Source organism: Flavobacterium ginsengiterrae (genome assembly GCF_039539785.1).
GTDB classification, from domain to species: domain Bacteria; phylum Bacteroidota; class Bacteroidia; order Flavobacteriales; family Flavobacteriaceae; genus Flavobacterium; species Flavobacterium ginsengiterrae.
The window spans coordinates 344,864-402,534 of record NZ_BAABDU010000002.1 but is presented as its reverse complement, the minus strand read 5'-3'; the positions used below and the strand labels follow the sequence as shown (position 1 = coordinate 402,534).

44 protein-coding genes (1 of these 44 cut by a window edge) are annotated in these 57,671 nt (G+C 34.1%); 24 read left to right on the top strand and 20 right to left on the bottom strand.

From position 1 onward, the window contains the following. The first annotated feature begins 85 nt into the window (after window positions 1-85). From ABD859_RS02535 to ABD859_RS02520, 4 genes are all read left to right on the top strand, one after another. Window positions 86-1,141 carry an adenylate/guanylate cyclase domain-containing protein gene (locus ABD859_RS02535; RefSeq protein ID WP_345139811.1) on the top strand — a complete coding sequence of 352 codons (1,056 nt, stop codon included), beginning with the start codon at window positions 86-88 and terminating at the stop codon, window positions 1,139-1,141. An 89-nt stretch (window positions 1,142-1,230) separates the two neighbouring features. Then, the gene (locus ABD859_RS02530) at window positions 1,231-1,425 is read left to right on the top strand and encodes a hypothetical protein (protein WP_345139808.1); all 195 of its coding nucleotides are present in this window, start codon (window positions 1,231-1,233) and stop codon (window positions 1,423-1,425) included. Window positions 1,426-1,608: 183 nt separating this feature from the next. Further along, a complete protein-coding gene (locus ABD859_RS02525) occupies window positions 1,609-2,244 on the top strand; it encodes a hypothetical protein (protein WP_345139805.1) in 636 nt (211 codons plus the stop codon). A 118-nt stretch (window positions 2,245-2,362) separates the two neighbouring features. Further along, a complete protein-coding gene (locus tag ABD859_RS02520) occupies window positions 2,363-2,815 on the top strand; it encodes a hypothetical protein (RefSeq protein WP_345139802.1) in 453 nt (150 codons plus the stop codon). Window positions 2,816-2,897: 82 nt separating this feature from the next. Here ABD859_RS02520 and ABD859_RS02515 read toward each other — a convergent pair whose 3' ends face one another. Continuing rightward, window positions 2,898-4,118 (bottom strand): DUF763 domain-containing protein, encoded by a 1,221-nt coding sequence (locus ABD859_RS02515; protein ID WP_345139799.1) that lies wholly within the window; start codon window positions 4,116-4,118, stop codon window positions 2,898-2,900. Between the two features lie 72 nt (window positions 4,119-4,190). Further along, window positions 4,191-4,739 carry a GNAT family N-acetyltransferase gene (locus ABD859_RS02510; protein WP_345139797.1) on the bottom strand — a complete coding sequence of 183 codons (549 nt, stop codon included), beginning with the start codon at window positions 4,737-4,739 and terminating at the stop codon, window positions 4,191-4,193. 406 nt (window positions 4,740-5,145) lie between these two features. Between ABD859_RS02510 and ABD859_RS02505 the strand changes: the two genes are divergently transcribed. From ABD859_RS02505 to ABD859_RS02480, 6 genes are all read left to right on the top strand, one after another. Beyond that, complete coding sequence (locus ABD859_RS02505) at window positions 5,146-8,091, top strand: Ig-like domain-containing protein (RefSeq protein WP_345139794.1); 2,946 nt, start codon at window positions 5,146-5,148, stop codon at window positions 8,089-8,091. Between the two features lie 298 nt (window positions 8,092-8,389). Next, entirely contained in the window at window positions 8,390-11,077 is a 2,688-nt protein-coding gene (locus tag ABD859_RS02500; RefSeq protein ID WP_345139792.1) for a PAS domain S-box protein, read from the top strand. A 2-nt stretch (window positions 11,078-11,079) separates the two neighbouring features. Then, window positions 11,080-11,532 carry a response regulator gene (locus tag ABD859_RS02495; protein ID WP_345139789.1) on the top strand — a complete coding sequence of 151 codons (453 nt, stop codon included), beginning with the start codon at window positions 11,080-11,082 and terminating at the stop codon, window positions 11,530-11,532. A 100-nt stretch (window positions 11,533-11,632) separates the two neighbouring features. Beyond that, window positions 11,633-13,420: a mechanosensitive ion channel family protein gene (locus tag ABD859_RS02490; RefSeq protein ID WP_345139786.1), complete on the top strand. Its 1,788-nt coding sequence runs from the start codon at window positions 11,633-11,635 to the stop codon at window positions 13,418-13,420. Between the two features lie 257 nt (window positions 13,421-13,677). Beyond that, window positions 13,678-14,280, top strand: a complete 603-nt coding sequence (locus tag ABD859_RS02485) for a murein L,D-transpeptidase catalytic domain-containing protein (RefSeq protein ID WP_345139783.1) — start codon at window positions 13,678-13,680, stop codon at window positions 14,278-14,280. 352 nt (window positions 14,281-14,632) lie between these two features. After that, window positions 14,633-16,051: a DUF1214 domain-containing protein gene (locus ABD859_RS02480; RefSeq protein ID WP_345139780.1), complete on the top strand. Its 1,419-nt coding sequence runs from the start codon at window positions 14,633-14,635 to the stop codon at window positions 16,049-16,051. 87 nt (window positions 16,052-16,138) lie between these two features. Here ABD859_RS02480 and ABD859_RS02475 read toward each other — a convergent pair whose 3' ends face one another. The 4 genes from ABD859_RS02475 to ABD859_RS02460 all read right to left on the bottom strand — a co-directional run bounded on the left by ABD859_RS02475 (window position 16,139) and on the right by ABD859_RS02460 (window position 19,684). Beyond that, entirely contained in the window at window positions 16,139-16,930 is a 792-nt protein-coding gene (locus ABD859_RS02475) for an SDR family NAD(P)-dependent oxidoreductase (RefSeq protein WP_345139777.1), read from the bottom strand. A 50-nt stretch (window positions 16,931-16,980) separates the two neighbouring features. Further along, window positions 16,981-17,562 carry a TetR/AcrR family transcriptional regulator gene (locus tag ABD859_RS02470; RefSeq protein ID WP_345139774.1) on the bottom strand — a complete coding sequence of 194 codons (582 nt, stop codon included), beginning with the start codon at window positions 17,560-17,562 and terminating at the stop codon, window positions 16,981-16,983. A gap of 202 nt (window positions 17,563-17,764) precedes the next feature. Then, a complete protein-coding gene (locus ABD859_RS02465) occupies window positions 17,765-18,664 on the bottom strand; it encodes a helix-turn-helix domain-containing protein (RefSeq protein ID WP_345139771.1) in 900 nt (299 codons plus the stop codon). 18 nt (window positions 18,665-18,682) lie between these two features. After that, complete coding sequence (locus ABD859_RS02460) at window positions 18,683-19,684, bottom strand: aldo/keto reductase (RefSeq protein ID WP_345139769.1); 1,002 nt, start codon at window positions 19,682-19,684, stop codon at window positions 18,683-18,685. 218 nt (window positions 19,685-19,902) lie between these two features. Here ABD859_RS02460 and ABD859_RS02455 point away from each other — a divergent pair, with 218 nt between their 5' ends. Beyond that, window positions 19,903-20,925, top strand: a complete 1,023-nt coding sequence (locus ABD859_RS02455) for an LLM class flavin-dependent oxidoreductase (RefSeq protein WP_345139767.1) — start codon at window positions 19,903-19,905, stop codon at window positions 20,923-20,925. Between the two features lie 202 nt (window positions 20,926-21,127). On the opposite strand, the gene ABD859_RS02450 is transcribed toward ABD859_RS02455, so the two are convergent. Next, complete coding sequence (locus tag ABD859_RS02450; protein ID WP_345139764.1) at window positions 21,128-21,883, bottom strand: SDR family NAD(P)-dependent oxidoreductase; 756 nt, start codon at window positions 21,881-21,883, stop codon at window positions 21,128-21,130. 106 nt (window positions 21,884-21,989) lie between these two features. Here ABD859_RS02450 and ABD859_RS02445 point away from each other — a divergent pair, with 106 nt between their 5' ends. Both ABD859_RS02445 and ABD859_RS02440 read left to right on the top strand, forming a co-directional pair. Continuing rightward, on the top strand, window positions 21,990-22,343 hold the full coding sequence (locus ABD859_RS02445) for a winged helix-turn-helix transcriptional regulator (protein WP_345139761.1): 354 nt from the start codon (window positions 21,990-21,992) through the stop codon (window positions 22,341-22,343). 166 nt (window positions 22,344-22,509) lie between these two features. Further along, window positions 22,510-22,911, top strand: coding sequence for a response regulator (locus tag ABD859_RS02440; RefSeq protein ID WP_345139758.1), 402 nt, complete (start codon window positions 22,510-22,512; stop codon window positions 22,909-22,911). A 16-nt stretch (window positions 22,912-22,927) separates the two neighbouring features. Here the strand turns inward: ABD859_RS02440 and ABD859_RS02435 are convergent, their stop codons facing one another. From ABD859_RS02435 to ABD859_RS02400, 8 genes are all read right to left on the bottom strand, one after another. After that, window positions 22,928-23,332, bottom strand: coding sequence for a hypothetical protein (locus ABD859_RS02435; RefSeq protein ID WP_345139756.1), 405 nt, complete (start codon window positions 23,330-23,332; stop codon window positions 22,928-22,930). Between the two features lie 95 nt (window positions 23,333-23,427). After that, window positions 23,428-23,982 carry a YceI family protein gene (locus tag ABD859_RS02430; protein ID WP_345139753.1) on the bottom strand — a complete coding sequence of 185 codons (555 nt, stop codon included), beginning with the start codon at window positions 23,980-23,982 and terminating at the stop codon, window positions 23,428-23,430. Between the two features lie 5 nt (window positions 23,983-23,987). After that, window positions 23,988-24,389, bottom strand: a complete 402-nt coding sequence (locus tag ABD859_RS02425) for a cytochrome c (RefSeq protein ID WP_345139749.1) — start codon at window positions 24,387-24,389, stop codon at window positions 23,988-23,990. A gap of 24 nt (window positions 24,390-24,413) precedes the next feature. Continuing rightward, window positions 24,414-25,256: a DUF5777 family beta-barrel protein gene (locus tag ABD859_RS02420; protein ID WP_345139746.1), complete on the bottom strand. Its 843-nt coding sequence runs from the start codon at window positions 25,254-25,256 to the stop codon at window positions 24,414-24,416. A gap of 3 nt (window positions 25,257-25,259) precedes the next feature. Continuing rightward, window positions 25,260-25,664, bottom strand: a complete 405-nt coding sequence (locus tag ABD859_RS02415; protein WP_345139743.1) for an OB-fold protein — start codon at window positions 25,662-25,664, stop codon at window positions 25,260-25,262. A gap of 135 nt (window positions 25,665-25,799) precedes the next feature. Further along, entirely contained in the window at window positions 25,800-28,307 is a 2,508-nt protein-coding gene (locus ABD859_RS02410) for a TonB-dependent receptor (RefSeq protein WP_345139740.1), read from the bottom strand. 27 nt (window positions 28,308-28,334) lie between these two features. After that, on the bottom strand, window positions 28,335-29,234 hold the full coding sequence (locus ABD859_RS02405) for a FecR family protein (RefSeq protein WP_345139737.1): 900 nt from the start codon (window positions 29,232-29,234) through the stop codon (window positions 28,335-28,337). Between the two features lie 50 nt (window positions 29,235-29,284). After that, on the bottom strand, window positions 29,285-29,800 hold the full coding sequence (locus tag ABD859_RS02400; RefSeq protein WP_345139734.1) for an RNA polymerase sigma factor: 516 nt from the start codon (window positions 29,798-29,800) through the stop codon (window positions 29,285-29,287). Between the two features lie 196 nt (window positions 29,801-29,996). Here ABD859_RS02400 and ABD859_RS02395 point away from each other — a divergent pair, with 196 nt between their 5' ends. Further along, a complete protein-coding gene (locus tag ABD859_RS02395) occupies window positions 29,997-31,019 on the top strand; it encodes a hypothetical protein (protein ID WP_345139732.1) in 1,023 nt (340 codons plus the stop codon). Between the two features lie 19 nt (window positions 31,020-31,038). Here ABD859_RS02395 and ABD859_RS02390 read toward each other — a convergent pair whose 3' ends face one another. Next, window positions 31,039-31,521, bottom strand: coding sequence for a hypothetical protein (locus tag ABD859_RS02390; protein WP_345139729.1), 483 nt, complete (start codon window positions 31,519-31,521; stop codon window positions 31,039-31,041). 109 nt (window positions 31,522-31,630) lie between these two features. After that, window positions 31,631-32,920 (bottom strand): hypothetical protein, encoded by a 1,290-nt coding sequence (locus ABD859_RS02385; RefSeq protein ID WP_345139726.1) that lies wholly within the window; start codon window positions 32,918-32,920, stop codon window positions 31,631-31,633. Between the two features lie 930 nt (window positions 32,921-33,850). Between ABD859_RS02385 and ABD859_RS02380 the strand changes: the two genes are divergently transcribed. The 4 genes from ABD859_RS02380 (at window position 33,851) to ABD859_RS02365 (ending at window position 44,612) form a co-directional block, all read left to right on the top strand. Further along, window positions 33,851-34,690 carry a tail fiber protein gene (locus tag ABD859_RS02380; protein WP_345139723.1) on the top strand — a complete coding sequence of 280 codons (840 nt, stop codon included), beginning with the start codon at window positions 33,851-33,853 and terminating at the stop codon, window positions 34,688-34,690. Between the two features lie 10 nt (window positions 34,691-34,700). Then, a complete protein-coding gene (locus ABD859_RS02375; protein ID WP_345139721.1) occupies window positions 34,701-43,250 on the top strand; it encodes a LamG-like jellyroll fold domain-containing protein in 8,550 nt (2,849 codons plus the stop codon). Window positions 43,251-43,319: 69 nt separating this feature from the next. Next, the gene (locus ABD859_RS02370) at window positions 43,320-44,225 is read left to right on the top strand and encodes a hypothetical protein (RefSeq protein WP_345139720.1); all 906 of its coding nucleotides are present in this window, start codon (window positions 43,320-43,322) and stop codon (window positions 44,223-44,225) included. A 3-nt stretch (window positions 44,226-44,228) separates the two neighbouring features. Next, window positions 44,229-44,612 (top strand): hypothetical protein, encoded by a 384-nt coding sequence (locus tag ABD859_RS02365; RefSeq protein WP_345139718.1) that lies wholly within the window; start codon window positions 44,229-44,231, stop codon window positions 44,610-44,612. Window positions 44,613-44,783: 171 nt separating this feature from the next. Here ABD859_RS02365 and ABD859_RS02360 read toward each other — a convergent pair whose 3' ends face one another. The 3 genes from ABD859_RS02360 to ABD859_RS02350 all read right to left on the bottom strand — a co-directional run bounded on the left by ABD859_RS02360 (window position 44,784) and on the right by ABD859_RS02350 (window position 48,698). Then, window positions 44,784-46,073 carry a hypothetical protein gene (locus ABD859_RS02360; protein WP_345139716.1) on the bottom strand — a complete coding sequence of 430 codons (1,290 nt, stop codon included), beginning with the start codon at window positions 46,071-46,073 and terminating at the stop codon, window positions 44,784-44,786. Between the two features lie 275 nt (window positions 46,074-46,348). After that, the gene (locus tag ABD859_RS02355; RefSeq protein ID WP_345139713.1) at window positions 46,349-47,749 is read right to left on the bottom strand and encodes an alkaline phosphatase; all 1,401 of its coding nucleotides are present in this window, start codon (window positions 47,747-47,749) and stop codon (window positions 46,349-46,351) included. Window positions 47,750-47,909: 160 nt separating this feature from the next. Next, window positions 47,910-48,698, bottom strand: a complete 789-nt coding sequence (locus ABD859_RS02350; protein WP_345139710.1) for a polysaccharide lyase — start codon at window positions 48,696-48,698, stop codon at window positions 47,910-47,912. Between the two features lie 489 nt (window positions 48,699-49,187). Between ABD859_RS02350 and ABD859_RS02345 the strand changes: the two genes are divergently transcribed. The 6 genes from ABD859_RS02345 to ABD859_RS02320 all read left to right on the top strand — a co-directional run. Beyond that, the gene (locus tag ABD859_RS02345) at window positions 49,188-50,456 is read left to right on the top strand and encodes a DUF3108 domain-containing protein (RefSeq protein WP_345139708.1); all 1,269 of its coding nucleotides are present in this window, start codon (window positions 49,188-49,190) and stop codon (window positions 50,454-50,456) included. A gap of 296 nt (window positions 50,457-50,752) precedes the next feature. After that, window positions 50,753-52,291, top strand: coding sequence for a sensor histidine kinase (locus tag ABD859_RS02340; RefSeq protein ID WP_345139705.1), 1,539 nt, complete (start codon window positions 50,753-50,755; stop codon window positions 52,289-52,291). 18 nt (window positions 52,292-52,309) lie between these two features. Beyond that, a complete protein-coding gene (locus ABD859_RS02335) occupies window positions 52,310-54,259 on the top strand; it encodes a sigma 54-interacting transcriptional regulator (RefSeq protein ID WP_345139703.1) in 1,950 nt (649 codons plus the stop codon). Between the two features lie 178 nt (window positions 54,260-54,437). Continuing rightward, window positions 54,438-55,226, top strand: coding sequence for an alpha/beta hydrolase (locus ABD859_RS02330; RefSeq protein WP_345139701.1), 789 nt, complete (start codon window positions 54,438-54,440; stop codon window positions 55,224-55,226). 45 nt (window positions 55,227-55,271) lie between these two features. Further along, the gene (locus ABD859_RS02325; protein ID WP_345139698.1) at window positions 55,272-56,288 is read left to right on the top strand and encodes an alpha/beta fold hydrolase; all 1,017 of its coding nucleotides are present in this window, start codon (window positions 55,272-55,274) and stop codon (window positions 56,286-56,288) included. Between the two features lie 37 nt (window positions 56,289-56,325). Next, window positions 56,326-57,671, top strand: the 5' portion of a protein-coding gene (locus ABD859_RS02320; protein ID WP_345139695.1) for an amidohydrolase. It continues 424 nt past the right edge of the window; only the first 1,346 of its 1,770 coding nucleotides appear in the window; its start codon is at window positions 56,326-56,328; its stop codon lies off the right edge, out of view.

Genomic DNA, 57,671 nt, shown 5'->3' with positions numbered 1-57,671 from the left:
ATTCGTTCAGGGAATTATTGTTTTAAAATTCAGTGCTTTATATTTTGAATTTATTTATTTTTATGAATAAAAAAAAGGCTTAAATATGGAACTGCCTAAAATACCTTTTTATAAAAAATACAGTCTGATATTTAAAGCCATTTCTGCCGGAGGGATATTAGGTTTTCTGTATACGGTATTTAGTAATACGGCATCGGATTATGGATATTTACGACTTTTATTAGGAATAATAATTGGTTCATTTATTGGCTTTTTTATCATAACATTCGAAAACTTTCTTGGTTATCTGAAGAAGTATTCTTTTTTGAGCGCAATGCTTTTAAAAACGCTTATTTATAGTGTTTTAATACTTCTTTTTTTAGTTTTCTTTGTAGTTGTCTTTACAAAAATAACGGCTCATATTTCTTACACAGAAGCTTTAAGCCAATATATGGGAAAGAAAATAGTTGAAGACTTTTTGTTTTCATTCGCGGCATCAATATTTCTTATTCTTTTTTTAGAAATCAGCAGTCTTTTAAGTCCCGGTTTTTTCTATAATTATTTTACAGGACGCTATCATCGTCCAGTTCAGGAAGAACGAATTTTTATGTTTGTCGATCTTCAATCGTCTACAACAATGGCAGAACAGCTGGGCGATATTCAGTACAGCAATCTGCTGCAGGATTTATTTAATGATTTTACAAATCCTATTTTAGCATCGCGGGCTTCAATTTACCAATACGCCGGAGATGAAATTATCCTGACCTGGAAATCTTCAGTCGGAACTAAAGTAAATAGATGTTTGTATTGTTTCTATCTTCTAAAACAAAGTATTTTAAACAGAAAAGACTATTACTTAAAAACATATAATATTGTTCCCAAGTTTAAAGCAGGAATGCATATTGGTAACGCTGTTACCAATTGGGTTGGAAAAGTAAAAAAAGAAATTGTGTATCATGGTGATCTTTTAAATACAACTTCCAGAATTCAATGTAAATGCAATGAACTGGGGCATGATTTTGTTATTTCTGAAATAATGAAAAAAGCACTTTCTGAAAATTCATCTGTACATTATGCTCAGCAGGGAGAAATTGTTTTAAGAGGAAAAACAAAGCCCATGAAACTTTTCACAGTTGATTTTAATGATCAGATAATCAATTAATAAGTGATATTTTATAACTTTTGCAAATCATTATATAAGTAATCGCTTTTGTATTTCAAGTAATTTTATAAAAATTAAAACTTGATATTATGAAAACAAATAATCAAAATCCGAACAACGCTAAGCAAAGCGGATCAGATAACAGAACTGATACAAGAAAACATCAATATAAAGATCATGATGAAGTTTTAACAAACGATGAAAATTATGATGTTGACACTCATGAATTTAAAGGTCAAGAACCTGATTTCGACGATAAGTTGAATAACGAAGAAAAAAAATAGAAAAAAAGTCTCAAATTTTTGAGACTTTTTTATTTTCGGTGATAGAAAAAGACTATTTGAAAGATTCTTTATAATTTTTGACAAAAATGAAAAAGTAAAAACAAACTATGATATGATTTTTATAGATTTGTAAACTCTCAATTTTTTTTAAAATTGAGATCCCCATTATTAAAATTTATTACAATGAAATCTGTTACTCCACTATTCTTATTTTTAATGTTTATCTGCTCCAATTCCTATTCACAATTAAGTTCAGATAAAATATTCGAAAGCTTTAAGCAGGGAGAACGCACTAACTGCTCGTCAATTGCTTTTATCAAAGCTTCTTTGAATGTTTACGGATTAGATAATCTTTTTGAAACAGAAAAAATAGATGATAATCAGCAAAAAATTACCTTAAAGAATAATGCCACATTCAATTTAAAAAGTGAAGAGCTGGACAGAGCTAAAGTTTCTGCTGGATTTGTGTTTATTAAAGATAACTGTGACAGCGAAAAAATAACCGATTATGCTGTTTTAACTTATGCAGTAATGGCAAAGTACAAACAAATTATTGACAGAGAGGATACTTTTGATAAAGCATTAGAAGATTTAGAAGATGGAACCGTATATACACCAACCATTTACAAATATTTAGGGTTTAAACTAGGCAAACAAATCGAAAAACTAAACAGACAGCAGGGGAGTGAATTTTGCGGTGTAGTGGCATGGTCAAAAGTGCATGCTGTTTTTGTTTGTGAAGAATTCATGGATTACTATGGCAATAAAAAGAGTATATTTATTAAATACCCAAGCCGTTTTAGGATAATTAAGTCTTAAAAAAGAAGGAAAAAAGCTAATTGTTAAAATTTTCCAAAAAAAAGAAATTAATAAAGTTGCATTTTAACATAATTTGCATATTTTTGCTCTAACCAAGAACCTATTTAGATCTACGAAAATGAAGAGCAAAATTATTTTTTTTAGTGTCCTTTTCTTCTTGACAACGGCAGCTGTTTCGGCACAAGCAAAAAACGCCCCAAGAAGTATTATTAGTACAACAGCCCTAATCCGTAAATACCACGATCAAAAAGAATTGAGCGGTATGCAAAAAGGAGAACTTTTGGAATTGTACATTGAGCGTATCAAAGTTTTAGTTAAAACGCTTCCTTACATCGCTTTGGTTACTAAACCAGGTGTAACAATGGCGGATTTAGGTATTCCAGACGATGGCGATCACAAAAAAATATTAGACAATCAAGCTATTGGTACGTCAACATTCTTAGATACTACAGTAGAGTTTCAAAGAAAAATGATGCCTTACTCTGATAAAGGAAACCTTATCGCGGCGATTTTATTCTACGAAAACACATTAAAATCTTTACACGAGTTTAACGAATTAAACGAAATGTAATATTTTATTACCATAAAAAAGAACCTTCAAAGTCAGTAGATTTTGAAGGTTTTTTTATTTTATACGATTATTAAAATCAGTTTTAAAACAATTCAAGCTGATTATTTGGATTTGAAGGTTTATTTTTAGGAGGTTTAGCATCACCAAAAACAGTTTTTCCGCCGTATTTATACGATTCTCTGCGCTCTCTTTCAATCAAAGCATCAAAGTTAGAGTTGGGTGTAAAACTTTCTTCTGCCTTTCTGGAGATTTCAGATAATTTTTTAATCGCTTCGATTTTATCGCTGTTACCAATTTTTGCACGGTTAATGGCCCGCTGCAAAGTATTAATAGTTTCATCGTATATCTTTACAGGAACAGGAAACGGATGTCCGTCTTTTCCTCCGTGCGCAAACGAAAAACGTGCAGGATCTTCAAATCGGGTAGGAGTGCCGTAAATTACTTCGCTCACTAATGCCAGCGATTGCAAAGCTCTTGGTCCCATACCTTTTAAAAGCAGTAATTCTTCAAAATCTTCAGGTTTATTTTCGTGCGTTGCCCAAAGCATGGCGCCAAGTCTCTTCATGTTTACATCTTCCATTCTCACGTCGTGATGTGCAGGCATAGAAAGATACTGCATTTCCTTCATGATTTTTGTTGGAGATTCTTTTGCTAATTCTAAAATGCCGTTTCTCGATTTTTCGGCTGCCTGAGCGGTAAGATTTAAAATCGTTCCCTGATTTTCGCCGTAAATAAAAGTATGAGGTTCTTCTACAAACGATTTTAAATCCTGCGAATGCCAGTGATATCTTCTTGCGGTTTTAGAATCAGGATTCATTCCCTGCTGAATAACAGCCCATTGGCCTAAATGATCTACAATAAAATTATGCTGATACAATTGAAAACCATCCTGAATAGCCGTATTGTCTACTTTGGCGGCGAGTTTACTGCAATTGGCAAGATTATTTCCGTCAAGACCGGTTTTTTCGCCTACAAATAAAAGTTCCTGCGGTGTTAAAAGCGAATGTTTTCCTTTTCCTCCACAAATGTATATACCAAGTTCTTTAGAATGCGGATTTACGGATTTCTTTAAAGCGCCCAAAACAGAAGTTGTAATTCCGGATGAATGCCAGTCCATGCCCATAACGGCACCAAAACTTTGAAACCAGAAAGGATTACTTAATTTGCTTATAACTTCAGAAGTAGAAAATTCTAAAGCGATCGTTTCGACAATTGCCAAACCGAGTTTCGACATTCTTTCGGCAAGCCATAAAGGAACTTGTCCATAATGTAATGGAAGATCTGCTGTACCGGAACGTTTCATGGATTATTGAATTTGTGCAAAAATACGAAAAATACACGGAATTAATTATTTGCGAATCAAATCGTTGAAAGCTTATCTGTTATCCCATTCTCTTTTTAACATGGCGTATTGATATTCGCTTCCCCATTTTCCTTTAAAGAAGATATTTTCTATAAAATGTCCTTCTTGTTTAAAACCAATGCTTTTTAAAAGATAAATGGAAGCTGTGTTTTCTGCATCGACGATTTCAACTACGCGATGTATTTTTATTTCATCAAACAAAAAAGACAAAATACCAAGCATTGTTTCTTTTGCAAAACCTTTTCTTTGTTCTAAATGCGAAATTGTGATTCCAATTTCGGCAATTCTTGTATCGTATTGGTCTAATTTAATAGCGCAATCGCCAATAAGTTTTCCTGTTTCTTTATTTTCAATGGCATATTGTACCCATTCTCCGGCTTTACCAAAAGATTTAAGAGCATTTTCTGTTATAAAATCTTTTGCCTGTTCAATATCCATTACATCAAAACCTTGGTATTTTGTGATTTCAGGATTAGAACGATATACAACAAAATCTTCTAAATCATCTAAGGTAAGATGTCGGACAATAAGACGTGAAGTTTTTATATACAATGGATTCATTGCTTTATCTGGAATTTTTTTTACGCCTGCAAGATATGAAAAAGCAGATTTTTAATGTAGCGGAAAATCTAATTTGAGAAAGCGAGCTGTGATTTTCGTTTTTTTAGTCTGCTAAATTTTCATATTAAATAATTTTTTGTTTACTAAAAAAGAATATTCTAATAATTGCTGTTAAAAATTTCGTATTCTTAATTGAATTTTACTAAAAAGCAATGGTTTTTATCTAAACTAATTCTTGATTTTTTTATTTGGTTAAAAATGTATTTTATTGATTTTCAGTATTTTATTTTGTTTTAATGGTTGTAAGAATCTTGATTTTTATTCCACTTTTTTTGTAATCTTTTTTTTAGATATAGTTTCGTTATAACCCTTTTCCAGGACCTAACTATTTAAAAAACCGAAAATTATGAGAAAACAATTACATGGTATTTTATTTAAAAGAGAGAAATGCTGCCATTTTATAATGTGGATTTTTTTCATTCTCTTAACTTCAAATTTATCCGCACAGCGCGGTTATTATGATGCAGCTTATAAACGTTATGAAGCAAATTTAGGACAATTGTCGAATGGCGCTTCTGTAACTCCAAAATCGTATGTGCAGTCAGACCTTCAATCTGAGGCATCAGATCAGCAGTGTGTGAATATGTCGGCAACAAATGCAACGGTACAATGGACATTAACAGAAGCTGCAGACGGACTTGTTATTCGATACAGCGTTCCTGACGGACAATCAGGAACTGTGGGGGTTTACAACGGAAGCACGAAAATTACAACACTTACTTTAACATCAACCTGGTCTTGGGAATATTTGTGGAGCAACGGTAATCCAAATAATAACGGAATTACGAATCAAAATCCAAGAATGCGTTTTGATGAAGTGCGTTACAAACTTCCAAGTAAAATTCCGGTTTCTGGAACCTTACGTTTGGTTAGAGAATCAGGAAATATTCATATTGATTTTGCAGAAATGGAACCTGTTCCTGCAGCAATTACAGCTCCGTCTGGTTCTGTTACTTATACCGGAAACGGAAGTGATCTGCAGACTTTTATTGATGCCAATGGCGGTAAAAAAATATTTGTGCCAAGCGGTGTTTTTAATGTAAATCGCGAGTTGTATTTCGGCTCTGCCAATACTTCTTTAGTTGGAGCAGGAATGTGGTACACACAGATTCATTTTACCAATACCAGCAGCGGTAACGGAGGATTAAGAGCCAATGCGAGCAATATTTCGTTTTCAGATTTGTATTTAACGACAAGTTCTGCATCAAGAAGTAATTCGTATAAAGCCATAAATGGTGTTTTTACATCTGGATCAATTGTAAAAAACATCTGGGCAGAACATTTTGAATGCGGTGCATGGATTGCGCAGTATAATGTTGGCGGACCAGCAATTGCAGACGGATTTACATTATCGCACTGTCGTTTTAGAAATAATTATGCCGATGGAATTAATCTTTGCAAAGGAACAGCAAATTCAATCGTAGAGCATTGTAGTTTTAGAAATAACGGCGACGACGATCAGGCTATTTGGTCGGCAAACGGACAGGAATGTATCAACAATACTTTTAGATACAATACATCTGAAAACTGCTGGCGTGCTTGCGGATTGGCTATTTATGGAGGAAAAAATAACAAAGCTTATAATCTTATCATAAAAGACAATCTTGAAGCCGGAATTAGAGTAAGCAACAACTTTGACGGTGCGCCGTTTAATAACGACGGAATGCATGAAATTCATGATATTACCGTATCGACCTGTGGTACTTTTAATGATACATACAATAATCCGGTTGCAGCGGTAGATATTTTCAGCGCGAGCAATGCAGGAACTCAGGTTAAAAATGTCCAGTTGTACAATATTGATATTTTAGATTCCAGAAACGATGCTATTTCTATCAGCAAAAGATCGGGTGACGGGATTTACAATCTTAGTTTTAAAAACATAACGGTTAACGGAACTGGAAAAGAATATCCAAACAACAATGCACTTAACAGAAACTGGGGACGTGGTTATTTTGTACTTATTGCAGGTTCTCCTAACGGAAATGGAACGTATTGCGGTATGAATTATTCTAACAGAGGCGGAAATGCTACGGCAAATGAAGAAGTAAGTGCAATTGGTAACTTTTCGTGGACACAGAGTTCAAACTGTTCTGTTACTAATGTACCAGTTACAGGCGTAACAATTGCGCCAACGACAGTTACTCTGGGTGTAGGCGCCACACAGCGGTTAACACCAACGGTTGCTCCAACAAATGCTACCAATAAAAATGTAACATACAGCTCGAGTAATACAGGCGTTGCTACTGTAAACGGATCAGGTTTAGTTACTGCTGTTTCTTCGGGTTCGGCAACGATTACGGTAACTACGCAGGATGGAGCAAAAACGGCATCTTCTGCAATTACTGTAAATTCGTCAAATGTGGCGGTTACAAGTGTGAGTTTAAGTCCAGGTTCGGTTTCATTATCAGTAGGAGGAACACAGCAGTTAACGCCAACAGTTCTGCCTTCTAATGCGACAAATAAATCTGTGAGCTACAGTTCAAACAATACCGGAGTTGCAACAGTTAATGCTTCGGGTTTAATTACTGCAATTGCAAACGGAACAGCAACAATCACAGTTACAACTGCCGACGGAAATAAAACAAGTACTTGTGCCGTAACAGTAAGCACGGCAACAGGAAATTATTTTACGATTAAAAATAAGTGGACAGGCAATTATTTATACGATGCCGGCGCTAATGCAGGTTACGGTCCAACAGTGGCTAACAATAACTACAAATGGCAGAAAATAGCCGTAGATGCCACAAACTTTATCCTGAAAAATGTGGGTACAGGAGATGTAATGCATATTGAAAACTTAACTGGAAATGTGCAATGTACTGCAGCAGGAACTGACTGGTGGAGCGCACAATGGTCTGCAGAAAATGTTGATGCCACATGGGTAAGAATTAAAAACAGATGGCAGACAGGAAGTATGATTCATATTGAAAACTTAACAGGTTCTGCACAATATGCAGGGGCGCAGACTAGCTGGGAAAGTGCACAATGGCAGTTTCAGTCTGTTTCTGGTAAAAAAATCAATGTTTTAGATCCGGAAGTAAGTGTCGAAAATACTGCAATTACTATTTATCCTAATCCTGCTGTAAATAATGAGTTTAATATTGCACTTCCGGAATTATGCACAGACGATACTGCAACGGTAACCGTTACAGATAGTAACGGAAGAAAAGTTTTGGTTAAACAAATTCATTCATCAGCAGCAATCAGTCATAATTTGGCATCTGGAATTTATGTTGTTACTATTAATTCAAATGTTTTAAACGTTTCTAAGAAACTGATTATTAAATAATTTCTTTAAAATTAAACAATACAAAAATCCTTATGCTCAAACATAAGGATTTTTTTGTTTTTACAAGATTCCCATCTCAAAAGTGGAATTTTATAAATATTAACGGTAATTATATAAACCATATATAAAGCTTGTAATTTACATTTGATATTGTATGTTTACTAAAAATAAATCCACTTTTACTTTTTTTAATAATTGAAGTTTTTCATTTTTAAATGCTGCCCATCTTTAAAAAATAAATGGAAGTAAATTATATTTGACAATTAATAAGCAATTAAGCTTTAGATATTCAACAACGATGGAGTTTACAGCAAGTAATGATTTTTTTAATGCCATTTTTAACTCTATAGCAAACGGTCTTATAGTACTTCGGCCATTATATAACCAAGAAAAGACTGAAGATTTTTTGGTACTGTTTTGTAATACAAAAACTCAGGAATATTTAAAAATTGAAGAATGTAAAGACCAGCATTTTACAAAGGTTTTTAATAAGTACGACAGTTTTGTTCTTGTTGAAAAATTCAGCGAAATTCTAGCAAAAAAATCAGATCCTGTTTTTGAAATCAGCTTTCAAATTGATGAAAAACAACATTGGTTTCGTTTTACAGCAGAATCAAATAACGACTTATTAATTGTTACTCTTGAAGATATAAACCAGTACAAAGAAAAGCAGTTTACACTCAAAGAAGCACTATCTGTCGCTGAAAAACAAGAAAGATTTTATAATTCTATTACTAACACGACGCCAGATTTAGTATACGTATTAGACCTGTCATATAAATTTACTTATGCCAATAAAGCGTTGTTAACCATGTGGGGGAAAACCGCTCAAGATTCTGTTGGAAAAGGTTTAAGAGAAAACGGATATGAAGAATGGCATGCCGTAATGCATGAAAGAGAAATCGATGAAGTTGTTTCTACAAAAAAAATGATTAGAGGAACAGTTTCTTTTCCGCATGCCGAACTAGGACGACGCGTTTATGATTACATTTTTGCACCTGTTTTTAATAAAGAAGGCGAAGTAGAAGCCATAGCCGGAACAACACGTGATATTACAGATATTAAATATGCAGAAGAACAGCAGTTTCTAGCAAAAAGAAAAATTGAAGAAAGCGAATCAAGATTAAAATCGATGATTCACCAAACGCCTTCGGCAACTTTGGTGCTTATGGGTAGTGATTTAGTAATCGAACAGATCAATACCCAAATGCTAAGCTTAATTGGGCGAGGCGAAGAAATTATTGGGATGCCGTTAATTGACGTTCTTCCCGAATTAAAAGGACAATATGTATGGACTCAGGTCCAGAACGTTTATAATAAAGGAATTCCTTTTGATCAAAGTGAAGTTCTTGTACAGCATAACCGCACAGGAGAAATGCGAGACTACTATTATAATCTGGCTTATCGTCCGTTTATCGAAAATGGTAAAATAACCGGAATGATACAGGTTGCGGTTGATGTTACCGGACAGGTTTCGGCACGAAAAAAAATGGAAGAAAGCGAAAATCGTTTCAGAGCCCTCGTAAATGCTTCTTCTGATTTCGTTTTTCGTCTTAATGCTGACTGGACCGTTTTGCGAAGTCTTGAATCCGGCGGTACTTATTCAGAAACTGGTGAACCTGTTTTAGACTGGATAAGCAGTTACATTCATCCAGATGACAGAGAAATGGCTTTACATTTAATATCTGAAGCCATAAACAATAAGACAATATTTGAACTTGAACATCGTGTTTTAAAAACGGATGATTCTGTAGCTTGGGCTTTTTCGAGAGTAGTGCCTATATTAAACGATGACAGTGAGGTAATTGAATGGTTTGGCGCAGCAAGTGACATTACATCTCAAAAAGAAGTACAGCAGATTATTGAAGAAAGTGCTGAAAATTTCAAACAGCTTGCTGATTTAGTACCGCAGATTATTTGGACCAGCAGAGCAGATGGTTTTGCAGACTATTTTAATAAACGCTGGTATGAGTACACCAAATTTAGAGAAAATGAATTTGGCGATTCGAGCTGGGCTCCGGTTCTGCATCCGGACGATGTTTCATTGGTAAAAGAAAATTGGTACAAAAGTATTGAATCGGGTAATCCATATCAGCTGGAATTTCGATTACGAAACGGAGAAACAGGCGAATACCGATGGTTTTTAAGTAAGGCAGTGCCTATTAAGGATGCTTCTGGCACAATTATGAAATGGTTTGGAACCTGTACGGATATTCACGAACAGAAATCAGTAACCGAAAAATTAGAAATTCTGGTAAGCGAACGCACCCGCGAGCTGCAAAGATCTAATGAAGATTTACAGCAGTTTGCGCATGTTGCTTCTCACGACTTAAAAGAACCTGTTCGAAAAATAAAAACCTTTATAAGCAGGCTTGAAGATAATCTCGAAGGCAAGCTCGACGAATCGGCCAAGAAATTCATTGACAGAATTCATGTAGCGTCTGACCGAATGTTTAATATGATAGAAGGTGTTCTAACGTATTCTAAAATAAATGCAGATCAGCAGATACCTACAATGGTTGATTTAAATGAAGTTTTGAAAAATATTGAAACAGATCTTGAAGTTTCTTTGCAAAAAACAGGCGGTCAAATCTATTATGATAATCTTCCGGTTATAGAAGGAGCACAGGTTTTACTGTATCAGCTATTTTACAATCTCATTAACAATTCAATTAAATTCGCTAAAGAAGGTATTCCTATTCAAATTAAATTATCTTCTCAAATTATAGAAAAAGACAAAAAAACGGCCATTATTACGGTAGAAGATAATGGAATTGGTTTTGAAGAAAATCAGGCCGGAAGAATATTTGAAACTTTTACAAGACTTAATTCTAAAGATACTTACGAAGGTACCGGTTTAGGATTGTCTTTATGTAAAAAAATAGTAGAACGTCATTCCGGAACTATAACTGCATCTGGAAATCCATCTGTAGGAGCTGTATTTACCATAACACTTCCTTTAAAACAAGAAGAAAATAATATTTAATTATGAATAAAATAACGATTTTACTGGCAGACGACGACATGGACGATATTGAAATGTTTTGTGAAGCTCTGGAAACTGTTAATGAAAACATTGTGTGTATATGTGCCGAAAATGGTGAACACACCTGGAGATTGCTTAATGAAATGGAAAGTAAACCGCAGCTTATTTTTCTGGACATTAATATGCCTGTCATGAACGGATGGGAATGCCTTAAACTCATTAAAAGCACTCAGGAGTATAAAGATATACCTGTAATTATAATTTCGACTTCATCTTATAAAAACGATATGGATAAAGCCTCAGATCTGGGGGCAACGGGCTATTTTGTAAAACCAAATGATTTTAATGACTTAAAATATCTTCTAAATGCCATAACATCTAATTTGGGACCGGATTTAGGAAAAGCGCTGGTTAATCTGCAAAAAGCCGGCACCAAATATGTTTTTCATTTATAAAAAAGCAGCTTGAAATTAAGATTACAATTTCCTTTTTTCGTATTGAAAGATTTCTTTTCTCTTGTATATTTCTTATTTTTAGTATTCTAAAAAGTAAAACATGATTTTAAGAGCTAAACGTTTTCTGCCTTATCTGCTGTTATTGCTCACATTAGTTTTAAGTGCAAATAAGGTTTCGGCACAATTATTAGGTTCTGCCAAAACTACCACAGAAGAACCTGCAAAAATTCCGGAAGATTCTCTGGGAAGAAGAACACCTCAGGGAACTGTTAATGGTTTTATTAAAGCCATTGGCGAACAAAATTATCTGCGTGCCAGCCAGTATTTTGTGTTAAGCAAACGCTCTTACCGCAAAACAGCCGAAAGAATACGAATAGCCAAAACTTTTCAGCAGCTATTAGATCAGGGAGGAAATTTATCACCTTCTTCTATTATCAGTAATAAAGAAACAGGACGTACAGATGATGATCTCGCAACAGGTGTTGACCTGGTTGGAAATATTTCAGACAATAAAACAACTATACAGCTTTATGTAGAAAATCAGGCAGATGATAGTCAGCCGGCAGTATGGCTTTTCTCTGCAGAAACAGTCGAAGCAATCCTGTCTGCTGATATTACTGGTGAAAAAACTTTTTTAGACAGAGTACTTCCAAAAGCCTTAAAAGAACGAAAAATAGGCAATGTTCCCATTGGTCACTGGGCAGTTGTGGTGCTTATGACTATTGTTTCCTATTTACTTTCGCGATTATTGATTTTTGCAATTGGTTTTGTAATTCAAAAAGTATGGAAAAAAGCCGATACAGAAAAAGGCACAGCTATAATTAATGCCCTTTCACTGCCGGTTCATATGTACCTTACCGTAATTTTGTTTGTGGCATTTACCCAGCGCATGGGAATTTCTATAGTAGTTCGGCAGCGTTTCAGTATCATAATAATCACCATAGGAATTGTTGCTTTTTTAATTCTGCTTTGGCGAATGACAGACTTTGTGAGCATGTATGCCCGAAGCAGAATGAGCAGGCGAGGTCGTATTTCGGCAATATCGGCCATATTGTTTCTAAGCAGAACAACAAAAGCCGCGATCGTTTTTATAGGAATCATTGCTATACTGGGTATTATAGGTGTAGATGTTACCGCCGGACTTGCCGCACTGGGAATTGGAGGTATCGCATTAGCGTTAGGAGCACAAAAAACCATAGAAAATTTTGTAGGCAGTGTCAGCCTTATTGCTGATCAGCCTTTAAGAGTAGGCGATTACTGCCGGGTAGATGATATTAAAGGAACTGTAGAATCTATTGGTATGCGTTCTACTACACTTCGTACTTCTGCACGAACGATTGTTACTATTCCAAACGGACAATTATCAGCAAGTAAAATAGAAAATTTTGCACATCGTGACCGTTTTATATTTAATCCGATATTTAGTTTCAGGATGGAAACTACGCCGGATCAAATGCGTTATTTGCTGGTAGAACTCAGAACACTGCTGTATTCGCATCCTGCCGTCCTGAACTCGCCGCCTGTAGTTCGCTTTACAGGTATTACTGCCGATGCTCTAAAAGTTGAAATTACAGCTTATATAGAAGCTGTAACCTTCGAAATATCGCAGGAAGTACAAGAAGATCTTTTACTGCGAATGATGGATATTATAGAAGCCAGCGGTACATCTTTAGCATACCCGTCACAAACATTATATATGGCAAGAGACACACGTTTATCCGATGAAAAATCGGCAGCTGTATCTGAGACCGTAAAAAAATGGAAAGAAAACAACGAATTACAACTGCCAAAGTTTGATCCTAAACGTGTTGAAGAATTAAAAGGCAGTATTAAATATCCGGATGACGGAAGTTATAACCCTTCTCCAGACGGAAAATTGAATTTGTAATTAAATTTAGTTTACAAAATCTCATTTTGCTCAAAAACAGACCATTATTGCTTAAAATTTATTAAGATTTTTAGATTTAAAATGTCAAAAGAAAAAATAAAAGTGTTAAAAATGGCGCTAAATGTCATGTTGTCAAATATTTATAATATATTTAACACAGCAAACATGGGAATTCTATAAAATTTGTGCATAATTTTGCAACGTCAAGAAACTTGATAAGCGTCCCAAATTGCTTTTAACTTAATTTACTGTCTTGTATGAGAATATTTTTTATGGCACTGCTTTTTTCTTTAAGTTCGTTTACCACCTACAATATCGCGGACAATAAAGAAATTTTAACCGAACTTGAAATGATGAGACTTACAGATCATGTAAGCGAGATTAAAACCTTTACTTCAACAAATCGCGGCTACAGTAAGAAAATCGCTTTTCTTGTAGACATGAAAATCAAATCAGGCAAAAATCGTTTTTTTGTATATGATCTTGAAAACAACAAAATTATAGATCAGGGACTGGTTGCACACGGTTCAGGTTCTGAAACAGGTATTAAAGGAGATATTTTACAATTTAGCAATGCACCAAATTCTAATTGTACATCTCTAGGCCGTTATTCTATCGAGAAATCTTATAAAGGTGTTTTTGGAAAAGCATTCAGATTAAGCGGTCTTGACCAAACAAACAATAATGCTTTAAAAAGAGCTATTGTACTACACTGCTATAAAGAAGTTCCAGACGATGAAAAAGAATATTACATTATTAACAGCCACGGCTGTCCAATGGTAAGTGAAATGTTCTTTAAAAGACTTGAAAAAATAATTGACAGCTCTGATTCTAAAATCATGCTTTCAGTTTACTACTAAAAAAATCATTTCTGCGAAGAAAATATTTATTAAAAAAAGAGCTGTAAAGCTCTTTTTTTTTGGTCTGATAATAATGATGTGATATGTGCAGGCCGTAAAATAAAGAAGCAGAGTGATTTTCAGGTATAACAACTAAATAAAAAATCCCGATTACAAATGTAGTTGGGATTTTTGTTTTAATTCCATGCCCAAATTAGCCTTTGAATCAGAAATAGAATTTGGTTTCATATTATAATTTGCAACAATTAATTTCTACACAGCAGTGTTTCATTGATTAATTTTAGTGTACTGGAATTATGAGAAACTCTTCTGTTTAATTCTGTTCTTTTTTAGTTATTTAAAAACTTTAATTATGAAGAAATGTTTTTTATCTATTCTAATTTTGAGCTTTTGTATTGTAAAAAGCCAAGTAAACGACAATACTGTTTTTTCATCAGAAACATTAAATGACAATACGTATTATCGCCGTGCAGTTGAAACGGCAATCTGGGGAATGCCCATTGTAGCGGCGAAAGCCATTAGAGACGGATATGAAAATGATTTAGGCGCTCATTATAACGATATTGTATACCATTCAAAAACAGCAGACTGGAAATTTCAAACTACAACTCCCAATGCATCTACCTATTATATTTATGCTGCATATAATATTACAAAAGATGGTCCAATAGTAATTGAAGTTCCTTCGGCTGACGGTGCAGGAATTTACGGCCAGCTTTGCGATATGTGGGATATTCCACTTGCGATAGTTGGTCCCGGCGGTGAAGACAAAGGAAAAGGAGGCAAGTATTTAATAATACCTGAAAATTATAATGGTAAAATTCCAGAAGGCTATTTTTCGGTTAAACAGAAAACAGCGGGAGGATTCTGGCTTATGAGAACCATTCCTAAAAGTAAATCTGTATCTGATTTAAACAATGCAATATCCTTGATAAAAAAAATACGTGTTTATCCGCTTTCAAAAGCAGAAAATCCTGCCAAACAGCGATACATAGATGCATCAGGAAAAATTTGGAACGGAATACCAAAAATGGATGAAACATTTTATGAAGTTCTTTCTAAAATGGTCAACGAAGAGCCTGTTTTATCTCACGATTTAGCAATAATGAATATGCTTCGCACGCTTGGTATTGAAAAAGGAAAAGAATATGCGATTCCCGATCCGAAGAAAACGGCAATCCTGAAAAAGGCAGTTATTGAAGTTAAACAATGGTTTGTTAATCAGCTTTTGCAGCAGCTTAAGCCTTTTTGGGAGGGACATTATTGGGCACTTCCCGATACTTCGGGTATTAAAACCCAGTTTTCATACCTCACAAATGAAATGCTGGATTATGACAATCGCGGGATGCTTGGCTTTTACGGATGGGCGCCGCCTATGAAAGCAGATGAAAGCGCACCCACAATTTATATTCAGTCGTTAAAAGACAAAAACGGTAATTTTTTTGAAGGCGGTTCTGTCTATCGTTTAAGAGTGCCAAAAAATGTACCCGCAAAACAATATTGGTCAGTAACACTTTATGATTTTGATACTGCGGGATTTATTAGAGAGGCGCAGGTAGTAAGTCTCGATTCGTACAATAAAAAAACAAAAAAGAATTCAGATGGTTCGATCGATATTTATTTTTCAGAAAAAGCTCCCGCCGGTCAGGAAAATAATTGGGTGAGTACAAAAAAAGGCAGAAAATGGTTTCCTATGTTTCGTTTGTATGGCCCAGATAAAGCATTTTTTGACAAAAGCTGGGTTATGGATGATATAGAAAAAATGAATTGATTTTTGTTAGTCTGTTTTTTAAATCATTATTTTAAATATAAACCTTGATTGTATATTTTCAATCAAGGTTTTTTTAGGTTTAATTATTTAAATAGTTTTTAAAACACCTCCATCGGCTCTTAACGAAGTTCCATTTGTTGCAATTGACAGCGGACTAGAAAGATAAACAGCCAGCGAAGCAATTTCGAATGGATTTATGAAACGCTGTAATAAAGAATGCGGATTAGTCTGCTGTACAATTATATTCTTCATTTGCTCGACTTCTATGTTTTGCATCGATGCAATTTGTTCTACAGCACATGCTACGCCTTCAGAATAGGTTGGGCCGCCTAAAATGGTGTTTACCGTAACTTCAGTTCCGATCGTTAGTTTCGATAAACCATTACTGACAGCCGACATAGCCGCTTTGGTCATTCCGTAGTGAATCATGTTTCCGGGAATATTTACGCCAGATTCACTGCTGATAAAAATAATTCTTCCCGATTTTTTCTCCAGCATTTGCGGTAAAAGTTTCTTCGAAAGACGAACGGCGCTCATAACATTGATTTCAAATATTTTATACCAATCTTCATCTTCAAGATCTTCAAAGTTTTTTAAATCAAAAATACCAACATTATTTATCAAAATATCGATGTCAGTTAGTTTATTAAGTAATGCTGCAACTTCCTCTTTATTTTCAAAATCTGCCTTAATTCCTGAAACTTTTGCATCAGGAAATTCAGTTTGTAGTTTTTGAACTGCCAGTTTTGTCTTTTCTTCATTTCTTCCATTAATAATTACTTCTGCTTTTTCAGCCAATAATTGTTGTGCAATTGCAAAACCAATTCCCTGAGTTGAACCGCTTATGAAAGCCCTTTTTCCTTCTAATTTTAAATTCATTTTTATTATATTTATTTTTGTAATGATCGATACATAAATAGTCAAAAAAATTAGCTGATAACAGCTAATTGCATTTCGATTTGATCTTTTAAGACATTTTCGTCGGGATACATTCTTCGAAGTGTATTCAGTCCGCACCAAAATGTTATGAGATATTTCCCTAGAATTTCAGGGGAAGTTTGTGTTTTTATAGTGCCTTTTGTTTGTTCTTCTTTTATAACTTCAGTAAACATTTGTTCGACTTCTTTTAAAATCTGAACAGCATTTGCTTCAAGATCTTCATCGATAAAAGTCATTTCAACAACAGTATTTGCAATGATACAGCCTTTTAAATGATCATTTTGCTCAGCCTGCGCAATGCTTCTAATAAAATCTTTGATAAGTTCTAATGGAGATTCGCTTACACTTAATTCCTTTTTAAAAGCATCAAATGCAAGTCTGCGTTCCTGAATAGCTTTTTGAAATACTTCTTTTTTACCTCCTTTAAATGTGTTGTAAAAACTTCCTGCACCTGCGCCGGTTGCCTTTTGCAAATCACTCAGCGAAGCAGCGCTGTATCCTTTCTGCCAAAAAACTTCCTGTGCTTTTTTTATAATATTTGCATCTTCATAGATTGTTGGTCTTCCTCTCATTTGTTTTTATTTTGTAATGATCGATACAAAATTATATAAAATAAGTTGAAGACCAATTTTTTTAATGAAAAATATAGAAATAAAGCAGGAATTCTAAATTCACATAGCTATGTGTGAGAAACTAGTTTCTTTCAATTCTCCTTTTTTATAAAAGAAAAATCTATGTCTCTATGTGTTGAAAATTAAGTGTTTAGAATTGGAATTAATTATTCCTAATCTTTTCCCGAAATTCCAAAGGCGCCATTTGCGTTCTCTTTTTAAAAAGTGTACTAAAAGACTGCGGATGCTCAAAACCAAGTTCGTATGCAATTTCACTAACCGATAATTCAGTTGCAGAGAGCTTTTCTTTGGCTTTGTTGATCAGCTTTTCATAAATATGTTCTTTAGTATTTCGTCCTGTGTGTATTTTCAGAAAATCGCTGAGATAATTTGGAGAAAGATTCATCGCTTCGGCAATTAAACTAACGCTTAAAAGACCTTTTTCAGTTGTATTTTCATTATAATATTCATTTATAAACCTTTCAAATTTTGTCAATAACGCATGACTGTTATTTTTACGCGTAATGAACTGTCTTTCGTAAAAACGACTCGAATAGTTTAAGAGCAAATCAATCTGCGAGAGAATAATTTCCTGAGTATGACGATCAATATGCTGACATTCTTTATCAATTCGATCCAGAATTTCGATTAGATATTTTTCTTCTTGTTCAGATAAATGCAGGGCTTCATTTACTGCGTACGAGAAAAAACCAAAATCAAATATTTTCTGTGCCAGCGGATGTTTTAGCAGAAAATCTTCATGAAATATAAGCAGATAACCGGCCGCACATTCCATATTATGAAAATCCAAATACTGCACCTGATTGGGTGCAGTAAAACTTAAAACGCCTTTGTCATAATCATAATGTCCCTGACCGTATCTTATTTTTCCTTTCGCATCTCTTTTTAAAGCAACACAATAGAATTTATTGACAAAACCTTTCCAGATTTCATCTTCCAGAAAAATACTCTCAGATAAGTTTATGACGCTTACCATGGGATGTTTGGGTTCTGGAAGTGAAAGTAAGCGGTGAAAAGCAGATACAGATGCGATAGTGTTCATAACAGCGTCTTTTTAAATTTAGTAATCTAGAAGTCCCATACTGAATTCGTCATAAGGAGCTCCGGTATCTGTGCCTAAAGGTACGATACTTTCCAATTTTTGAAGATCATTTTGACTTAATTCTATAGACACAGAAGCTATATTTTGTTCTAAATACTTTCTGCGTTTGGTTCCAGGAATCGGCACAATTCCTTTACTCATAATCCATGCGAGCGCTAATTGAGAAGAAGTTACATTTTTTTCTTCTGCCATTTTTTCAACGGCTTTTACCAATTCAATGTTTTTATGAAAGTATTGTTCCTGAAAACGTGGAATCGCTCTTCTGAAATCATTTTCCGGAAGATCATCAATCGAACGAATTTGTCCTGATAAAAAGCCACGTCCGAGTGGTGAATATGCAACAAAACCAATTTGGAGTTCTTCAAGAGTTTTCAAAACGCCTTTTTCTTCGACAGTTCTTTCGAATAAAGAATATTCGCTTTGAACGGCAGTTATGGGGTGAACATTGTGCGCTTTTCGAATAGTTTCAGAAGATACTTCCGAAAGTCCGATATATTTTACTTTTCCTTCTTTAACAAGATTTGCCATTGCATCTACAGTTTCTTCTATCGGCGTATTTTTGTCCAGACGATGCATATAATACAAATCGATATAATCTGTATTTAAGTTTTTAAGCGAACGTTCTACGGCTTTTTTGATGTACTTTCTGCTTCCGTTTATGGCCCAGGTTACTTTGTTGTTGTCATCGATTTCCCAGCCGAATTTAGTTGCTAAAATGTATTTATCGCGATCGTTTCCGATAGCTTTAGCGATTAATTGTTCATTTTTTAAAGGCCCGTAAAGATCTGCTGTATCGAGAAAATTGCCTCCCAGTTCAAACGAACGATGAATGGTTTGAATTGCTTCTTTTTCGTCTGCTTGACCGTACATATTTCCTTCTTCAAAACCTGTCATTCCCATGCATCCCAAACCAATTGGCGGGATAATTAATCCTTGATTTCCTAATTTAATCTGTTTCATCTTTTTGTCATTTTATTAGAATACAAATTTCGAAAGAAAGAACAGGGTAAAGGTTTGCCGATTACGGAAGCTTGTATTCAAATTACAGATGTTTATTAAAATTTATGAAGCGATTTGAAGATTAAGAAGTTGAAGAATTCATACATTAATTACACAGAAAACAATAACAAAACCAGCAAGTATGCGTATATTTGGGAATAGTAAAAAACAAGCCATTTATGAAGAAAATAGGATTTTTATCATTCGGGCATTGGGCTAATAATCCAGCATACAAAACTCGTACAGCAGGCGATACACTGCTTCAATCTATCGATTTGGCTGTTGCAGCAGAAGAAATAGGTTTAGACGGCGCTTATTTTCGCGTACATCATTTTGCGCAGCAATTGGCTTCGCCTTTTCCACTGCTTTCGGCAATTGGCGCGAAAACAAGCAAAATTGAGATTGGAACGGGCGTAATCGATATGCGATACGAAAATCCTTTGTATATGGTAGAAGATGCCGGTGCCGCCGATTTAATATCAGAAGGACGTTTACAATTGGGAATAAGCAGAGGTTCACCAGAACAGGTTATCGACGGCTGGAATTACTTTGGTTACGAACCTGCAGAAGGCGAAAATGACGCTGATATGGGGCGCAAAAAAGCATTAGACTTTTTAGAAGGACTTAAAGGCGAAGGATTTGCAGAACCAAATCCGTACCCGATGTTTCCAAATCCGCCGGGATTGCTGCGTGTAGAACCACATTCTGAAGGATTAAGAGAAAGAATCTGGTGGGGAGCTGCCTCGAATGCAACCGCAATTTGGGCTGCAGAAAACGGAATGCACTTACAGAGTTCGACTTTGAAGTATGATGAAAACGGAAAACCTTTTCATGTACAACAGGCAGAGCAGATTAGATTGTACAAAGAGGCTTGGAAAAAAGCGGGACATGACCGTGAAGCAAGAGTTTCTGTAAGCCGTTCAATTTTTGCCATCGTAAACGATCAGGATCGATATTATTTTGGAGGACAAGGAAAAGGCGCCGATAGTTTTGGTTATATCGAACAAGATAAAAGAGCCATTTTTGGAAAAAGTTATGCTGCCGAACCAGATAAACTAATTGCAGAATTAGCCCAAGACGAAGCGATTCAGGAAGCCGATACTGTATTGTTGACTATTCCTAATACTTTAGGTGTTGACTATAATGTACATCTTTTGTCGTCAATTTTAGAACATGTTGCTCCAGCATTGAATTGGAGATAAATTTGAAATAAATTAAAGTAAAAGCCCTCTGTTCTTTTTTTAAGAAAGAGGGCTTTTTTCTACATAAATATTTATGTTAAGATTTCTTCAGCAAAGTTTATTTCATCAAACTTATATTAGTTAGACCTCCGTCCGAAAGAATTTCTGTTCCTACAATAAAAGCAGAATCATTTTTTGCTCATTTCGTAAATGTTTAAAAAAGTTAGAAACCATAAATTCCTCCAGAAACAGAAATCTTCTCTCCATTAATCCATCCGGAATCATCTGAAGCCAGAAATACAGCAGCTTTTGCAATATCTTCCGGCTGTCCTGTACGTGAAAGCGGCGTATTGGCAACAAACTTTGTTTCTGCTTCACTGCCAATAAATCCGGCGCTATGTGAACCTTCGGTTTCAACTACTCCGGGTAGTATAGAATTAATACGGATATTTCTTCCGCTGAATTCTTTAGATAAGGAAATTGTAATAGAATCCAGTGCCGCTTTGGTTGCAGAATAAATTGATCCGGTTGGCAAAGGCATTTTTGAAGCTTCAGAACTGACATTAATTATATTGCCGCCTTTGTCTCCAAATAATTTTAAAGCTTCTTTTATTGTAAGCAGAGAGCCTAAAACATTAATGTTAAACTGCTGATGAAAAGATTCTTCATTTAATTCTTCAATAGGCGCATATTGATATATACCGGCATTGTTAACCAAAATATCCAAATGGCCAAATGCATTTTTAGTTTCTTCAAATAACCTTACTACGTCGGCTGCTTTTGAAACATCGGCTTGTACCGAAATGGCTGTTCCGCCTTTTTCTGTTATTGATTTAACTACTTTATCTGCATCTTCTTTGCTCGATGCATAATTTACGACAACTTTTGCGCCTTCTGCGGCGAAATATTGAGCAATTGATGCACCAATTCCTTTTGAAGCTCCTGTAACTATTGCAGTTTTATTTTTTAATTTATCCATGATTTTATATGTATGATGTTAATGGTGCAAATTTAAATCGAGTAAATTAATTTTAGTAACTTTGTAACGAAAAGTAACAGTAACCTTGAAGTAACAAAGTAACCTGATGGAATGTAATGTAATTGAAAAAGAGCAGCATAAGAAAGAAATGATGGCTGTTCAGGACTCGATGGATGTTTTAAACGGCAAATGGAAAATTGCTGTGATTTCGTCTATTTGTTTTTATAACAAAAGAAGATTTTCGGATATTTTGAATGATGTCTCAGGTATATCAAACAAAATGCTGAGTAAGGAATTGAAGGAGCTTGAACTAAACCAACTAGTTAAGCGCACCGTTCTGGATACGCATCCTGTAACGATTCAATATGAACTGACAGCGCATGGTAAAACGCTGCAAACCATTATTCAAAACCTTACTGAATGGGGAATTGAGCACCGAAAAAAAATTGTAGGCAGATAATAATTCTGAACTGATTTAGAAATTAACGGTTAAAATTTAATTAATCAAAAGGCACATTTGCAGAGATAAACAGCATAAAATGAGTAAGTTTTAACTGCATGTGGGAATTTTGTAACTCTACATTTAGAGATATGATTAATTTTGAGTTAGTTTTTAATTTTACAGTATGCAGTATAAAAATATTTTACTGGTTGACGATGACACCGATGATACCGAGATTTTCCAAATGGCGGTTGCAAGTTTTGATTCTAACATCAAAATTTCAATAGAAAATAATGCTCTAAAATCACTTAAGAAATTGAAAGAAACTACTAAGTTTCCTGATATTATATTTTTAGATTATTATATGCCGTATCTGGATGGAAGCGAGTTTCTTAAACTGCTGCGCGAAATTAAAGGTCTGAAGAAAATTCCTGTGGTTTTATACTCCGGTCAGGCGGGATCAGCGATTAAAGATGTCGCCGCAACATTTAAAGATGTGAAATTTTTAAAAAAGAAGTCTGATTTTAGGGATATAGTTGATTCTTTAAAGAGTATCATAAAGTCAGAAACTCCTATTTCAAAATAAAAAATGCTGTAAAATTTCAGTATAATCTTTTAATAGGGTTAAAATGCCTTAGAATTTTTTTAGGTGTTATAATTACTTGGTTTTGAACTTGGTCAAACCACTGAACTTCTTTAAAAACTTCCGCACAGCATTCTTGTTTGGAGTTAAAAAAACTGCTTTTAAGATTGATCTTTTCATTTATGTGGCAGTATTTCAATTCTATAGAAAAAGGCTCTGTAAACATAAGGTTTTTATAACAGACCAATTCATTATTTCCTTCCTTAAAACCAAGATGCAGCGCATTGAGTTTTTCTTTTGAAAATCCGTTATAAAATAAAAAATGGTATAATAATCGAAGCGTGTAGGAGGTATATGCTGTACTTTCCATTTCCATATTATCATTTACATCTTCACCAGAAACATTATAATTTTTGCAGATCATTTCAATTTTGGTTTTGGTTAGAAAAAAGGAGACCGGCTAAGTATGAAAAACCGGTCTCAGAATAATTCTCAGATGAGATTTGTGTTAGAAAGCATTTATTTAGACAGTAAAAAATTGTAATCAATTTTTACTTTATCAGCAATTTTTTTTCTCACTAAACTTGGTATTTCAATACCATAATCTTCTGGTTTAGCTTCAAAAGAACCTGCTGCGTTTACGCCGTTGGCAGTTTTAGAAATTTTTACCGTAACGGTTACAGGTTTTGTTTTACCGTGAATAGTAAGATCTCCCTTCAGCGTAAAATTTTTAGGTGTATTTGAAATTTTCGAAATATCAAAATCATCAATTTTACCTTTTAAAGTCGCTTTAGAAAATTTTTCAGATTCCATGTAGTTTTCATTGAAATGCTCTTCCATCAGTGCCACTTTAAAACGAAAACCTTTAATAAGAACCAATGCTGCAAAATCACCAGTTGATTGTTCTAAAACCGCTGATACACTTTTGTTTTCGGCAGCAACTTCTTCGTAAGATGGCATAGAAGCCTGAAATTTAATGCTGCCCGTTTTAGTTATCAGTTTCTGCGCTGATCCATTGGTATGGAAACCAATAATAAGTATCAGCATTAAATAGCTAAAAATTGATTTTTTCATAGAAATTAATTTTCTTTAAGTCCATCTGTGTTCCATTTTACAATCAGGTCAATGTTTGCCTGAGCCATTCTTCCAGCCTGAGGCATAATTCCCTGCTGGCCGGTTTGAAGCTGAATTCTGTTCAGAAGTCCTGCATTTTCTACAGCTGCTTTAACTTCTGCATAAGTAGTTAAAGGTCTAAAAGCGGCTGATCTTCCGCTTTGGTGGCATCCAATACAATTAGCGTCGATAATCGATTTTACATTTTTAGTATAGGTTATGGCAGCTGCCGGCTCTGTTGGATTTGTTGGGTTTGTTGGGTTTGTAGGTGTGCCAGTTCCAGGGTTTTCAATGTCCTGATAGGTGTCAGAATCACTGCAGCTTGCTAATACAGCAAGTAAAATAGTTAGTGTTAATACTTTTTTCATAGCTTGTTTTTTATGGTTTTTAAATTAGAATACTCTGTATAAGTTAAATCCGAAGAAGAAATCTCCTTTACCCCAGTCTCCAGATGCATTGGTGATGTAACCGCTCTCACTCATAGCTTGTGAGTTGGTAAATATTAACTGAAAAACGTGTCCGCCGGTTTCAACGTCAAGACCAACAGAAAGTGGGTTTTTGTAAAAATCTGGTTTATCAAAATTGTGCATGTACTCTAAATTGACAGACAATCTTTTAGTTATTTTATAACGCCCGCCGCCACCAAAAGAAAACTGATTATCTCTTTCGATATCAGGATTGTAAAGGTTTTTGTGAATGAAAGACGGCACTAATTCAAATGAAAGTTTTTCACTGAATTTTCTAGAGATTAATAATTGCTGTACATAAGTCGTACGATGTTTAAACTCTAAACCTGGATATTGGTCTTTTTCTAAAAAAGTATTAATATCCGCCACACTGTAACCCACGACATCTACTGGAAAATCATCGCTTTGTCGCAACATTCGGTACTTTAATCCTGTTTCATACATTTTATTTAAAGTATGTCTGGAAAGGCTCACAGATAACCAATCGGTAATACCATAAATACCGCCTAATTTTGTTGTAGCGTTATCCAAACCAAAAAAGCTGTCAAAACCATCTTTTACAGTTCCAAAACGGTGTGAAACCACAAAATAGAATTCTTTTTTAGCAGGCATTTTTGTTGACTGCAGCGTTACAATTTGTAAAGCCTTAAATGCGATTGCGGGGTGATTTCCTTCTACCTGAGTAGAATCAAGACTGTTGAGTAAATCGTCCTGAGAGTAGGCCATAGTAGCGAGAAATAAACAGATTGGGACTAAAAATTTCTTCATAAATTAATTGTTTGGTTTAATAATGGTGCATTGGTCTAATTTTATTTCCTGAAACAGTTCGTCATAACCAATACATTTTCCTTTAATGACTGCTTTTGTGTTTAAGAGATTGTGATTTAGTTTTTGATTGAAAAGGCAAAAAACAGCACTTTGAAGTATCATTACAGAATCCGTTTCTTTGGTTACCAATCCTGTTATTTCGATGGTTTTGTTTAGATATTGTACATCTGCTTTTTGCGGATCGGAGTTGTAATCCTCAATTAATTGTGAAGCAGGAATACTGGTTTCTGGTTTTTCGGTTTCAATGTTTCGGGCTTCTTTAAAGAGATAACCGTAATAAAAATAAATGCCTCCAGAAACCATTATGAGTAAGGCGGCGAGTATTAGTGCTGTTTTTTTTCTTTTCATTTCCAATTTTTTTTGTGAAAGGGTTTAAAACTAAAACAGCCTTGATGCAGATTACCCTACCAAAAAATTATGTTTTTTGAAAAAAAAATGTAAAAACGAAGTATGAATGTGGTTAAAAATCTTACATTCAGTAAATTAGAATGAAACTCTAAAACTCAAATTTGGAGTTCTTTGTAATGAAAAAGTCTCCACTTCTTCAATAGAATTGGTCAGCGAAGCGATTCTATAATATTCGCTGATTTCGTTTTTTCGGTTTAAAATATTCAGGATAGAAATTCCGATTTTGTATTGAATTCCATTGTCGCTTTCCCATTTGTAAGTCGTGGAAAGATTAACCTGCGAAAAAACATGAAGATTGGTATTGTTAGGTTTGTTGTAAACCAAAATAGGATCAGAAAGATCAATTTGAGAAACATCTGGCGATGTTTTTGGTCTTCCAGAAGACCATTTTGTTCCTAAAGCAATTTTGAAATTATTTTTCTCATACATTACAGCCCACGAAAGGGTATGAGCCAATTTGAAATTGTTAGGAAAAGTGCTGAATTCGTAATCAGGAAAATGGTAATTATTGTTGTTATACGTATAACTGAACCAAGTCAGGAAATTGTTGAATTTTTTCTGAATCAGAAATTCTGTTCCAAAAACTTCATAATCTCCCGTAGTACGTACAAATTCTAACTGATTTTGAAATCCCTGGCTAGAAGTTGTAATTCCGTTTACTTTTTTATAAAAATTTTCCAGATCTATAAGCCAGTCATTTTTTTTGTACAAAAGGCTTAAAGAAATTTGTCTGCTTCGTTGAATGGGAATTATACTGTCGTCGGCAACAATCCAGCGTCTTTTTTCGATTCCAAAATAATCCTTTTGCAAATCAATAATCTGCTGGGCACTCTGACTTTTTAATTCGCCCAGAAGTTCTAAATTTAAGTTTTTGTTTATGCCGTAATTAAACTGTACGCGAGGTTCGATAATCGTTTTTTTGAATTTTTCGATATAATTAATTCGTGTTCCAACTTTAAAATACAACCTGTTAAGCGTATCATTGTATTTTCCTTCTACAATAAAAGCATGAGTTCTGAGTACATCTTTAACTTTTCGGTAGAAATCAGGATTGCTGACACGTTCAAGATTGGTAACACCAATTTCATTAAACTGATAACCATCGTTTAAGCTGAATTTGGAGTTTAAAATATGCTGATTTTCTAAGTTAATTCCGTTATTATTAACCGTGTTTTCCTGAACAGCAACCTGATCGGTAATACTTGTTTTTTGATTTCCTAAAAGTTCGTAAGCCGAATTGTAAAGATTGATTTTAGTGGTATTAAAAGAGTTCCAATTTCTTTTCCACGACAAATTACCGCCGTAATTCTGCTGTCTTAAAACACTGTTTTCAGATTTATTGATATTATAAACAGTAGCACTTTGAAAAACTTCGAGATTATCCTGAATGGTTATTAAATCCAGAACAATTTGATCTTTGTTTCCTATTTTCTGTGCGTATTTAAAAGTAGCATCATAAAAACCAAACTTTTTATCGCTTTTATAATCAATATCCTGTGCCTGTGAAAAATCGGTGATGGTTGTGTTTTGGAATACTTTATTAAAATATTCTTTATAAGTGGGAGTTTCTAAAAAATCAGTAATCGATTTACGCGCTGAAAATTCGATATAACTCTTTTTTGAAAGATTGTATTTCGCATAAATATCGGCATTGATCATATTGATTCCGGCGCTGAAACTATTTTTCTCCACAGTTTCAGGAGTAGAAGAAATGTCAACTACACTCGATACACTTTCGCCAAAAAAAGCAGAACTTCCGTTTTTATAAATCGAAATGGTATGCGCAAGATTTGGGTTAAAAACGGATATTAAACCAAAAAAATGTCCCGTTTGAAACATTCGTATTCCATTCCATAAAAACAAATTCTGATCGTGCGTACCCCCGCGAACATTAATGCTGGCAACACTTTCGTCGATACTGTTTACTCCCGGAATTTGCTGCATAGTCTGCAAAGCATCGGGTTCGATAAGTCCGGGCAGAATACCAAATTTTTTAGGTTTAATTTCAAATGCACCGTCAGCATTTTTAGAAATCCCCGAAGCCAGAATCGCATTCGCTTTAATCTCTTTTAGCTCTGTAACTTCTGGTTCAAGAAATAGTTGAATGCAATTTTTAGAATCTTGGTTTGCTGTTGTAATCCTTTTGGAAGAAAATCCAATATGACTTATTAAAAGTGTGTTTCTGTCTCTTTTTGAGAATTCGAAATAACCATTTGAATCTGTTGTAATATGAATTTTTCCAGATACATTAATATTAGCATCTTCAATCGGTTTTTTATCTAAGGCTGAAAAAACATAACCGCAGATGGTCTGGGTTTCATTTTCGCTTTTAAAAACATTAATAAATTTGTTGTCTATATTTTCAAAAGATAAATGGGTAACTCTGCTTAAATATTGCAGTTTTTGCTCTAATGAAAGTGATTTTTTTGGCGGATTTAAACTAAGTCCGGCAATGTTATCTTCGAGATAATTAAAACTTACCTGATGCTGTTTTTCAATATCAGAAATGATTTGGTTGAAAGGCACAGCTTTTCCTTTGTCCTGAGCAAAAATATTCAGGACATAGAAAAAAATGCAAAACAAAAAATGATATTGTTTGGGGAGCAGCATCTATTTTTCGCCAATAATTATTTTGTTTTTTGAGACTTTTTGAACTTCTAAATGATATGTTGTACTAATAATCTGCAAAGCGGTATCAAGATTTTCAGCAGGTAATTTTCCTGTAAATAAAGCTGTTGTGTCTTTTACGTTTAATTCTATGCTGATGTTATATTGTCTTTCCACTTCGTCGAGTATCGTTCTGATATTTTCTTTATAAAATGATATTTGGTTGTTGATCCATTCCGGTTTTGATGAATCGGTATTCATTTCAATCTGATTTCCGTTTTCAAAACTAACCCCTTGTCCATGCGTTAAAAGAATTTCTTTGTCCTGATAATTTACTTTGACACGACCTTCATAACACACAATATCAAACCTGTTTTTTCTGGTTTTAACATTGAACTGCGTTCCTAAAACGGTTACTTTTCCTAATCTGGTTTCAACTTCAAAACGTTTTCCTTTTGCCACTTTAAAATACGCTTCACCTTTAAGTTCAAGATGTCTGTTGTGGTCCCAGTTCCATTTTTTATAATGTATTTCAGAACCAGAATTTAAAACTACTTCAGAATTATCTGGAAGCGCGAATGTTGTTTTTTCTCCAAAATCAGCTGATTCTGTTTGAGGAATCAACATTCTAAAAGCAAACATAACGCCAAGCGCCAGCACGAAAATGGCAGCGGCACGGAAAAACCACGTTTTGTAAAGCGGAATCACTTTTGGTGTTTCTTTTTTCTGTTTTAAAATATTCGCCAGCATTGCGTTTTCATCCAGATCATCTACCGTTAAATGTTCTGTATAATTTTTAATTTTTTGATATTTTTCGAAATCAGGACTTGCTTTAAAAGCTGCCAATTCTTCCTCTGATAAATCATCGTTGAGCCATTTAGCCAATAAGTGATTTTTTTTCATTGTACCGGTATTATGTTGTTAAAACAGTTTGAATTAATTTTACCCTACTTTTATAGATCAATTTCTTTGCGTAAGCTTAATAAAGCCAAATGAATGCGTTTTTCTACGGCTTTTACGCTTATGTTTAATTCCTGCGCAATTTCGCTGTATTTCTTTCCGTCAATTCGATGCATTAAAAAAGCGATGCGCTGTTTTTCGTTCAGGTTTTCTATAGCTTTTAAAAGTTTAGCCTGAAATTGTTTTTCCTCAAGAATATATTCGGGTGTTTGATTGGTTTTGTCTAAACCTGAAAAGTCTTTTTCGTATTTTAAAACGACTTTTTGATGCGCAATTTCGTTAAGACTGCTGTTGTTGGCAATCGTGTAAACGTACGATTTTGCTTTTTCAAGCGGTACAGATGCGCAGTTCTGCCAAAGTTTTAAGAAAGCTTCGTGCGCGGCATCTTCGGCCTTTTCCAGATTACCAAATTTGTAAAAAAGAAAATTGCGCAGTGCTTTTACATTGCTTTTAAAAAACGATGAAAAAATTATTTCGTCACAAGTATTTGATTCGGGGTTATTTGGCATGTAGGTTTTACGATTAGTAAGCTGCAAAAGTATTTGTTTTTAGTTTAAGTAGGGTAAAAGCAGCACTGATTGTTTTATAGAAGTCTAAAATGTTGTTTCCATAAGTAATTTAGAAAAAATGAAACCGAATCTCCTGATGCCGAATTTATTAAAAAGCAGTTTCTTTAAATTTTATTACATTTGCAAAAATCTAAATATGTTGTCGTTAAGAAAATTTTTGTTAATAGCGCCTTTGCTGTTTTTGTCGTGCCAAAACGAAATTGATGAGCAGGATTCTAATAATCAGGGCACAATTACAAAAGTTTCGCCGCTGGCTTCATATTGGCAGAGAGTTGCCATGGTTCCTACGGTTCAGGATAATGTAATTGACGGATCCAGTTACTGCACAATTAAATTTCCGTATACTGTTACGGTAAACAATACACAGATTGCGATTAATTCTGCAGCTGATTATCAAAAAGTAATCGATAATATCAACGCCAGTAATACTGATGATGATATTGTAAAAATTGACTTTCCGGTTACGATGGTGTATTACAATTACATTGAAAAATTTATTCCAAATCAGGCTGATTTTGACACTTTAATTGATTATTGGAATCTTTATCCGGATCTTTTATCTAAAATCAACGGATTAAATATTCAGTATCCCATAACAATCAATATCTATAACAGTTCAAACCAAATCGCGAGTTCTGAGTCTATTGCAGGCGATCAGGCGTTTTTTAATTTTATCAAGAACCTGAAAGACAGCGATTACATTTCGTTAAAATATCCTATTTCTGTTTTAGATTATTATTCGCTGCCAAAATCTTTAAACAATAATCAGGATTTTGAAAATGCTATAAAATATGCCATAGACAATTGTCCGGAAAACAATATTGGCGCTCTTGATTTTGCGGCAACATTAACAAGCGGTTCTTGGACAATTCCTTATTTCTTTGACGATTCAGATAAAACATATTCTTACAGCGGTTATTCATTTGTTTTTAAAAATGATAAAACAGTTACGGCAACCAAAGCTGGAGTTTCTGAAACCGGACAGTGGGAATGTGCGGTTGTATATGGCGTTAAGGAATTAAAACTGAATTTTAATTCTGCATTACTCAGCAAACTTAATAATAACAGCTGGAAATTATTTGAGTTTAATAATTCTCAGGTACGTTTACGAAATGTTGTTGGGTATAATACAGATTATCTTTATTTTGAAAAACAGTAAACGATTAATCTGCTGATAATTAATCTGTTTTTCTATTTTCAAGTTCTATTTTGAATTTTCCATAATATGGATTTTCTGCCATTTGAGAATGTCCAATTACTAAAACGTAGTTTCCTTTTTGTTTTATATTGGTTTTCAAATCTGTTCCAAACGGACCATCTGAACTTTTATCGGGAAAAATAATTTGGTTAAAACGTATATTGGCGCTGTTTTGCTCAGGAATAATCTTTCCGGTTAATTCTCCTGCATAATCATTTTTAAACTTAACATAGATTCGGGAATGAGTAGAATCTATCGATGCTTCTGCTGTGTAGATACCTTTTTCATTTTTGGTATTCAGAAAAATGGTATCGCCTGTTTGTTTGTTGACTTCTGTGTTTTCTATTTGGGTTGTAACGACGGGATCAGGATCTGCTGTTTGAATAGACGTGTTTTTGTTTTCTTTTTGCTGACATGAGAAAAAGACAACGGATAATACGAATAGTAAAGAAAAATTTTTCATAACTGTATTGTTTATTAAACCGTATCAAACTTAGCATTTTATAGTATTTGCATTGTTATATAAAAACATTTCAATTTTACAGTTTTTCCAAACAAATAAGACAGAAATACTATTTGTAGTCTATAATCTCAAACAATAAATCATATCGTTCTCCTAATTTTTTCTTTAAGCGTTGTTTACTTTTTTTAATGGCATCTATTGTTACACCTAATAAATTGGCCATTTCATAATTACTTAAATCCAGCTTTTGAAGCATTATTATTTTGAGGTTAGACTCTTTTAACTCCGGAAAATTTTCGATTACCGAATTATAGAAATTACCATGCAGTTTTATAAACTCTCTTTTAAAAGCATTCCAGTTTTCATCGGTCATTAAATGAGAATTCAGGGTTTCCTGAAGTTTTACTTTTTCTTCTTCTAATTGTGTCGATGCAGAGTTTTTAATTTCTTCAAGTTCGTTTTCTAAAATCGATATCTGCTTATTTTTATTTTTCAGATATTGAGCGTAAGTGTCTATATTAGAACTGGCATCGCTGAGTTTTTGCTCAAAAAGAAGTCTGTCTTTTTCGAGTTTTATTCTTTTTGTCGTTAATTTTTTGTTTAATGAATGATAAGCAATGAGACTTAATGACAGGGTTAAAACTAAAATTATGATAAAGACTCTTTTCGTTTTTTCTTCTTGTTCCAGTTTTAATCGAATCTTTTCGGTGTTGTATTCGTATTTCTTTTTCTGAATAAGCCAATACGATCTTTGCAGTACGGTATTGCCGTTTGTATTAAGAAGATATTCTTCAATTTGTTTAAGCTGACGTCTTAAAAGGAGTTCTTTTTCCGGATTTTGACCATTTAAAATACTAAGTTTTAATTCAATTACTTCTTTTAACGAACTTCTGTAATAGGATTTTGAACTGGCAATTTTTCCTGCTTTATCAAGAATTTTTTCGGCTTCGGTTTTATTATTAAGCTTTAAAAGAATTTTAGCTAATAGTATAGACGCATACATTTCATTCTTATCAATATTAAATTTCTGAGAATAGAAAATATCTTGCTTTAAAAGAGTAACAGCGTCTTTTAGATTTCCTTTTTTTTCATAAACGAGCGCCTTATCTCCTAATATTTTTGCATAGCGCACGCTGTCGCCAACTTTTAATGCTGTAGATTCTGATTTATTAAAATAAAGCATGGCATTTGATAAATCATTATTTCTGAAATAAGAATTCCCAATAGCATTTAAAACCCCGGCAGATTCTGAGGAAGGTTTTTCCATGTACTGCATCGATTTTTTGTAATAATCAATAGCCGAATTATCTTCTACAGTAGACATGATCCAGCCAAAGAATTTAAAAGTTTCATCGGGTAATATCATTTCCGAAGGATCTATCTGATTACTTTCTTCCATTGTTTTTAGAACAATAGGAATTAGTTTATCAATCTGGCAGTAGAAATATAAATATTTTGAATAATTGAGCTGCGTCCAGATAATAAGGCTGGGATCATTCAGCTTTTTGGATTCTTCAATGGATTTTAAATAATAATACTCGCTTTTGTTATTTATTTTATCGAAATATGAAGAAAAACCATTTGCAAGGAGCGCGTGGTATAAAATATGTGATTTTTTGCTGGAGGAATTCTTTAAAAAAGATAAGCGGTTTTTGAGTTCTGTGGTATCTTTTTTTGAATTGTTTTCTTTTAAAATTATAGATTCAATACCACTGATTTTGTCTGTAGATATAGATGATAGCTTTTGAGCGTTTAGCTGTTGAAAAAAGACAAAGGCGCATAACACAAAAAAGAGTTTATTTTTTTTTGTACAGAAAATCATTTTGAAAAGGGGGCTTATTAGAAGATGCTAAACTATAAAAAAATGGGCGTTTTTACTCAAAAAAATTATCATAAAACCAAATTATTTTTAACTAATAGCTTGATAATCTTAAATATAAAATTTTTCTTATAATCTTTAAAAAAACCTGCAGTTATAGAAAAGAATTTATTTGCAAAACGGTTACATTCTATTTATTGTTTTGAAAGAAATTTCTATTAATCAAATTGAAAAGAACAGGCAGAGTGTATTTGCAATGAATGACGTCGTAATTTCAGCTTTGACATCTTTGTTTAAATACTAAGTACAGATGTCTTTTAAAAGTGTTTGTAAATTAGTTATTTATGATTTTATGACTGGTAATTTGTCCCCATTTTGTCCCTGCCTTTAATTTAGATAATCGTTTTTTTTGAAATATTTTCGGAGTTTATTTTTCGATCCTGCAAAGGATCTTTTACCAACCGAAATATTAATTTTTAAATGATGTCTATGAAAACAAAATTACTTTTAATGCTGTGCCTTTTTTTTGCAGCAATTTCAAATTATGCTCAAAGTTCAGCTTCTCAATCGGGAATTGCTATACAAGGAATTGCAAGAGATGCTAATAATACTGCTATAGCAAATCAGACTATTAGCCTTGATTTTACCCTATATTATTTGAATGATTCAAGTAATCCACAAACTATTTATAACGTTACAAGGAATGTAACCACTGATGCATTTGGAGTGTTTTCTGATGTTATTGATCCTACAGCAGTTAATAGCAGTGTAATTGCTAATAATGCTACTTATCTTAAAATTATGAAAGGCGGAGAAACTATTTCTGATGAAAAACTTCGTCATGTACCTTATGCTATTGCTGCTAATAATGGTGTTCCGACAGGATCAATCATGCCTTTTATCGGTACTACAGCTCCAGAAGGCTGGGCACTTTGTAATGGAGCACTACTTCCAACAACGGCTACGGCATTAATTAAGCTGATTGGAAATAACGCACCCGATTTACGAGGGATGTTTTTGAGAGGTGCAGGACAAAATGCTAGCACTGCTAATGCGGCAGAAATAGTTCCAAATACTTTAAATAATGTTCAAACGTCAACGAACAAAAGTCATACGCATACAGGAACTACATCCACAAATGGAGAGCACAATCATACAGAGTCAGTTACTTATGTTTATGATCCTGCTAATGTTGATGGAGGTTTTGAAGGAGGAGGTAATAAGATAGGGCGAAGAAATGCACAAACAAGTTCAAATGGTAATCATAACCATACCTTTACAACTAATGCTGATGGTGCAACAGAAGCGCGACCAATAAACTATGGTGTAAACTATATCATCAAATTATAAAGCTGTAATTATGAAGAAAATAATTGCAGTTCTCGGAATGTTTGTTCTGGGAGCGGGACTTTATGCTCAAAATACGAATGGAGCTAAAATAGTACCCGTTTCGCAGGCAATTCAAAAAAATGGTTTCAACATACAGGTTGGACTTCCATTTTTAGGGCAGACGATAAATGGACCAAGAAAAACAACTCCTGTGGATATTCGTTTTCCATGGAGTACATTGTATTTGTATAACACATTTGCAGAAGAATCTTTTGGCGTTTCAAAAGGTTTTTATGGCGATAAAGTTTTAATTACTTGGGATTTAAGAGCTAATCAAAGCTTGGTAAAAAGCATTAAGATCTATAGAAGGGTTTATACAGAGGCAGGAAATCTTCCTTATAATTTAGTAGTTGGACTTTCTCCTACAGAAACTACGTATGAAGATAAATATGTAGAAGGAGGCGTTTTGTATGAATATAAAGTAGAAGCACAGGGAATCAGCGCAACTCCAATACTATACAGTACGTATATAACTGGTATCGGATACCGAAATCCTACAGCAGTTGTAACTGGAAACATTAGTTACAAAGGTGGAAATCCGGTTAAAGACGTTGTTGTTACGGCAACTCCTAGCGGAAGTGCTGTGGCTAAAGGAAGTGCATTGAATATTCCTGCATCGGGTTTTGTAGATCTTAAAGATTTAAGTACAACAATCTCGAATGCTGCGACTTTTCAGGCGTGGGTAAAACCAAACGGAGCTTATGCAAACGACTCAGAAACAGCCATTCGATTATTCAATATTTCTAGTTCTACAAGCGCTGATAATCTTAATATTAGCGTAAAACTAAATCCAGCGGCTAAATCACTAGATGTTAATATTGGCAATAATAAATATACATTAAATAATTATTTTCCTTCTGGTAATTTAAACTCAAGAGGAAATGATCTGCTTGTGCCAGTTTCAGAATTTAATCAGTCATTTGTACACTTTACAGTTGTGGTAAATGATAATCAGGTTCCAATATTATACATAAACGGAAGACAAATTACACAAGCTTATGTAACTGAAGCAGACAGTAAATTAAGAGGCCTTGATGCATCTTATACTGCTCCTTATTTTAGTGCTGTAATTCCAACGGGCACTACCAAACTTTCTGGTGTAAACTGGGATAATGCCAAAGTGGGAGGGTCAAAATCAAGTTATGTTGATGAAATCAGAATTTGGAAAGCAGCTTTAGAATCTTCTGTAATTAGAACTGATTATTCGAGATTTATAGACGGAAACGATTCAAGATTAGTAACGTATTTAAGAGCTAACGAAAAAGCAGGGAATTTTGCTTATGATTTGTCTCGCAGCGGTTTTAATTACAACGAAAATCACGGTAAACTTTGGGATGCTAATACAGCACAAAACAGTAAAGTTTTATGGGCTTCAGAGGCAGATAATTACCCAACTACATCTCAATTAGGTGTTTTAGGAGTAACAGACAGCAAAGGAAATTACCAAATTAGTGCGATACAATATTCTGGTACAGGAGAGTCGTATAATATTACTCCCATGTACGGTCAGCATAAATTTGAACCAAACCAGCAATTGGTTTATTTAGGATTAGGCTCAGAAGTCGTAAATAAAATTGATTTTATTGATCAGTCTTCATTTAGTTTTAAAGGTGTTGTAGCCTATGATACACGTGGTGTTTTTCCTTCTTATGTGTCAGTAGACAAAAAAACAGATGCTAACAAAGGTGATGCATGGATAGATGGTAAAAATAATATTCTTGATGAAGGATACAATTATTACGAAATCAACGGAGAAAAATTTCCTAAAGCTAAATATTGGAAAAATGATGCCGGAACACCAAATGATAAATCAGATGATTATTTAGATCGTTATGCTTCAATCTATACAGCTGGGGCAAATGTTTACATTGACGGAAATATTGTTTTAGATGCTAATAACATTCCGGTTGTAACAGACGATAACGGTTATTTTGATATAAGTGTTCCTATTGGAAAACATTACATAACAATTAAAAAAGACGGACATCAGTTTAATTATAACGGACGTTTTCCAGCAGCTACAAGTGAGTTCAAAGAGTTTTTTGAAGATTCTAATGAACCGGTTTATTTTGTAGATAATACCAAAGTTACTGTAGTAGGTAAAGTAGTAGGAGGTTCTGTAGAAGCTGAAAAACCAATTGGTTTTGGAGGCGCAGGTGTTGTAACCGAAACTATTGTTGACGCTGGAATTACCAAAAAACTGGAAGTAAGTGCTAAAAACAACATTGGTAAAGCCGATTTTACATTAGGTTATGCACCAGTTGGAGCGAATGTTACACCTTATACCAAGTTTACTTACACGACAAATCCCGCTTCAGGAGAATACCGAGTTGCAGTTATGCCTTTAAAATATAATTTGGAAGCAAATGATTTAGTTGTAAAAAGCAACACAAACATTTCGTTGTTAAAAGCGGGAACTACAGAAACATTCGATTTCTCTGAAATTCCAGTTACTAAAACGCCTGAATTTAAGTATAAAGAAAACAACGTAGATAAAACGCTGACTGGAACTCCGTACCATTACGAAAAAAGTTTTACGTACAGATCAACTCCGGTATTACAAGTTATCGAGCAGACTTCTGACAAAACGATTGATGTTGCTGGAACACAAATATCTACACAAGATTTTGCAAAACCAATTTACTCCCAATTTGCTACGTATAAAATTGTAATGAATCGTTTTGAGCGTTATACGAATAACGATTCTGGAACCGTTGAAGTGAAAGTTCCTGTAACCGATGGAGAGTTGGTAAAAACAAACAATTTGGCTTTGCCAGATTCAGAAACGATTACGGCAGACGGAAGTACTTTAACTTATGCGTTTAAAGGAGGAATTCCATCGATCACACCGCCATTTGAAATAAAAAGTACTTTAAAATACCGTTTAAACGAAGTTGATTATCCAGTTGAAAACTTTAACGATACCGGAATTATTTTAGGAGGAAAAGCAGATGGAAGCCAGACATTTGTTACGGCTGCGCCAGATATTCCTGCGATTATTTTAAGAGACCCTCCTGGTTCTAATAGTTCAGCTTCACTTGAAGCGGGACAAAGTATTTCGTTTACATCAGAATCTTCTTTTGCACATCAGGAAGGAGTAGAAGAAGAACTTACTATTGCAGGCGGAATGTATTTTGAACTTCAGGGAGGTTTAGTGCCTACGCCAAAAGTAACCATAGAACAACAGAATTCGGTAGTTACTGGTGTTAATCTTTCAAATACATCTCAGGACGGTAAGACAGTAACAAGTACTTATACTTTTAATAAAACAATCTCAACAAGTGATGCAACTGATTATGTAGGTTCAGACGGAGATTTATATATCGGAAACTCAAAAAACATATTTTACGGTTCGTATGATAATGTTGAAACGTCTAAAACGATACCTCAAAAGTTTGTAAATGGAAAATCGATGCCTTTAGATGCAAGCGAATACATCAACTTAGGAACTGCAGGTTCACCAGTATATGTAAGTAAGCAAAAAGCATTGAGTTTTGTAGATAAACCTACGGAAACATTCTTTATCTATTCGCAAAAACATATTTTAACGACTTTAATTCCAGAGTACGAAACGTTTATTTCAAGTAATTTAAACGGACCAAATCCTACTTCTGCTGAAAATGTACAAAAAAGAGCAGAATATGAAGAGAAGATAAGATTATGGAGAAAAGTTATTCTTGATAATGAGAAAGTAAAATATGCTGCTAAAAATGATCGTGCTGCTTACAAGGCAGGTTTGTCAGGAGTTATAACAAACTTCAACAATCAAATTAAAGGAGCTCTTGATTACAGTGATCCTGCTGCAAAAGCAAGATTAAATAATCAGCTTACGCAGTCTAACTTGATTAAAGATATGCTTGGATCTGAATTCGAGAAAAATGTTTCTTTTGATGCAGGTGTAGGATCTTATTCAAGAGGTGTAGAAACAAGTGTAGTATCGGCTACAACTACTTCATACAATTTAGTTATCGATCAGTCAGTAGCTGCAATATTAGGTTTTGAAATAAATAAAGTCGGAATGGAGGCTAATACAAAAGCATTCTTCCAACAAGACATTAATTCATCATTATCAACAGAAAAAACAACGACTACAAACATAAGTTATACTTTAAAAGATAATGATAAAGCCAACTTTTTGAGTGTAGATGTGGTTAACTCTTTTGATGGTAACGGACCTATTTTTATTAGTCAGGGAGGAAGAACTTCATGTCCGTACGAAGATGCAGAATTAACTCATTTTTACAATAAAAGCGAGTACAGCGATACTGCAACAGTAATTAATGAATTACCTGAAGATAAACGCGAAAAATTAAGTTTTGCAACTCAAAAAGTAGAAGTTCCGGTTCTTGCCGTAACAGATAATGATGTTACAAATGTTGTAGAAACTAAAAATGCAGAATTCGAATTAAAACTTCAAAACAACAGTGTATCAGGTTCTGATGCTGATTTCTTATTAGTGGTAGACAATACTACTAATCCGAATAATGCTTTAATTAATATTGAGCCAAACGGTACAATTGTTCATGTACCATACGGAAAAGAAGTTATCTATAAACTGACTTTAGGTAAATCTATTACAGATATTTATGAATATAAAGACATAAAAATCAGACTTCAGTCGTTATGTGATGGTGCAGATGTAAGTTCAGAAGTGCTTATTTCAGCAAGTTTTGTTCCGTCTTGTTCAAGCGTGGCGGTAAGTGCTCCATTGAACAATTGGGTTTACAATAGAGAAAAAGCGTATAACACTGACGGTTCTACTAAACCGCTGGCAATAAACTTAAATGGTTATAGCACTAAGTTTAAAAGCTTCAAGAAAATTGATCTGGAATACAGATTAGCAACAAGTCCAAACTGGATTCGTCTGCACACGTATTACGGAACTACTGAATTTTATAATGAAGCGGTAAACAATAAAGAAACTCAGATTTCGTCTATCGGGACAGCTACGAGTTTAGCGTACAATTTTGACATTGCTGGTTTAAAATTAGCAGATGGAAAGTATCAAATCAGAGCAAGAAGCACTTGTACAAATGATACCGAATTTATCTCAGAAGTTATTTCAGGACTTGTTGATTTAAGTGCACCTCAGTTATTTGGCACACCATTGCCAACAAATGGTATTTTAAGTGCAGGAGAAGATTTGAAAATAAGTTTTAACGAAAATATTTTCTACAATCCAGCTGTAACTACAATCGAAATTAAAGGGCAGACGAATCAATTAAAAATTGATCATAATGTAAGTTTACATTTTGAAGGAGGTAATAATACAGCTGTAATCAACAGTCCACAAATAAGTTCAGGAAATTTAAGTCTTGAATTCTGGCTGAATAACGAAACCAAAACAGCAGGATCTATCGTTTCGCAAGACGGCGGTTTAAATATCGGCTTGAACAACGGAAATATTTTTTTCACATTAGGAGATGTTACTGTACAAGGTGGATTGAAAAATGATAATCTATTCCACCATTATGCCTTTACATACAACAGCACAAACGGTGATTATAGAATTTTTGAAGATGATATCGAAATTGGTTCTAACAACGGAAAAGCAAATGCACAATTTGCAAACAACAATGCTTTAGTTGTTGGTGGAAACACATTTGCAGGAAACATGCATGATCTTCGTTTATGGAATAAAACCTTAAGCAGAGAAGATGCTTATGCAAAAATGTATTCTAAATTAATGGGTAACGAAGCGAATTTAGTTGGTTATTGGCCAATGAATGAAGGAAGAGACGCTTTAGCCAAAGATTTAGTAAGATTTAAACATGCAACCGTAAATACATCTTGGGATATTAAGCCAAAAGGAAACTCATACGACTTTGCTAACGGACAATATTTGGCTATGGACAATGTAAATTTTGTTCAAATCACAAAAGAAATGGACGCTACAATGGAGTTTTGGATTAAAACACCAACTTCACAAGAAGCGACTATTTTCTCAAACGGAAAAGGTGACGGTACAGACGTGGTTCAAAGCAACGGATTATCGAATAAATGGTCTGTTGATATGAATACTTCTGGTAATCTTTTACTGAAAAGTGAAGGAAAGTCATATGTTTTAACAACAAAAGGACTTTCTGATAATGCATGGCATCAGGTAACTTTATTGTTCAATAGAGTTGGATCGTTAAGAACTTATGTCGATGCAAAACTGGTATCTTCTAACCAAATGACTAACATTGGAGGTTTCTCTGGAAACAAAATCTGGCTTGGTGCAAGAGGAGCAAAAGATATTTCAGGTAAAGAAACTGTAGATAGAACGTTTACAGGTAAGATAGATGAATTCCGTTTATGGAATACACTTCGTAACGTTGAACAAATAACAAGAGATAGTTATAACGAAGTCGATGTCGAAAGCATTGGATTATTATTATACTCAAGAATGAATGTTCCTGATCCAGCTACAGCAAACGGACCGAGATATTATCATGCAGATACCAATCAGACAGTTGTTGTAAACAATGCCGTTTTAAGCGGAGGCACGTTAAATTATTCTAACGATGCACCGGCGATAAAACCAGAAAGACAGCTCGTTAAGTTTGTAACTACAAATGTTATTAAAGACGGTGAAATGATTATCGCACCAGTTATTACAGATTGGGCATCATTAGAAGGACAAATTCTGGATATTACGGTACACAGAATGTTTGACAGCGCTAATAATATGCAGGAATCTCCAGTAACCTGGACAGCTTATGTAAATCGTAATGAAGTAAGCTGGTTTGCCGAAGGTTACAATGAAATTGTTGACCTGACAAAAAATAGCGGCGAAACCAAAACGTTTGACATTACATTAGTTAACAAAGGCGGAAAACAACAGCCATATGCGATTAATAATCTGCCAAGCTGGTTAAGTTTAAGTAAAACATCAGGAACTCTTGATCCTAATACAAAAACGACCATTAAAGTAACAGTTGATCAGGATGTGGCAATTGGAGAATATCTGGAAAATTTATACTTGCAGACTGATTTTGGTTACGACCAGAAATTACAGGTAAAATTAAGAGTATTAGCTCCAGAACCTAATTGGAATGTTGACCCAACTCGTTTTGATTACAGCATGAACATCATTGCGAAAATTAAAGTTGATGGTGTGCTATCTGTTGATTCTTATGATAAAATTGGAGCTTTTTATAATGAAGAAACAAGAGGATCTGCCAAACTGGTTTACAATGAAGCATACAAAGAATACTTTGCGTTCTTAACGATTTACAGCAATGTAAATTCGGGTGAAAATCTGAAATTTAAAATTTGGGATGCTTCGCAAGGGAAAATTTTAGAAGCTTCTGCAGAATTGAATCCGTCTATTACTTTTATGAATAATGAAGTATTAGGAACTTTAAGCAAACCTTATATTTTTGCTAATTCTGGTTTAGTAGAACAGGAAATTAAACTGAACAAAGGATGGACTTGGATTTCGTTAAATACCAACGATACTAATTTCTCAGATTTAAATACATTAACGAAGAGTTTAACTTTAGAAACGTCAAACCGTATTTTGAGTCATTCTCCTGCATTGCTTGATACGTATTTTAAAGATGCGTCAAATCCTGCAAACAGCGGATGGTCGGGAACGATTAGTGCAAACGGCGGACTTTCATCTTCTAAAATGTATAAAGTAAATGTTACGCAAGAACAGACATTAAAAATCAAAGGGAAAAATGTAGACGTTTCCACTTGGAGTTTCCCAATAAAAGAAAACTGGAACTGGCTTGCTTATCCTTTAGCATCAAACCAAACAACAAACGAAGCTTTGGCTTATTTTGATGCTGCTGATGGAGATGTGATTAAATCGCAGAATTTGTTTGCGATCTATGATCCAATTATCGGATGGAACGGAACTTTAAAATACTTAGAAGCTGGTAAAGGTTACATGATTAAATCAACTAAAGTGCAGACTTTTAAGTATCCGGATAATCTGGAAAGAAGTAAAACTGGAAAATCGGTTTCAAATAATACACAGGAACCAATTGCATCAGAGTTTCAGCAGTATTCACAAAACATGAATGCCGTTGTATTGCTTCCAAAAGGATTTGATGAATTGTATGCTTATGATTCAAGAGGTGTTTTAAAAGGAATCGCAAGAAATCAAATAGTAGAAGGAAAAGAACTTAGTTTCATCACCATTTTTGGAGATGATGCACAAGAACTGACGTTTACGCTAGGAGATGGATTTACGAAAAAACAGACTTCAAAATCATTCACTTTTAAAGGAAATGAAGTACTTGGAACAATTACAAATCCCGTTATTTTAGAAGAAGTTTCTAGAAACGAAAACAGTATTTATCCAAATCCTTTTGCAACGTCTTTGAATTTTGAACTTAATGCCGCTAAAAAGCAGGAAGTAAATGTGCAGTTATATTCAGTAAACGGTCAATTGGTATTCAGCCAAAATGCGATTATTGAAAGCGGCAGCAATGTAATTTCAATTTTACCAAATATTGCACAAGGTGTTTACATTGCAGAAGTAACAGTAGACGGAAAGCTGATTAGAACGAAAGTGATCAAAAATTAAATAACCAGTAATTGAGCTCTTAAGACAAGCTTTTAAAGCTTGTTTTAGGAGTTTATAATCAATTCAAAAATGAGAAATTATATCCATATAACACTATTGCTTTTTATACTAAGCAGTACTGTATTTGGCCAATCGCCAGACTGGTCCGTAAATGAAAATAAATTTCAATACACCATGTCGTTTGAAGGTTTCCTGAATGTTGATGGAAAAAACTTAACAAGCCCGAACGATAAACTTGCGGCTTTTGTTAACGGAGAATGCCGCGGAATTACCAGCCCGATTTATGTGTCTAGCGAAAAAAAGTACATGGTTTATTTGACCGTGTTTTCAAATACAGATAACGAAGTTGTCAGCTTTAAAATTTATGACGCAGCAAACAATGCCGTTAAAAATGTAGAAAAAACAAAACTATTTGAAAACAACAAACACTATGGCGATTTGTTCCAGTCGTATAGTTTTGCAAGCCCAGCATTGCGAACTGAAACTGAAATTACAGATTTTAGCTTTAAAGATTTAAAAACCGCTAAAACTATTCAAGGTTCGCAGATAACAATTTATGCACCTAAAGGAACAAACGTTGCAGCGCTAAATGCTGTGTTTGAATTAAGTCCTGGAGCTAAATTATTCACAGGAACAACTAATAAAATATCGGGATCAAATACTATTGATTTTACGAATCCGGTACAATTTCAGGTACTTTCAGAAGATCAGTCCGTTATAAAACAATGGACGGTTACCGTAAAATTAGGCAGCGCTGTTTTTTATAAAAAAGATGCTGTATGTTATGCCGGAGGTGTTATTAAAGTTTTATATGATGAAAATGATGTAAAAGCAGATTTGACCAAAGACGGTATTAAAGTTACTACTCAAAATATTCAGAACGGGCAGACCGTTTTTAATGATTTACAGCCGGGCAGATATAGTGTAAGTGTAGGCGGTGTGAGTAAAGAAATAATAATAAATCAAAAACAATAAATAATGAAAATTAAACAATACTATATTTTAGGATTCGTTATGTTTCTGTTTTTTGGATGTTCAGATCATGAAGAACCAATAGATATTTATCCTCAGAGCATTTCTTTTGTACATGCAGATGGTTCAAAAATAGCAGAAGGTGAATGTATAAATCCCAACATAAAATACGGAATAAAAATTCAAACCAATCATGTTGATATCAATAGACCGCTTAGAGTAGATTATTCTGTAAACGGCGTTGTGTATTCAATGACTTTTGCTCTTAACTCTTCTGAGATTAACCCTGTTACTTTAATAAATGGTAACAATACTGCACAGATTGTGGGAAGTAACCATACAGCAGTTCTTAAGTATGTTGATCAGGGTGATTTTGAAATGGTAGAATAAAACAAGTACTTTTTTTTTGAGAAATTGAGCTGTCGAATTTATTTGACAGCTCTTTTTTTATTAGAGAATAATCAAAATCCAGCCGGATTAAATAAGATGGAAATCCCTAAATAAAAAAAAGGAAACAAAGACAATCTCTGTTTCCTTTTAGTGCTTTTAAAAGCTATATTATTATTTACCGCTAGAAGCAGTGATTTTTCCTAATTGAAGTCTAAAATCAGGTTTTCTTGCATTGTATACATCAACAAAAGTTTCTTTGTTATCAGCCTGAGAATAAACATTTGCGAAAATACTATTGCCATACCAGTTTTCTAAATCAGAGTTGTCGCTTTTATTTTCTGCAAAAATGTTACCGCTGCATTGATTAAAGAACATTTCTTCAAATTTGATTTTCTTTAAGTTATCTGCATTAATTTCAGTTTTACTGTCTATTAAAACCGCAGGATTAAATCCAGAAACTACACTTCTTTTTAATTCTAAAGATGCATTTTCAGCTACATAAACAGCTTCTTTTATTAAACCAGCCTGAATATCAGCTTTAATTTTTTCGCTGTCATTCATCATAGTAATATTTGTTGCTGAAACAAATGTAGATTTTTTAGTAAAGTCAGTTTCGCTTTTCTTTTCGTATGCTTTAACCTCTAAGCATCTAGAACCATCTTTATTACTTGATAAATAAGAAGATCTTACAGCTAAAGAGTTAAATAAACGACATTGTATACCTTGAGTAAATTTAAAATCGTCATTAATTGATTTGTATGAAACTAATTGAGAAGCATTTACGTCACCGCCATAAAAAGCAAATGAATCACCTCCAGAGTAGCTTACCATAATGTTTTCTAAAACTGTTTTGTTTCCAACACCAGCAATAGTCAATCCGTTAAAAGTATCAGCTCCTTTTACTCTTTTACCAGCGAATTCAATTCTAACATATTTGAAAACACCAGAGTTTGCGGCGGCATTATTTCCTCCATACACAGTAAGAGAAGGATCAAGATCCATATTATACGAACCAACGCTTCCAAATTTGTTAATAGGAGCATCGCCAAGAATTACTACGCCTCCCCAGTCACCAGCTTTTTTCATACTGCTGTTTGAGGTAAAAACAATAGGATCAGTTTCCTGACCTTCTGCCATTATTTTAGCACCTTTGGTAATGATTAAAGCACCTTTTGTATTAACATCACCAATAATCATTGTACCTGGTTCAATCGTCAAAACTGCATTATTAGTTACATATACATTTCCCTGAAGAATGTACACATTTCTTTTCATCAGTTTTGTGTTTTCCGAAATGTTTCCAGCTAAAATTTGATTTGCATCTTTGGATTCGGCTTTGTGAGGTTTAAACTCTGTCCAGTTGTCCAGCCAGTTGTTGTAGCCAATAATTCCTTTTTCTTGTTGTGCATTTACGCCGGCAGCTGTCAGCAGTAAACAAATCATTAGAGTAATTTTTTTCATAGTCTTGGGGGCTATTTAGGTATTATACAATTTTTAAACACCTCAGAACGAAGCTATTATCAAAACAGCTGTTTTTGATCTTCAGTAATCATTCAGAATAAAAAAATATCTGATGTTAATTTTTCTGGCAGTGTCTTTCACAAATATATGTAAAAAGGTTCAATAACCCTTGATTTTACTGATATTTAACATTTGTCAAAATAAATTTAACATTCAGCTTTTATTTAGGATAATAACTGTAAACATTACGGTATATTGTGTATGAAAATAATTATTTATTCAGCCATTGCAGCGTCAAGCATTAAATAATGAATATCTGTATTTTTTATAAAAGGTTTTAAAAGTTCGCTTCCTGGACCAAAAGCAGCTAATTCTACATAATCGCCAGAATGATCCATACTTATCCATCCAATATTATTATGTTTTTTTTGTATTTCAGAATAAGCTTTAAAAGGCAGTTTTTTATAATTGTATAATCCGTCTTCCATTTTTTCTAAACCAGAATAAAAATCCAGTAAATGCTGAGCTTCCTGATCACTTAGACTTATTTTATTAGTTTGATAAATCCAGTCTTTAATTTGCTGCAAATTGAAATCACTGTGAATCGCATTCAGTATATATTCATTGGTGTATTTATAATCAGTAATGCTGTTAAACTTTTTAGTTGCTTCTGTGCCATAAATAAGTCCCGGATTGGCATTACCATGATCTGTTGTTATAATAACAAGAGTTTCTTTGTCTCTTTCTGCAAAATCTATTGCTGTTTTTACTGCTTCATCAAATGCGAGCTGATCGTGTATTAAAGCCGCAATATCATTCGCGTGTGCTGCCCAGTCTACTTTTCCGCCTTCGATAAGTAAAACAAAACCTTCCTTATGATCTTTCATTTGGTCAATTGCCGCTTTACTCATTTCTGCAAGCGTTGGTGTATGCTGTAATTCCGGTGTATTGGTTCTGTCAATCGAATACGGAAGTGCTCCTGCAGCAAATACGCCAAGAGCTTTGGTGCCTTTTTTTATATTTTCCAGTTCAGATTTATCTTTTAAAATTTGATAACCTTTCTCCTGATACATTTTATAGATATCTTTTTTATCTGATCTTTTATCAGCGTTAAAAAAATCATCGCCGCCACCCATCAAAACATCTAATCCTAAATTTGCGTACATCTCCGCAATTTCATTTTCAGCATTTCTGCTGTCAGAATTCACACAAAAACCCGCAGGAGTGGCATGTGTAATAGTAACTGTGGTAACACAGCCGGCTTTTTTTCCGGCATTTTTAAATTTCTGCCATATTGGAAGATATTTTTCTCCATTTGGACCAACATTTAAAACCCCATTTCTAACCCGATATCCGCCTCCAAAAGAAGAACTTGCTGCGGCAGAATCAGTTACTGCTGAACTTGCCGATGCAGTATCCATTAAAGCTCTGGTAACTTTATTTTCTGCATAAAGATTCATCCAGCTGCTATTTTTATTTAGGATATTCTGCGAATATAAGTTCGCCATTTGCAGTGTTCCCGTGCTCATTCCATCGCTTACAAGGAATATTATATTTTTAGCTTTTTTGCTTTTCTTTTTTACGGTTTCTAAATCATTTGAAAAAATAACCGTTGGACTCATAACTGCCAATCCGCTTAGTAAAGTTGAGCCTTTAAGAAATCTGCGTCTGTTCATTTTGCTTCATTTAAATTTAGAGCAATTTAGTTTTAAATTTTTATTAATGAAACATAGTTGCGTTAATTAATTGTCATTTTTTTTATATAATCTTTTTCATAAAAAAAGCCCGTTTCTTAGAAACGGGCAGTAAAATATAATTTTAAACTAAATGAAATTGCTATAAAGCATCCCAAGATGCACTTGGATAGTAAATAGAACTTGTTACCGGAGCTTTCCAGTATTCCTGACTTCCTCCGCGGAATGTGTGAAGGCTTACTGCATTTACATTTCGTTTCGCATCATTAGTTACCCAGCGAATTTTTTGATTCAATATTTCTGTACCATTTACATAATATTTTACGTATCCATCTGTATTAGATCCTGTATTTAGCTTAACAGATATCTGGCAGTTGTAAGTAACACCTTCCTGAATATAATATTTTTTCCCAAAATCGTTACCATATTGTCCCGGTTGATCTCTATAATACACATAAGGTTGTAAATAAGCCCCGCTTCCTTTAGCAGAGTTTGATCCATTTGGACAATACCACATAAATCTGGCACTTCCACCGTTACCGTCCCATCCTGGGTCACCGCCGGTATTTTGATCACCAATTAAAATACCATATCCGCATTTTCCGCCTCGGCTCCAGTAAAATCCATTATTAAATTTCATGGTAAACCAAACAGTGTAAACTCCGGTTGACCAAACACCATACGATGTACATAATCCGCCCGGACACGATAATGTATTGGTTTGTAAAGTGATTGTTCTGGCTCCCGTGCTTCCTTTTGCTGTAGAACCATTTTTGATCTCCTGGTCAGCTGAGATCTCATTTTTAACAGCAGTTTCCGGCACCTCTTTGTTAATGGCTTCCGTTTCAGATAATTCTTGTTCCTTTTCACAAGAATTAAACACTAATGCTGTAATAAATAACAAACTTGTTAGTTTTAATAATTTTTTCATTTTTAAAAAATTAAAGGTTAGTAAATAGGTAATAGTTAGTATTCAGCCCATTACATATTTTATATTAAAACAGAAGATTTTTTAAATCAAATTTGTTCGCATATAAATTTGGTAATTGACTGATACAAAGTTGATTAATAATGATTTGCGACAGGAGTAATAAAGTACGTTTTTACGTACACAAAAATCCAGATCGTGTATTTTGCCGGTTTTTTTTGATTTTTGCGGATAAATTTAAATAAACAGATACCTTATATATTATGTATGTTATTATGACAATATGTTTTACTGGAGATAAAATAAAGTCATTTTTTAAGTAGAAAATAACCATGAAATCAGGTATTGTTTTATTTATCTTACGTCATTAAATTTGTTATCCATCCAATATAACCAATAATGAGAGTTAACCGTTTAGACATTTTTTTATTTGTGAGATTACTATTTTTTAAAAATAAAACAGAAAGTTTTATAAAACAGCTTATTTATTTAATGATATTGTTTCCACTGGCAGTCTTTTCTCAAAAGATAATAACACCAGGAAGCAAGGATATAAATACCAAGCATATCAAACCTGAAAAATCGATGCATACCGTTTATTATGTAAAGGATAGTAAGTGGGACAAACAGGGATCATTAACCTACGATATTACATTGGTTAATAATCAATTAAGTATAACCAATTCCTATACACCAGTAGACAATTCAAGAACCAGCTCCCGTACTACTGTAGCAAATGCGCAGACTTTAAAAACGATTAGTTATGATAATGACGGCAAGGAAACCAAAATAAGCCTGAACTTTGGAGAAACAACAGTTACAGGAACTTACTATTCTAAGAAAACAAAGAAAACTAAAAAAGTAAACCTGAATATAAAAGAAGAATTTATCGACTGGAACCTTACCGATCACGTGATTGGAACACTGCCGTTAGATGTAGGTTACAAAGCTCGTTTTCCGCAGTTTTACTATAATAGCGAGTCAGATGTACATGTCGAATATTATACCATAAAAGAAGTAAAAAGTTATATTTATAATTCGCCTAAGACCGGAAAACATGAAGCATGGCTTGTTACAGTTTCTGAAGAAGCGACCGGCGCTATATATAATTACATTATAGATAAAAAAGACCATCGTTTATGGCAGCGAGAAATGTCTATGGGAAAAGGCATGTGGGAAATTACAGTTAATGAAGAATTAGATTACCAGCCTATTAAAAACAAATTCTATAAACAGCAAGTTATTGACCAGATTTCTAAAGGAAACAGTGTTGTTATAGGAACTGCTTATGCAAGAGCAGATTCAGGAAAGAGATTAGGAGGTTTAGTTAATACTGCTAAAAAGCAATATGCGCCAAGAGGTACAGAAATTACACTTTTCCCAAGCTCTGATTATTATGAGGAATGGGCGGCAGTTAATAAAAAAATCCGTAAACAGAATAAAATACCTGAAGTTCCTTTAGATCCTGATTTTGGTTATTCTGTTAAAAAAACAAAAGTTTATGACGATCAGGGGCATTTTGAGTTCTTAGATTTAATGCCGGGAACTTATATTGTTATGGCCAGCTTTGCTTTTTCTAACTCTTATAACTATTCGTATGTATCTGGTTATACCAATTATTATAATTATTTTGGTTATCAAGGTTCTACAACAAACTATGGCACAGCGAGACAGTATTACACAGACAAGGCGGATATTGAAAAACGTGTAACCATAGATAAAGATGGCGAGAAAAAAGAAGTGAACTTAAAAGAAATGTAATTAAAAACATAAAAGCAGTTATTAAACATAAACTTTATAAATTGTAAATTATAATAAAACCTCTGGATCAGTAGATTTAGAGGTTTTATTTTTTTATTATCATATAGCCAATAATTTTTATTTTTTTTGTAAATGATTGTTTATGTGTGTTTTATTTAATTATAAGAAAGCTTTCAGATATTATTATAATAAAAAAACGACGATATATCGTTGGCTGTAAAAAATGGAATTCTCTAGTGTTAAAATTCAAATTATCAATAACTTTGATATGAAAATTTAACTCCTGTATTTAGAGAATGAAACCATCTGCCTGCACAGAATATTTTATCATTATCCTGCTGATAATTGGTAATTCTTTTGGTATTACTGCCCAGGAACAGTCTTATACTGATGCAGAGATAGAAAAAATGGAAACGTCCCTGACAGCATTAAATGGGATTGAAAAAATAAAGCTTTTACTAAAATTAAGCGATTGGTATGAGAATTTTTATTTTAGACCAAAAGAATTTCAAAAAGCTATAAAATACGCTAATCAGGCACTTAAGCTAAGTAAAGCACTCCATTCTGATATTTATGAAGGTAAAACATATCTTCAGCTGTCTATGCTTTATGAGTTAAGCAATAATGATGTAATGCTCGAAGGCTGTGCCAGAAATGCAATTGCATTGTTAACCCATACCAATCAAATAGATGATCTGGCAGAATCGTGGGTAATGATCTGGTCGGCAAAAATGCGCAGTAATGCACCGTTAGAAGAAAAGTTTATACCCATTAGCAAAGCAGCCGCTTTGTTTAAAATGTCGGGAAACAATAAAAGACGAAGCGACTGTCATAGAGAAATAGGGGCATTGTATTTTCATCATAAAGATTTTCATAAAGCCATGAACTCTCTGGAAAAAGCAATGGTATTGTATAAGGAAGCCAATGTTGAAGAAAAAGACTTTTATCCCGTATCCTTCAGACTCAATATTCTTTATGAAACAGAAAAGAAAAACAAGGATATCATTATTCTAAAAAATAAGGCTTTGCTGCAGCAAAACGAACTTAAAACCGCAGCCTTTTTACGAAATTCGATGATAACTTTTTTGATATTGTTACTTATAATTCTGGGTTTGCTGTATAAAAGGTTTACGTTTAAAAAAAGAACCAACAAACTTTTAGAAGTACAACAAGAGGAAATCAATCAAAAGAATGTCACGCTGCAAAATATGCTCGTTGAAAAAGAATGGCTTCTACGAGAAATCCATCATAGGGTAAAAAATAATCTGCATATGGTTGTAGGTTTACTGGCAAGTCAGGTTGAATTTTTAAAAAATGAAGAAGCAGTTCAGGCCATTAACAGCAGTCAGAACAGAATTCATGCGATGTCTTTAATTCATCAGAAATTATATCAGTCAGATAATCTGTCAATAATTGACATGCCGTCGTATATTTTTGAGTTAACAGAATACCTCAAAGATTCGTTTGAAATTCGAAAATCCATACGGTTTGTACTCGATATCGACAGCTTTAATCTGCCTTTATCACATTCAATTCCTATTGGACTCATTTTTAACGAAGCAGTTACAAATGCAATTAAATATGCTTTTCCAAATCGTAAATACGCAATAATTAATATTTCACTTAAAACAACTGACAATAAAGTCTATGTTTTAACGATTCAGGACAACGGAATAGGACTTCCAGATGATTTTGATCCTTATGATAATCCCTCATTAGGCATAAAATTAATGCACGGCCTTTCTGATGATATTAAAGGAAAATTTCAAATATCGAGTGAAAACGGAACCAAAATTACTTTGGAATTTACTATTAACGAAAGCAATCTTCATTAATATATTGATGTAAAAAAAATGGCAAAACCACTAAAAATACTTATTGTAGAAGATCAGTTTGTCGAGGCAAACCATTTACGGCTGATGCTTAAAAAAGCCGGACATGCCGTTATTGGAATGGCGCGTTCTGTACCCGATGCTAAATATTATATCGCCGAAAGAAAACCAGAATTGGTATTACTGGATATTTTCCTTTCGGGAAAAGAAACCGGTATCGATCTTGCCGAAATGCTGAAAGAAAATGATATTCCATTTATTTATCTTTCGGCCAATTCTAACGAAGAAGTTTTAAGCAAAGCCAAGCTCACACATCCTCACGGGTTTTTGGTAAAACCTTTTCGCGAAAAAGATTTATTGGTAACCATTGAAATTGCCGAATACCATCAACAGCACGGAATAGAATCTTCTATTCGAAAAGAGCTTTTGTTTCAAAAACAATTAAAGACAATTGTAACCAAAAGCGGTACCTGGGACGATCGGGTTCTTAACATTATTACTGCCTTACAATCTCTCATTTCTTTTGATCTTGTAATGGCTGTATTTTATATGGAAAGTAAATTATCCAGCAGGGTTTTAGGTTATGCCAGAACAGGTCTGCACGAATATCAGCGCATAGGTATTGAAGAATTACAAAATATAACTGGTTTAAAAGAGTCGGAAATTAATGAGTTACGAAACCAAAGTAAAGTAGAAACCGAGGCTACATTTTATAATGATCAGGATTTTATAAAAATCTGCGAGAAAACGCCAATAAAAAAAATGATTGCATCATCAATGAATATGCATTCTAATATTATGCTGCCTGTTCCGTTATCAATCAGCGAAAATGGCGGTTTATATTTGTCTTTCTTTAGCAGAAATCCAGATAATTACAATAAAAATCACTTAACACTATGCGACAGACTGCAGGAACCTTTAATCTTTGCGATTGAAAATTTAATCAGTCATGATAAAAAACAGGACAAGAAAAAAGCTTCCGCTGAAAATAATGCTTCAAGAAAAAGTACAAAAAATGCTGGTTTTGAATCCATTGTTGGTAAAAGTCCTGCTTTACTCAAAATATTTGATCATGTTTTACAAGTAGCTCCAGCCGATACAACCGTTTTGATTACAGGCGAAAGCGGCACAGGAAAAGAAAGTATTGCCCACAGTATCAAGGAACTTTCGAACAGAAAAGATGAACCGTTTGTAAAAATTAATTGTTCGGCGCTTCCGCCAAGTCTTATAGAATCAGAATTATTCGGGCACGAAAAAGGATCTTTTACGGGCGCAGTAGAAAGACGAATTGGAAAATTTGAACTTGCCAATAATGGAACTTTATTTTTGGACGAAATCGGAGATATGCCTTTAGAAATGCAGGCAAAACTTTTACGAGCCATTCAGGAAAAAGAAATTGAACGCGTAGGAGGAAACACGTCAATAAAAGTAAATGTTCGCATTATTGCCGCAACTAACTGCAATCTCGAAAAAGAAGTTGCCGACGGCCGTTTTAGACTTGATCTTTATTACAGACTGAATGTATTTCCAATTCAAATGCCGCCTTTACGAGAACGTAAAGAAGATATTGGCATACTTGCCCGTCATTTTATTGCTGTCTATAGTTCTAAAACGGGAAAAAATGTTACCGAAATAGGAGAGGGCGCTTTAAAAAGTCTTTTATCATATCAATGGCCGGGAAATATTCGCGAACTCGAAAATCTCATCGAAAGAAGTATTCTATTAGCAAAAACAGATACTATCGAACATATTCCGCTTCCAGCTTATGAAGAACCTAAAAACAATAGTAATTCTAATGAATGGTACTTTAAAACCATTCAAGAGAATGAAAGAGAACATATTATAAATGTTTTAGAAAAATGCAACGGAAGAATTAGAGGAACAGGAGGCGCATCTGAGATATTAGGATTGCCGCCTACAACATTGGCTTCCAGAATGCAGAAATTAGGTATTAAAAGAAGTCATTTCTAAAATATCTGACAATATATTATAATGATTAAACAACGATATTCAGTCGTTTCATTTTCGTTTTACAACGAAATATGGTCGTGTTAAATTTAAATAAAATAATTAATTTATTGTAAATCAGTTAATTAGTAAAAGGGTTCGGTTTTAGTTTACACTTTGGCATAACATAAAAATATGTATTATGCAGACCGAAAACCCTACTACAATACTTTTTATTACAGGCGCCTTTGTAAGCAATAAATGCTGGGACGAATGGAAAGACTTTTTTGAAAATAAAGGTTTTAAAACATTAGCTCCAGCGTGGCCTTATAAAGATGCTCCGGCAGCTGTTCTGCGCGAACGTCATCCAGATCCTCAAATTGCCAGTCTTCGATTAACCCAATTAATTGATCACTATGAGAATATTGCCAAAAAACTGCCTCAAAAGCCTATTATAATCGGTCACTCTATTGGCGGACTCATAGCACAAATTTTATTACAGCGTAATCTTGCAGCTTCTGCAATTGCCATTCATTCTGTTCCGCCGCAGGGAATCATGACTTTTAAGTTTTCATTCTTAAAAGCCGGCTGGGGTCCGTTAGGTTTTTTTACTTCTACAAAGAAAACTTTCTTAATGAGTTTTAGTCAATGGCAGTATGCATTTACTAACGGAATGCCTGAAGAATGGCAGGATAAAGCGTATTGTGAATCGGTTATTCCGGAATCCAAGCTCATTGTGCGAGATACGATTACGTCGGCCGCAAAAGTAGATTTTAATGCTCCGCATAATCCACTTTTATTAATTGCGGGTTCGAGTGATCATACGATTCCTGAATCTCTTAATTATTCCAACTACAAAAAATACACGAATAAAAATTCGATTACCCATTTCAAGGTTTTTCCTGAAAGAAATCATTTTGTTTTAAATCAACCCGGCTGGCAGGAAATCGCAGTTTACATACAAGAATGGATTGCAAAACTGCCGGCATAGAATTTATAATAACCAATTAATTAGTAACCAATTAAAATTTTAATTATGAAAACGAATGTAGTAAACAACACCTTTTTGAACATTAAAAATGCTGTCCAATGTATGGCCTTTGGACTTTTATTATTGACATTAATTTCCTGTAATAAAAAAGCAGAAGAAAATGCTGCAACAGAAGCAAAACCGGCTCAAACTGTTGAAGCAGCAGAAACAGCACCTGCAAATCCGCCGTCTAATTTTAAACATGCTACGGCAATGGTAAATGGCGTGAATATCCATTATGTTATTGGAGGAAAAGGAGATCCGCTTGTTTTGGTTCACGGATTTGGACAAAACTGGTATATGTGGAATCGTTTGTTACCAGAATTATCCAAACATTTCACGGTAATCGCTCCCGATTTAAGAGGTGTGGGCGAATCTGATAAACCAGAAACAGGCTACGACAAAAAAAATATGGCGAAAGATATTCACGAATTGGTGAAAAAATTAGGCTATAACAACATCAATTTAGCCGGACACGATATCGGACTTATGGTGGCTTACGCGTATGCAGCGCAATACGGCAGCGAAGTAAAGAAAATTGCTTTAATGGATGCTTTACTTCCAGGTGTTGAACCTGTTTGGTCACAAGTTTCGGCTTCTGCGTGGTGGTTTGGTTTCTTTGGATGGCCTGCATCTGGAGATATTGTTAGCGGAAAAGAAAAAGAATTCTTAACGAATTTCTGGCCGGTAGTTGGACACGTAAAAGAGCCGTTTACAGCTGAAGAAACTGCAGAATTTATCAGAGCGTATTCTGTAAAAGATGGAGCAAAATCATCATTTAAATGGTTTGCTAATTTCCCACAGGACGGAAAAGACAATCTTGTATTTATGAAAACGAAACTTAAAATGCCTTTGCTGGCAATGGGCGGCGAATATTTCGCAGCAGCTTTCTTAAAAGACCATTCTAAGTTAGTAGCCGAAAATGTAAGCGAATCTAAAATTGCAGGAGCAGGACACTGGATTGTTCAGGAAAATACAGCACAAGTACAAAAAGATTTGTTAGCATTTTTCCTTGCAAAATAATTTTCAGCTTAAAAACAGACCAATTAAAACTATAAAAATGAAACAACTATTGGTAATACTATTATTTTTCTTTGGTCTGTTTGTGCAGTCTCAGGAAAAAGCAGATTTGATTATTTACAACGGAAAAATTGCTACGATGCAAAAATCTGGGGAATTTGTTCAGGCATTGGCATCAAAAAACGGAATTATTCTCGCAACTGGAACTTCAAAACAAATTCTGGAAAGTTATAAAACAGTTGCAACCCAAACTATAGATGCAAAAGGCAAAACGGTTGTTCCGGGTTTAAATGACAGTCATATCCATGTGATTCGCGAAGGCTTAAATTACAATGCAGAACTGCGTTGGGACGGAGTAAAAACACTCAAAAAAGCCATGGAAATGCTGAAAGAACAAGCGGCAAGAACGCCGCCCGGAGTTTGGATTAAAGTGATTGGAGGCTGGAACGAATATGGCTTTGAAGAAAAAAGGCAACCCACAATCGACGAAATAAATGCAGCAGTTCCTGATAAACCAGTTTTTATAACTTATTTATACGGCAAAGCTTTTTTAAACAAAAAAGGGATTGAAGTTTTGGGTTATACAAAAGACTCGCATTATGAAGGAAGTGTTTTAGAACAAGATAAAAACGGCAATTTAACCGGATTAATGTTTGCCAAAGAAACGCCAAAAGCAATCTATACGACTTTAGGATTAACCACAAAATTGACACCAGAAGAAAGAATCAACAGTTCGCTGCAGTTTAATCGTGAGCTTAACCGATTTGGACTGACGAGTGTTATTGATGCTGCCGGAGGTTCACAAAACTTTCCGTCAGATTATGGCGCTTCGATGGAATTGGCGAAACAAGGAAAATTAAACCTTAGAATTTCATATTATTTATTTGCACAGCAAAAAGGAAAAGAACTTCAGGATTACGAGAAATGGGTTGCCGAAACGGTTATCAACAAAAATGATAATCTTTTAGTAGCAAACGGTTATACAGAAGAAGGAGCGGGAGAAAACATCGTGGCTTCGGCAGCAGATTTTGAAAACTTTCTGGAACCAAGAATTGTGCTTTCTGCTGAAATGGAAAATGATCTGGAACCAATAATCCGTCTTTTAGTAAAAAACAGATGGCCGTTTAGACTTCACGCCACTTACGGCGAATCTATTGACCGAATGCTGAATGTTTTTGAAAAAGTAAATAAAGAAATTCCGTTTAACGGTTTGCGCTGGTTTTTTGACCACGCCGAAACCATTACACCACAGGAATTAGAAAGAGTAAAAGCATTAAATGGCGGTATTGCGGTACAATTCAGAATGTATTTTCAGGGAGAATTGTATGAAAAAATGTACGGAGCTCCAAAAACACAATTACCTCCAATCAAAAAAATGCTCGAAAT

Coding starts and splice junctions, on each gene's coding strand:
- ABD859_RS02375 (WP_345139721.1), top strand. CDS start 34,701: ATGAAGAAAATAATTGCAGTTCTCGGAATGTTTGTTCTGGGAGCGGGA.
- ABD859_RS02450 (WP_345139764.1), bottom strand. CDS start 21,883: ATGGATAAATTAAAAAATAAAACTGCAATAGTTACAGGAGCTTCAAAA.
- ABD859_RS02385 (WP_345139726.1), bottom strand. CDS start 32,920: ATGGAAGAAAGTAATCAGATAGATCCTTCGGAAATGATATTACCCGAT.
- ABD859_RS02480 (WP_345139780.1), top strand. CDS start 14,633: ATGAAGAAATGTTTTTTATCTATTCTAATTTTGAGCTTTTGTATTGTA.
- ABD859_RS02370 (WP_345139720.1), top strand. CDS start 43,320: ATGAGAAATTATATCCATATAACACTATTGCTTTTTATACTAAGCAGT.
- ABD859_RS02475 (WP_345139777.1), bottom strand. CDS start 16,930: ATGAATTTAAAATTAGAAGGAAAAAGGGCTTTCATAAGCGGTTCAACT.
- ABD859_RS02470 (WP_345139774.1), bottom strand. CDS start 17,562: ATGAGAGGAAGACCAACAATCTATGAAGATGCAAATATTATAAAAAAA.
- ABD859_RS02445 (WP_345139761.1), top strand. CDS start 21,990: ATGGAATGTAATGTAATTGAAAAAGAGCAGCATAAGAAAGAAATGATG.
- ABD859_RS02465 (WP_345139771.1), bottom strand. CDS start 18,664: ATGAACACTATCGCATCTGTATCTGCTTTTCACCGCTTACTTTCACTT.
- ABD859_RS02325 (WP_345139698.1), top strand. CDS start 55,272: ATGAAAACGAATGTAGTAAACAACACCTTTTTGAACATTAAAAATGCT.
- ABD859_RS02535 (WP_345139811.1), top strand. CDS start 86: ATGGAACTGCCTAAAATACCTTTTTATAAAAAATACAGTCTGATATTT.
- ABD859_RS02335 (WP_345139703.1), top strand. CDS start 52,310: ATGGCAAAACCACTAAAAATACTTATTGTAGAAGATCAGTTTGTCGAG.
- ABD859_RS02405 (WP_345139737.1), bottom strand. CDS start 29,234: ATGAAAAAAAATCACTTATTGGCTAAATGGCTCAACGATGATTTATCA.
- ABD859_RS02415 (WP_345139743.1), bottom strand. CDS start 25,664: ATGAAAAGAAAAAAAACAGCACTAATACTCGCCGCCTTACTCATAATG.
- ABD859_RS02505 (WP_345139794.1), top strand. CDS start 5,146: ATGAGAAAACAATTACATGGTATTTTATTTAAAAGAGAGAAATGCTGC.
- ABD859_RS02485 (WP_345139783.1), top strand. CDS start 13,678: ATGAGAATATTTTTTATGGCACTGCTTTTTTCTTTAAGTTCGTTTACC.
- ABD859_RS02530 (WP_345139808.1), top strand. CDS start 1,231: ATGAAAACAAATAATCAAAATCCGAACAACGCTAAGCAAAGCGGATCA.
- ABD859_RS02395 (WP_345139732.1), top strand. CDS start 29,997: ATGTTGTCGTTAAGAAAATTTTTGTTAATAGCGCCTTTGCTGTTTTTG.
- ABD859_RS02355 (WP_345139713.1), bottom strand. CDS start 47,749: ATGAACAGACGCAGATTTCTTAAAGGCTCAACTTTACTAAGCGGATTG.
- ABD859_RS02330 (WP_345139701.1), top strand. CDS start 54,438: ATGCAGACCGAAAACCCTACTACAATACTTTTTATTACAGGCGCCTTT.
- ABD859_RS02400 (WP_345139734.1), bottom strand. CDS start 29,800: ATGCCAAATAACCCCGAATCAAATACTTGTGACGAAATAATTTTTTCA.
- ABD859_RS02360 (WP_345139716.1), bottom strand. CDS start 46,073: ATGAAAAAAATTACTCTAATGATTTGTTTACTGCTGACAGCTGCCGGC.
- ABD859_RS02425 (WP_345139749.1), bottom strand. CDS start 24,389: ATGAAAAAAGTATTAACACTAACTATTTTACTTGCTGTATTAGCAAGC.
- ABD859_RS02350 (WP_345139710.1), bottom strand. CDS start 48,698: ATGAAAAAATTATTAAAACTAACAAGTTTGTTATTTATTACAGCATTA.
- ABD859_RS02340 (WP_345139705.1), top strand. CDS start 50,753: ATGAAACCATCTGCCTGCACAGAATATTTTATCATTATCCTGCTGATA.
- ABD859_RS02420 (WP_345139746.1), bottom strand. CDS start 25,256: ATGAAGAAATTTTTAGTCCCAATCTGTTTATTTCTCGCTACTATGGCC.
- ABD859_RS02345 (WP_345139708.1), top strand. CDS start 49,188: ATGATATTGTTTCCACTGGCAGTCTTTTCTCAAAAGATAATAACACCA.
- ABD859_RS02525 (WP_345139805.1), top strand. CDS start 1,609: ATGAAATCTGTTACTCCACTATTCTTATTTTTAATGTTTATCTGCTCC.
- ABD859_RS02510 (WP_345139797.1), bottom strand. CDS start 4,739: ATGAATCCATTGTATATAAAAACTTCACGTCTTATTGTCCGACATCTT.
- ABD859_RS02365 (WP_345139718.1), top strand. CDS start 44,229: ATGAAAATTAAACAATACTATATTTTAGGATTCGTTATGTTTCTGTTT.
- ABD859_RS02435 (WP_345139756.1), bottom strand. CDS start 23,332: ATGATCTGCAAAAATTATAATGTTTCTGGTGAAGATGTAAATGATAAT.
- ABD859_RS02500 (WP_345139792.1), top strand. CDS start 8,390: ATGGAGTTTACAGCAAGTAATGATTTTTTTAATGCCATTTTTAACTCT.
- ABD859_RS02495 (WP_345139789.1), top strand. CDS start 11,080: ATGAATAAAATAACGATTTTACTGGCAGACGACGACATGGACGATATT.
- ABD859_RS02520 (WP_345139802.1), top strand. CDS start 2,363: ATGAAGAGCAAAATTATTTTTTTTAGTGTCCTTTTCTTCTTGACAACG.
- ABD859_RS02515 (WP_345139799.1), bottom strand. CDS start 4,118: ATGAAACGTTCCGGTACAGCAGATCTTCCATTACATTATGGACAAGTT.
- ABD859_RS02455 (WP_345139767.1), top strand. CDS start 19,903: ATGAAGAAAATAGGATTTTTATCATTCGGGCATTGGGCTAATAATCCA.
- ABD859_RS02390 (WP_345139729.1), bottom strand. CDS start 31,521: ATGAAAAATTTTTCTTTACTATTCGTATTATCCGTTGTCTTTTTCTCA.
- ABD859_RS02380 (WP_345139723.1), top strand. CDS start 33,851: ATGCTGTGCCTTTTTTTTGCAGCAATTTCAAATTATGCTCAAAGTTCA.
- ABD859_RS02440 (WP_345139758.1), top strand. CDS start 22,510: ATGCAGTATAAAAATATTTTACTGGTTGACGATGACACCGATGATACC.
- ABD859_RS02430 (WP_345139753.1), bottom strand. CDS start 23,982: ATGAAAAAATCAATTTTTAGCTATTTAATGCTGATACTTATTATTGGT.
- ABD859_RS02460 (WP_345139769.1), bottom strand. CDS start 19,684: ATGAAACAGATTAAATTAGGAAATCAAGGATTAATTATCCCGCCAATT.
- ABD859_RS02490 (WP_345139786.1), top strand. CDS start 11,633: ATGATTTTAAGAGCTAAACGTTTTCTGCCTTATCTGCTGTTATTGCTC.